We start from the raw sequence: 56,380 nt of genomic DNA, 5'->3' as shown, positions 1-56,380 counted from the left end.
GCGAAGGCGAGGTTCGGCACGCCCGAGAGCATCATGCCCTTGTACGCGAGGGTGTCCGGCAGCCGCACCTCGCGGCCGTCGACGGTGAGCCGGATGCCGCCGAAGGCCTGCACGTTCAGCCCGGTGGCGGTGACGACGACGTCCGCCTCCAGCTCCTGCCCGGACTCGAGGAGGATGCCCCGCTCGGTGAAGGTGGCGATCCGGTCGGTGACCACCGAGGCCCGGCCCTCGCGGATCACCCGGAACAGATCGCCGTCGGGGACGGCGCACAACCGCTGGTCCCAGGGGTCGTACGGCGGGTTGAAGTGCTCGTCGACGGGATAACCGGCGGGAAGCTGACGGGTGTTGACCCAGCGGATCACGCGCCGCGCCGTCTTGGGGAACCTCCGGCAGGCACTCCAGACGAGACGCTGCTGGGCGATGTTCTTCCGCCGGGACAGGGCGTGGCCGCGCCGCCGGCCGAGGAACTTCTTCAGCGCGTTGGCGACCACGTCGCGGCGCGCGATCGGCATGACGTAGGTCGGCGTGCGCTGCAGCATGGTGACGTGCCCGGCGGTGCCCGCCATCGACGGGACGAGCGTGACCGCGGTCGCTCCGCTGCCGATCACCACGACGCGCTTGCCGGCGTAGTCCAGGTCCTCCGGCCAGTGCTGGGGGTGCACGACGGGCCCCTCGAACCGGTCCAGGCCCTCGAAGCGGGGCGTGAAGCCCTCGTCGTAGCGGTAGTAGCCCCCCGCGCAGAAGAGCCAGCCGCAGGTCAGGGTGGTGCGCTCGCCGGTGTCGGCGCGTTCGACCTCGACGGTCCAGCGTGCCTCGTCGCTCGACCAGGAAGCGCCGAGCACCTTGTGGTGGTACCGGGTGTGCGCGTCGATGCCGTTCTCGGCGGCGGTCTGCCGCAGGTAGTCGAGGATCCGGGGCGCGTCGGCGATGGACTGCTCGTCGCGCCAGGGCTTGAACTCGTACCCGAAGGTGTGCAGGTCCGAGTCGGACCGGACGCCCGGGTAGCGGAACAGGTCCCAGGTGCCGCCGGACGCCCGGCGTGCTTCGAGGATCGCGAAGCTCTTCGACGGCAGCTCGGTCTTCAGGTAGCGCGCGGCGCCGATGCCCGAGATCCCGGCTCCGACGATGAGGACGTCGAGGTGCTCGGCGGCGGACCTGGCAGGGGACGGGGGCACGAGGCGCTCCTGGCGGTGTCGAAGGGCAGGTGCGTCCATGCTGCGGGCGCCGCCACACGGTAACAACGTGCAAACCGCACCGTCAGAGCCCTGCGAAGGTGACGTTCCGCACCACTACGATGGCCGCATGTCGTGGCAGCCGCCCTCCCCGCGCGTACGGGAGCTGATCCGCCGGGGTGCCGAGATCGCGCTCACCCCCTCCCCCGACTGGATCGCCGAGCTCGACGCGGCGACCCTGGCCGGCGAGGCCAGGCGTCAGATCGCCGCCGACCCGGCGCTCGCCGCCGGGACCCGCCGGACCAACCGCTCCAACCTGCTCTTCTGGGCGGCCTCCAATGTCCGCGCACCGGGCGAGCCGGTGCCGGCCAACGACACGGAGGCGCCGCTGGCCGTCGCCCGGGACATGGTCCGGCGCGGCCTGGACGAGTCCGCCCTGGACGCCTACCGGGTCGGCGAGAGCGTCGCCGTACGGATGTGGACCCAGATCGCCTGCACGCTCACCACCGATCCGGAGGAGCTGCGCGAACTGCTCGACGTGTCCCTGCGCTCCATCGCCGCCTTCGTGGACGACACCGTGGGCGCGATCTCGGCCCGGATGCGCGCCGAGCGGGACGAGCTCACCCGCGGCACCCACGCGGAACGCCGCGAGACCGTCACCCTGCTCCTGGAGGGGGCGCCGATCACCCAGCAGCGCGCCGAGAGCCGGCTGGGCTACCGGCTGCAGCCGACGCACACCGCCGCGATCGTCTGGACCGATTCCCCCGACACCGACCTGAGCCAACTCGACCGTGCCGCCGACGCGCTCGCCGAGGCAGCCGGCGAGCCGCGCCCCCTGAGCGTCATCGCCTCCGCCGCCACCCGCTGGCTGTGGGTCCACGGCCGGCCCGACGCCGACCGGACGCGCGCCGCCCTGGACCACCTGCCGGACGTACGCGCCGCGGTCGGCACCACCGCGGCGGGCGTGGACGGGTTCCGCCGCAGCCACCTCGACGCCCTGACCACCCAGCAGATGCTCACCCGCCTCACCTCCCCCTCCCGGCTGGCCTTCCACCACGAGGTCGAACTCGTCGCCCTGCTCACCGCCGACCCCGAACGCGCCGGCCGGTTCGTCACCCGCACCCTCGGCAAGCTGGAGACCGCGCCGCCGGAGCTCACCCGGACGCTCCGCGTCTTCATCGAGGAGCAGTGCAACGCCACCCGCGCCGCCGAACGCCTCTTCACCCACCGCAACACCCTGCTCCGCCGCCTCGCCCGGGCCGACCAGCTCCTGCCGCGCCCCCTCGCACAGCACACGATCGAGGTGGGCACCGCCCTCAAGGTGCTCCAGTGGCGCGGACGCCCCTGACGACTCCGCCGAAGGAACCGCCCGTCGACGGAAGTCCCCCGCGTTCCCGCCGCGGAACCCGCGCGCAGGGGCCTCGTGCGGCAGGGCCCGGCGGCGTCAGTCGGCGGGGCGGGGGGACGGCGTCCCCGGTCCCGACGGCCCCAGGACGACGGCCGCCAGGTGTTCACGGAACCAGCGGTGGCCCGGATCGGCCGAGTTGCGGGGGTGCCAGGCCATCCCGAGGTCCAGAGGTGCCAGATCGAGAGGGATGGGAAAGGTCCGCAGACCCATGGCGGTGACGGTGTCCGGGAGCCAGTCGGCCAGGCTGAGCGCGACGAGGTCGGTCTCCCGGGCGAGCATCATGGCGCTGGTGTGGCTGGGCACCACGACCGCGGTCCGGCGTTCGAGTCCACGTTCCGCGAGCGCGCGGTCGATCGGCCCGAGGCGCTTGCCGAGCCGGGAGATGCCGATGTGGTCGGCCGCGGCGAAACGGCGGGCGTCGATCCGCCCGTCGAAGAGCGGATGCCCGCTGCGGGCGATGCCGACCAGCGGCATCCGGGTGAGCCGCCTGGTCCGGATCTCCGGGTCCAGGTGTCCCAGTACACCCAGTTCGACGTCCACCGAGCCCTGCCGCAGCCCGGCTCCGCCCTCCATCGCCTCCGGCAGGAAGACGACGTCCACCTGCGGGGCCTCCGCGTGGATCCGCTCGGTCAGGGTCCCGGCCAGTCCCACCAGCAGCAGGTCGGCGGCCTGCACCGTGAAGGTGCGCCGGAGACGCACCGCGTCGAAACCGGGGCCGGGACGCAGGACGTTGTCGCAGCCGCGCAGCAACACCCCGACCTCTTCGCGGAGTTCGAGGGCGCGCGGGGTGGGGACCATTTCCTGACCGGCCCGGACGAGCAGCGGGTCGCCGATGGCGCGGCGGAGCCGGGCCAGGGTACGGCTGACCGCCGCGGGCGAGGTGCCCAGGCGCTCCGCCGCGCGCGTCACGCTGTTCTCCTGAAGCAGGGCGTCCAGGGACCGCAGCAGGTTGAGATCCATCGATGCCTCCTGAGCTGCATTTTTGATGTCTGTGTCAATGACTCCGAGCCAATCCTTGCATTGCTGGGGGCATCCCCCGGCGCGGAGAGTGGAGATGCCCGCGAAGACGCGCGGCATTCCCCCAGCTCTTCAAGGAGCCGCTGTGCAGCAGTCCCCCCGTGCCGGCCGGGAAGGCGACGTCCTGGCCGTCGTCAGTCAGAGCGGACCGACGGTCTCGTTCTTCGACGCCGCCTCCGACCGGTACCTCGGAGAGGTCCAAGTCCCTTCCGAGCCTCACGAGTTGTGCTTCGATCCGGTGCGGCGACTGCTGTGGTGCACCCTGACGTACCACTCGGGCTACTACCACGCGAACGGCGGCCGGCGCACCGAACTGGCCGTCGTCGACCCCCTCACCCGCCGCATCGTCGAGGTCGTCGACCTCGCCCCGGAACACGGGCCGCACGGGCTGGCGCTCGACCCGGTGCGCGGTCGTCTCTACGTCAGCGTGGAGGGTGCCGGCGACCGGCCCGGCGGTGTCGTGGTGATCGACACGGAGACACGGCGGCCCCTGGGCAGGATCGACACGGACGCGCCCGGCCCGCACTGGTTCGCCATCGATCCGGCGGGCCGGACGGGCTACGCCACCAACAAGGAGGCGCCGTTCGTGTCGGTCGTCGACCTCGACCGGGGCGTCCTCACCGCGAAGGTCGAGGTGCCGGGAAGCGAGGGCCTCGCCGTCTCCGCCGACGGTGGGCACGTCTTCGTCGCCGCGCCCTATGCCGACTTCTCCGGCCCCGCCGGGGAACGGCCGCCCACCGGCATCAGGGTCGTCGACACCCGGACGGCGACGGTCGTCGGCACCCTGCCCACGGAGGACATCGTCCTGCCCGTGCACCTGACCTCGACGGGCAGGCTGCTCGCGGGCGAGGTGCGCACGGTGCCCGACCCGGACTCCCGACTCGGGCGCCAGGCACCGGGGCGCCTCAGCGTGTTCTGCGCCGACAGGCACGAGCGCCTCGGCGACCTCGAGGTCGGCCTGTTCCCGCTGACCATCACCTCGTCGCCCGACGGCCGGCTCGCCCATGTGGCCTGCGTCGTCTCGTCCACCGTCGACATCGTCGATCTGGAGACGCTGGAGCGCGTGGCCCGACTGGACGTCGCCAGGCTCGGCGAACCCGGCGCGCACGGCCTCGCGTACGTCCCCCGCCCGGCCTGACCGCCGTCCCGCCCGGCGGCCGCCCGGGACCACGCGGCCGGCATCGGCGCTCGCCGAACACCCCCGGTACCGGGACGTCCCGGGGCCTCAGCCCTCGGCGCCGCTTCCTCGGGCCTTCTCGTCGGCGGCGTAGGGGTGGACGTATCTGCCGCCGTCGAACGCGGTGAACCACGTGCGGATGCCGAGGGGCGCGATACCCATGGCGTTCAGGTCGGGATCCTCGTCGATGCCGTCCCTCGAGTCGTCGTAGAGCCACTCGAAGTCCATGTCCTCGTACACACCGGTGCTGAAGCACTCCAGCGCGTCCGCGACCTCGCCGCCGAGCAGCCCGAAGAGGTCGAGCGTGGCGTGCGCCTCTTCGAGGAGCAGTTTCAGGACGAGCTCCTCCGCGAGGCAGCCGAGCCGGTCGAAGCTGCCGTCGGTGAACCGTGTGGTCAGGGCGACGGCGGTCACCAGGAAGCGGCGGGCGAAGCGTTCGTCGTACTGCGGGGCGTAGCGGGGCGGAAGCCGGTCGAGGTGCCAGAGTTCGCCCTCGCACCCGGCGACGTCGGACTCCTCCTCGGCGAGTGTCCTGACGTCGTCGTACAGCTCGTCGATGAGGACCTCCGCGGCGTACACCAGGGCACCCGCGGCCAGTTCGGCGGCCTCGGCACCGACGGCGTACGCCTCCTCCCCCTCCTCCGGCTCCTCGGGGTCCCCGCCGCCGAAGGAGGAGGGGGTGAAGGAGGCGAGGCGTGGGGCCAGAACCCTGATCTGCGCCTCGTGATCGTCCGGGATCCGCGCGAACTCGGTGTCGGACGGGGCGGCGGCCTCGGCCCGGTGGCGGGCTCGCCTGACCTCCAGGTCGCTGGAGGGTGCCTCGGGGCCGTCGGCTCCCTCCAGGCTCTCCCGGGTGAGGTCGAGGTGCAGCTTGACCTCGCTGCTCTCGACCAGCCAGTCGGACAGGAGCTCGGAGCGTTCCAGGACCTCCTCGGCGACCGAGCCGACGGCCTCCTCGGCGATCTCCAGGGACGGCGCGTGGGCGAACACCTTGAGGATCGCCCCGCCCGGATGGACGGCCACGATCGCCTCGAGGACGTCGATCTCCACTCCGTCGGGCCCCTCGATCCCCTCCACGGCGTCGAACCCGCGCTCCAGGAGCACGGACGCGCCGACCTGTTGCAGCGCCTCCAGCTCGTCCGAGCCATCGGGTAGGCGCGTCTCCACCGTCACGACGTATCTCACGGCGGCAAGCGTGCCAGGTTCGGGCCTCTCACCGGGGTGAATCCGGGGAGAACGGCGTACACGCACCCGCCGGACCGCCCCGCCCCCGCACGCACGCGGCACCCCGAGGAATCCCGCGTCCTCGGGGTGCGTGGCCGTCCGGCCCGGACCGACCGCGGGGTGGCCCGCGGTCGGTTCGTCAGCGGCCGGCGGTCAGTGACCGGCGGCCGCTGACCGGTGGGCGTCGCGGTGTGCGGCGCGTGATCAGTTCGCGTTCACGAGTTCGTGCGCGGGGACGGTCACGGTCCGCTTGCCCGGCGTGCCGCCGAGGACGATCTTCCGCAGGGCGGAGTTGTTGTCGAGGTTGGTCTCCTTCAGCTGCTTGGCCGGGTTGGCCAGCACCTGGATGTAGTACGTGCCGTTCGGCACGTCCGTGATGTCGAACGACTGGCCCGGCAGGTCCTGGGTGTAGGTGTCACCGGAGCCGACGTCCAGCACCTCGCGCACGGAGATGGAGTTCTCCTGGCCGCAGGCGGTGGAGAGGTCGGTGTTGTAGGGGTGCCAGTTGGCGTTCTTCACCGTGTAGTCGACGGCGTCGGTGTTGGCCAGGCAGAAGGCCTCCTTGCCGCTGCGCACCGCTTCCTTCTTGTCGGCCTTCAGAAGCCGGTAGCTGGCGAAGTCCGTGAAGTGCCAGTGCACATGGCCGGGACGCGGGTCCCACTCCATGGTGCCGGTCGGGGTGTATCCGACCTGCTTGCCGTTGGCGTCGTAGAAGTACTGGTAGGCGTCCATGGTGGCCTTGCCGGGCGAGCGGAAGCCGTCCACCACGAGCTGGGCCGGACCGGCGTTCCACACGTTGGCGCTGAACGCCAGGTAGTCCTTGCCCGGGACGTCCTGGCCCCCGTCGCTGATGGTGATGCCGTAGGCCGGCAGCGACCGCAGGTCGGGCTTGGGGACGTTCGGGACGGAGGCCTTGCCGGCGGGCCGCTTGGCGAGCGGCGTGAGGGCGGGTGCCATGCGGGAGCCGTCGGTCTGCCCGGCGGTGTCGTCGGCCCGCATGTCGGCGCGCGCGGCCTGCTGCTTCTTCAGCGCCCACGGCAGGGCCGGCGGCGCGGCCTTCAGCGGACCGTGGCCGACGTTGTACGAGGGGCCCGCGCCGCTGGTCTCCGGCGCACCGGCCTGGGCGGGCGTCGGAGCGTGCCCGGGCCCGTGACCGGCGTGACCGGCCGGAGCCTGGTGGGCGGTGCCGTGACCGGCCTGCCCGGCCGGGGCCTGGTGGCCGGCACCGTGACCGGCGTGCTCACCGGCGGCGGCCGATCGGGCGGCCGGCGTGCCGGGACCGTCCTCCCAGCTGCGCTCCTGGACGGTGACCTTCACCGTCGCGGGCTTGTCGGCGATCCCGAAGAGGTCGCGGTACTTCTTGGCGACCCCGACCTTGGCCGTGTACGTGCCGGCGGCGAGCTTCACCGGCTGGGTGTAGGAACCGGCGTAGGTGTTGGCGGCCCAGCCCTTCTCCACACCCCACACGGAACCGAGGGTGAAGGGGTTGGTGGGGCAGCTCTCCGGATACTTCGAGGTGGCCGGCGCGTCGGGTCGGACCCGACCGCTGGCGTTGTTCGGACAGAAGGCCTCCGTCCGGGTGACGACCTTCTTGCCGGTGCTGTCGGTGATGGTGATCTCCGCGAAGCCGGGCAGTCCGGAGAAGTCCTTCACGGTGCCCAGGGGCAGCGTCTTCGCCTTGGCCTTGCCGCCCTCGTACACGGTCTGCGTGATGGTCACCGGGTCCTTGTAGGACTTCCGGGTCACCTTGAGCTCCAGCGGTGTTCCCTCCGCGGTCAGGTAGGTGCCCAGGTCCAGGTAGACGCCCGGCTCCTCCTTCCAGGAGGTCAGCGTGACCGAGCCGGTCGCCGCGATGAGACTCAGCTTGGGCCCGGTCGCGGCCTTCGCCTGCTCCGACGTCACGGTCATGAAGCCGGCCGTCACGGCCATGACGGCGACGGCCGTGGTACCGGCGAGCAGCGGACGCCGCAGCCGGGTGGTGCGCGTTGTGGTCATCGTTCCCTCGTCCTCCGGATGCTGTGGAAGGGAGCAGGCAGCGGGCCACCCGGCCCTGCGGGACGGGACAACCGTCCGGCGGGCCCGTGAGAGGCACTCGCTGCGCCCGTGCGGTGAGAGGAAGGGACCGGATTTCCGGTTGTCCGGGGAGTCGAAATCGTCAGAATGTTGGCCGGATAGCGCCGCTGTGGTGGAAAACGAACTGCAGCCGCGATCGGTGTGCCTCATCCGGTCCGACGGGGCCGAACGGCCGAACAGCCCGAACAGGCCTCACTGCCCGAACAGTTGGCCGACGCGACCGCACGACTGATCGACTCCACCATGAACCCGACCGGGCGCAGCCATTCCGCGATCGCGGGCGGCATCGCGGCGCTCGCGGGCGGCACCGCGGTTCGGGCCCGGCGACCGGGAAGGTCAGCCGCTCTGTCCTCCGGAGGTCCCCGCCGCCGAGTTCCCCTCTTCCGAAGCCCCCTCTTCCGAACCCCCCTCTTCCGGGGTCCTTCCGGGACGGCCGAAGGCGAGGTCGAGGAGCTGTCGCCAGTTCACCCGCGGAGCGGGGGCCGCGACGCCCGGGCGGTCCCGTGGCACCAGGACCCGCAGCGCGCCCGGACGCACGGTGCACACGACCGGCGTGGTCATGCGCAGTGCCTCCCCGTCCACCGCCACGGGGATCTCGTCCGCACCGGAGCCCTGCCCCGCCGAGGAGGTCACCTCGACCCGCCGCGCGGTGGTGACGGTCAGCCCGGTGGACTGCGAGCCGCGCACCGCGAGGTCCGCGGCCTCGGCCGCGCCCTCCACCCGGATCCCCAAGACACCCAGCTCGCCGTCGTGAAGACTCGGCCTGCGGCCTCCACCGCTCACCACATCGGGCGAGATGTACGGGTTGTTGCTGATCAGCAGTGCCTGCTGGGACACGAGCGGCGTGCCGTCGATGCGCGCGTCGAGCCGCCGCACGCCTTCGCCGACCAGCAGGTCCGGCATGAGGGTCAGGGCCGTGCCGGCCTTGTCGTCGCGGTACTCGGGGCGTTGGACGACGTCGGCGTAGACGCCGAAGGACACCGTGTTGACGAAGGCGCGGCCCGCGACGTCACCGAGGTCGATCCGGAGCTCCTCCCCGTCCGTCAGCGCGTCGAGGCAGCGGGCCGGGTCGGACCGGTCGAGGCCGAGGTCCATGGCGAAGTGGTTGCGGGTGCCGGCCGAGACGACGAGGAAGGGCAGGTCGTGTGCGGCGGCGACCGCCGCGACCAGGGCCTGGGTGCCGTCGCCGCCGGCGACGCCGAGCAGGTCCGCCCCCTCGGCGACCGCCTCGCGGGCCAGTTCGGCCACGTCGGCGGGGGCGTCGGGATCGAGCAGGGTCACCCGGGCGCCGAGTGCCCGCGCCCGCTCGACCAGCCCGAAGCGGCCCACCTTCCCGCCCCCCGACTTCGGGTTCATGATGAGGTACGGGCTTCGGGGCCGGGGTGCGGTGACTCCCCGCCCGACCCGTCGGGGACGGGCCTTGCGCAACGCCGACCGGGCGCAGGCCAGCGCGACACCCCAGCACAGGACCAGTACCAGAGCCGTCAGCCACAGTCCGTCGTGCACGAAGAGCACCACGACGCCGACCGGCGCGGCGATCGCGAGGAGCGCCCCCAGAAAGCGGACGGCGCCCCGGTGGGCCACGAACCACCAGACGCCCGCGGCACACACGACGAGTCCGAGGAATCCGGCGAGGAGGACCTCCAGGCCGCCCTCGCCGACCGCCAGGACCACCACGACCACGGACCCGATCACCGCGAGCACGGCCAGGCGCGCCAGCAGCCTCGCGGCCGCGGGTGGGCCGGTGCCCGTCGACCCCGTCCCGCCCCTGCCGTCCTGACCCATCCCGTGTCCGCCTCTCGCCCCGCACGCGCCCGACCGGCGCCCGCTCCGCGCCCTCGACGTGCCCGCTCCTTGCCCGCTCCGTGCCACCAGCCTTCCCACTCGCGGACCGGCGGGCATCCCTGGCGGGCCGTGCGGGTGAGCGGCGCTCCCCCGCGACCGGCAGGTGGGCGCCGTCAGCCGCGTCGCCGGGCGTCCGAGGCGTAGGTCTCCAGATACGCGGTCACGACGCGGCGGGACTCGTCGACCGTGGCGTCGTCGCCGTCCGGCGAGCGGCGGAACGCGACGTCGAAGAGCCGGTTGCCGATCTCGAAGGCGAGCTCCATGGCCAGGAGCGGTACGTCGGCGGGGATGAGGCCGCGCTCCACGAGGAGGCGCCAGAGACGCTCGGCCTGCGCCTTGTCGAACGCGCGGACCAGTTCGACGAGCGGCTCCCTGCGCCCCTTGAACCACAGCGCGGTGCAGCCGGGGTGCCGGCGGAAGTAGGCGAGCGACGGGTTGATGACGGCGTCGGCCGTGTCGCTGAGCGTCTGCGGCCCGGTGGCCTCCAGCTCGGCGCCGATGAGGACGTCGAGCTCGGCCATATGGCGTTGCAGCAGTTCGGCGTCGACCTGATGCCGGTCGGAGAAGTAGTGGTAGACGGAGGCGACGGGAATGCCGGCCCGTTCTCCGATCGCCTTGAGCGTGGCGGCCTCGTAGCCCCGCTCGGCGAGCAGTGCCTCGGCGGAGTCGAGGATGGCCCGCCTGCGCTCCACGCCCCGGCGCTGCACCACGGCCGGGCGAGCGGGAGACCGCGTTGTCGATTCTTTCTCGAACACGAATCGAGATCGTATCAGCGACAGTCCTGGGCACGGCATGAGCAAACCGCTCGGGGCGGCCACGCGCCGCGTCTCCGGAGAGCCACGGTCGACCGGCCTCCGCCCCCTCCGGCTTTTGGAGAGTGCGGGCAGGATCCGCCGACCCTTCTCATGGACTTCGTCAGCAGCAGCGGCCGTGCCCCCTGTCGTAGCCTGGCGCGTGCAGCTGGTTCGCCCCGTCCGCCAGGCGGGATGCGTCGTAAGAGGGAACCCGGTGGGAATCCGGGACTGCCCCGCAGCGGTGAGCGGGAACGACCGCCGTCATACGCACTGGGTCCGGGAAGGGTCTGGGAAGCGACGGCCAGTAGGTGTCCGCCGGTGGAATCCGGCGGGTGGGCCCGCGAGTCCGAAGACCTGCCCGCTGCCCGTGCGCCGGGCACCCCCGCGCGCGGACACGCCCTGCCGCGACTCGCGAAGGAGAGTTGACGTGGCCGATCGCACCGTCACCAGCCCTGCCCGTACGTCCAAGACCCCGGACGACTCCCGGGTCGTACTCGCCCACATCATGAGCGACCACGACACCAATCTGTACGGCACCATCCACGGCGGCGTGATGATGAAGCTCATCGACGACGCCGCCGCTGCCGCCGCCGGGCGGCACGCGGACGGCCCCGCCGTCACCGTCTCCGTCGACCGGATGACGTTCCTCGCCCCGGTCCGCGCCGGGGACCTGCTCAGCGTCGAGGCGGGCCTGGAGCGGGCCGGGCGGACGTCGATGACCGTCGGTGTACGGGTCACCGCCGAGCGGTGGAACCACTCCGGTCCCGCCGCCGAGGTCGCCACCGCGTTCCTCACCTTCGTCGCGATCGACGCGGACGGCTCGCCGCGTGCGGTGCCCGTGCTCGATGTGGTCGAGCCCGCGAGGTCCGGGGCGAACTGACCCGGCCCCGGAGCCGGTGGGAGCCGGGGCATGTGCCCCCCACCGGACCGGGGGTCGGAGCCGGACACCTCCTTGGCCGTCCCTTCCGAGACGGCCAAGGGGTCCGGAAAGTCCCGCCGTCCGCCCGCAGGGCGGGGCTCGCGGCGTCCGGTGCGTGCGATCGCAAGGCGGAGGGTCGCCCTCGTACCGGGCGTACTTGGACGATCCCGACAACGCGGCGAGCGCGCGTGTCAGGCGTCGCGAGCCAGGCGGGACTTTCCGGACACCCTTTAGCGGCGGCGGGTCCAGAAGCCGCCGCTGCCCGCCGGCCGTGGCTCCAACGACCAGCCGCCGGCGGCCTCGACGACCAGCAGACGCGGGCCCCGGGGAATCGAACCGGTGCCGCGTCCCCGCCCCCACTCGTTGAACGCGGGCTCCCGGTGCCCGCCGCGCCGGTGGACCGACACCGCGGAAGCCCCGCTCTTGTCCTCGTCGCCCTGGAACCGGTATTTCACGTCGATCTTCTCGCCGGTGTACGCCAGGACGTCCGGCCCGAACCCCTCCAGCGGACCGTCGAAGGAACGCAGCGTCGACACCGGGCGGAGCCTGATCATCCACTGTCCCTGGGTGTCGACGCGGATCCGGATCGGCGTGGTGCCGTCGTGGTGGAAGACACCCACTCCGCGCAGGTTCGCGATGCGACTGCGCAGGACCGGGCGCCACCGTCGCCTGCGGATGGTCAGCGTGACGACGTCCACTTCGCCGGCCCCCTTCTTCATCACGTCGACCACCAGGAAGCCGCGCGGGAGGGAGAGTTCCGGTTCGACGTCCTCCTTGCCCCTCCCCATGTACTCGACGTACGGGAACTCCGGGCCGAACTCGCCGGGGAGGGCGTTGCACCGCCCCGGGGCCACACCGAGGGGCGCGACGGAGGCGGACACCGGACCACCGGCCTTCGCGACGGCGGGTACAAGTACAGGTATCGGTGCCGGTATCGGTGCCGGCGCGGGCACGAGTGCCGGTGCCGGCGCGGGCACGGCCGGGGACGCCGGCGCCGGAACGTCCACGAAGGTCGGAGCGGGCGGTGAAGCGGCCGGGAAGGCCGCCGCCCCCGCGACCTCCTCCGTCGCGCCCGTCCCGTCCGCGAACTCCTCTTCCGCGCCCGGCCCGTCCCCCACGGAGAACCCGAAGTCCGCGGCCAGGCCCGGCAGTCCGGAGGCGTAGCCCTGCCCCACGGCGCGGAACTTCCACCCGTCGTTCCTGCGGTAGAACTCGCCCAGCAGGATGGCGGTCTCGGTGGTCGCGTCCTCGACGACGTACTGCGCGAGCTGCTCCCCGGTGGTGGCGCTCACGGCCCGCAGATACAGGTCCTCGACCTCTCCGAAGGTCCCGCCGTCGCAGGACGCCGCGACCACGATCCGGTCCACGGCCGGCTCGACACGGCCGGGGTCGATCTCCAGCCAGTCGGCGACCACCCCGCCCTCACGCTGCGCATGCCCCGTCAGCCGTACGCCGCTCCCCGCGTGTTCGGGCTGGTTGTAGAACACCAGGTCGCCCCGGCCCCTGACCCTTCCGCCCGAGTCGACGAGCAGCGCCGCCGCGTCGACCTCCGGCGCCCCCGCCCCACCGGACCGGCGCACGACGGCGACCCGCATCGGCTCGCCGCTGAGCGGAAGGTTTCCCCCCTTGATGATCTGTGTCATGCCCGCATCCTGACACCGAGGGCGACACCGCCGACAGCCCCGCCGAACGAGTGGAATCGCCGGGGGGCACGGTCGGCGGGGGGTGTCCGGGGTGGGGTGGCGGTGGTGATGTGGCCGTCCGTGACCGTGACCGTGACCCGGAAGAGGCGTCCCGATATGCGACGTACCCCCTATCGCCGATTGTTCGCCGCGACGGTACTCGTGGCGTCCGTGCTGGCGCCGATGGCGGCGACTCCCGCCACGCCCGTCCACGCCGCGACCGTCGCCCCGCACGGCGAGGACGACTGTCCGCCGGGTGGGCTGGGGCCCGAGCTGACCGCGCGGCTGGACAGGACGATCGAGGACGTCCGCAAGCAGGCGGGCATCCCCGGTGTCGTCGTCGGGCTGTGGATGCCCGGCAAGGGAGAGTACGTCCGGGCCACCGGGGTCGCCGACACCGTCACCGGCAGGCCGATGCGCACCGACGGTTACGTCCGGATCGGCAGCGAGACCAAGACCTTCACCGTCACCGCGCTGCTCAAGCTCGTCGACGACGGGCGGATCGGCCTCGACGACCCGATCTCCCGCTACGTCCGCGGTGTGCCGAAGGGCGACCGGATCACCTTGCGGCAGCTCGCCGAGATGCGCAGCGGCCTCTTCCCGTACACCTCCGACGAGGACTTCGTCCACGATCTGCTGAGCGACCCCCAGCGCTCCTTCACCCCGCGGGAGGTGCTCGCCTACGGCTTCAGGCACAGGAACACCTTCAAGCCGGGGGCGCAGTTCGAGTACTCCAACACCAACCTCGTGCTGCTCGGTCTGGTGGTCGAGAAGGTCACCGGGCAGCGTCTTCAGGACTTCGTCCGCAACCGGGTGCTCCGCCCGGCCCATCTGCGCCACACCCTGTTCCCGGAGGGCGCCGAGTTCCCCGAGCCGCACCCGCGCGGCTACACCGACCAGACGCTGGACGGCGCGGTCGCGGACGCCACGGACTGGAACCCCAGCTGGGCCTGGGCGGCCGGCGCGATGATCTCGGATCTGCACGACCTGCGCCGCTGGGCCAGGGTCGTCGCCACCGGTGAGCTGCTCAGTCCCGAGACGCAGGCCCAGCGGCTCAGGACGCTGCCGACCGGCCACCCCGGAACCAGCTACGGCCTCGGGATCTTCGAGACCAACGGATGGATCGGGCACAACGGCTCCATCCCGGGCTACGAGACCGTGACGGTCTACCTGCCCTCGCAGAAGGCCACCCTGGTCCTCATGATCAACACGGACTCGGAGGTCGGCGGCCAGGAGCCGTCCACGCTGCTCGCCCGCGCGATCACCGCGATCGCCACCCCGGGCAACGTCTACGACGGCGCGACCGCCCCGCAGTAGGCCACCGCGCCGAGGAACCGCCGCCCCCGCATGCACCGCGGCGCGGGTATCCCTCCTCAGGGATCCCCCCTCGGGTATCCCTCCTCGGGGGCCTCTTCGCAGGGGCCTCTTCGCAGGGGCCTCTTCGCAGGGGCCTCTTCGCAGCGGCGCTCACCGCCCCGCGGAGAGGTCCCTCGCCGCGTAGTACGCCCTCAGCGCCGCCTCGCTGCCCGAGCCCAGCGCCGTCATGATCCGCTGGAAGCGGGCGGCGCGCAGGTCGCCGGCGACGATGACCCGCGGATGCTGATCGCCCGGCGGGCAGTAACCGTCCGCTCCCCGGACGAGGTCGCCGGGTGGGGCGGTGGGCGCGTTCCCGATGCTCAGGTACGCGGCGTCCGCCGTGACCGTACGCCGCCCGCCGTCGCCGCTCAGGATGTCCGCCGTCGCCCGCCCGGAGACCGACACGGACAGGGTCAGACGCTCGGTCGGCAGGAGCGTGACGCGGGGGTCGTCGCGGATCTCCTCGATCTTGTACGCGTCCGACTCCGGGTACGCCACCAACAGGCGGGTGTCGGTGTCCGGTCGGGCGCGGAGGAAGGTGCCGATCGGGCGGTCGCCGCCGAGGACGAGGAGCGTGCGTGCTTCGGCGTCTCGCGAAGTGGCCCGCCAGAGCGGGGGCAGCGGCCGGGTGTCGGGGGCGGTGATCCAGCCGACGTCGTGGGGCTGGAGGGGGCCGACGCCGGTGGCGACGACGACGTGGGGGGCCGTGAGGCGTGCACCGGTGTCCAGGGTGACGGCGACGTGCTCGTCATGGACGTGAACTCCGCCGACCTCCCGGCCCAGTTCGAGCCGGCAGAGGTCGGTGCTCCTGAGTTCGGCGGTGACGGCGTCGGCGAGCGCGGGTCCGTCGGTCCATCCGCCGAGGACGTTGTTCAGGGCCGGGATGCGGTAGAGGTTGCGGCACAGGGCGTCCGGCTCGATCAGGATCGTCCGCATGCCCACGCCGGCCGCGGTGCGGGCGGCCGCGCAGCCGGCCGGCCCTCCGCCGATGACGATCAGATCGGCGTCGTGGACAGGATCTTCGGCGGAGCCGGAGACGGAGGCGGAGGCGCGGGCGAAGGCGTCGGCGGGTGTACGGGTGGGGGCAACGGCCCGGTCGGGGCGGGCGGTGGGCTGAGCCGTGCGGGGCGGTGTGTCGGCCATGGGGCCATTCCAGCAGCGCGCACCGTCCGGGTGCGTACCGGGCACGGAGAGAGCCCCGCCGCCAACTCCCGCCGCCCTCCCACCACAACGGCCGGACCCGGGCGCTCTCCTCCCTCGCGATACGGTGCTGCGATGTCTTCGTCGGTCGAAACCGGATCCGTGTCGTCCCCCGTCACCGCGGACGACGTACACCTCGCCGTGCGGCTCGCCGTGGACGTCCTCCGGGACGCACCCGCGGAGGGGTGGGGCGGCAGGGCCGGTTCGTTGGAGTGGGACTGCTGGGAGACCGCCGAGCACCTCGCCAACGACCTGCTCTACTACGCCGTGCAGTTGGGGCCGCAGGTGCCACCGCTGGACACCCATGTGCCGATCGCGTTGAACCGGAAGCGACCGGACGCACCCCCGGTCTTCCTCTTCGCGGACCGTGCCGCGGGTCCGGCCGGTCTGCTGCAGGTGCTGGAGGCCTGCGGTGCGCTGCTGGTCGCGATGGTGCGCACCACGCCGCCCGCGGTCCGCGCCCACCACGCCGCCGGGGTGGCGGACCCCGAGGGCTTCGCGGCGCTGGGGGTGCAGGAGACGCTGGTCCACACGCACGATCTGGCGGAAGGCCTCGGGCTCGCGTGGACCCCGCCCTCCGCTCTCTGCTCGCGGGTGCTCGCCCGTCTGTTTCCGCAGGCTCCGGGCGGCACGGATCCCTGGCTCACCCTGTTGTGGGCCACCGGCCGCGCCGAACTGCCGGGACGCCCTCGCCTCGGCAGGTGGCGCTCGGACAGCACGCCGCGGTCATAGGGGCGGATCCGGGGCGGATCGGCTTGAGCGCGTCCTCACGCCGGATTCAGGGCGGGGGTGGCGCGAGAGGGGCGACGGCGACGGCCGAAACAGTAAGGGCGAGAAGGTGCAGTCACCTCTCGCCACTTACAACTTATAGCGCACAGGGGGGCTTGCGGCAAGGCCCCCGTCGTACCGCAGAATCCTCACCTCAGCCAGGACCTGCAGAAAAGAGACTCACCCCGTGCGTGTGCCTTCGTCGGTGGACCAGTCGCGCGATGCCAGTGCGTTCGACCTTCCCGACCGTCTTTCCCCCAAGGCCGACCCGGCGCTGATCGCCGGTGACGAGCGGCACTTCGCGGCCGTCGCGAAGACCCTCGAAGAGACGGTCGCCGAGCTGTCCGACCGTCTGGACGCCACACGCAGGGCGCCCGGCGGTGCCGGGCGGGAGGCGATGGACCGGGACGCGGAGATCCACCGGCTGACCGGGCGGCTGCGCACCCTGCGCCGCTTCGGCCTGGACCTGTGCCTCGGGCACATCGTCGGCACGGACGGCGCGGAGCCGGTGTACATCGGACGCCTCGGCCTCACCGACAGCACGGGGCACCGTCTCCTCGTGGACTGGCGCTCCCCGGCCGCGGAGCCGTTCTTCGCGGCGACCCACGCCGCACCGATGGGGCTCGCGAGCCGCCGCAGGTACCGCTGGAGCGGCGGCCGGGTCAGCGACTACTGGGACGAGGTGTTCACGGCCGACGGGCTCGAGGAACACGCGGCGCTCGACGACCAGTCCGCGTTCATCGCCGGGCTGGGCAGCAGCCGGTCGCCGAGGATGCGCGACGTCCTCGCCACCATCCAGGCCGATCAGGACGCCATCATCCGGGCGGGCTCCCGCGGCACCCTGGTCGTCGACGGCGGACCGGGCACGGGCAAGACCGTGGTCGCTCTGCACCGCTCCGCGCATCTGCTCTACGCGGACCCGCGACTCGGGCACCGCCGTGGCGGTGTGCTGTTCGTCGGTCCGCACCAGCCCTACCTGGCGTACGTGGCCGATGTCCTCCCCAGTCTCGGCGAGGAGGGCGTGCAGACCTGCACCGTGCGGGACCTCGTCGAGGAGGGGGCCCGGGCGACGGTCGAGCGCGACCCCGAGGTGGCGCTCCTGAAGTCCTCGGTGGACATGGTGCGGGCGATCGAGGCCGCCGTCCGCTTCTACGAGGAGCCGCCCGCCCGGGGGATGACGGTCTCCACGGACTGGGCCGACATCCCGCTGAGCGCCGACGACTGGGCCGAGGCCTTCGACGCACCGGAGGCCGGTACTCCGCACAACGAGGCGCGGGAGCAGATCTGGGACGAGCTGGGCTCGATCCTCCTGGGGAAGCTCGACGGCGAGGTGCCGGAGGAGCAGTTCCGGAGGGCGCTGCGGCAGGACGAGGAGCTGGCGGGCGCCCTGCACGGCGCGTGGCCGATGCTCGAAGCGGCCGACCTCGTCGGTGATCTGTGGTCGGTCCCCGCGTATCTGCGCAAGTGCGCTCCCCGGCTCGGCCGTGAGGACGTGCAGAAGCTCCAGCGCGCGGACGCGCAGGCCTGGACGGTCTCCGACCTGCCGCTCCTGGACGCGGCACGGCAGCGGCTCGGCGATCCCGAGTCGGCCCGGCGCAGGCGTCGGCAGCAGGCCACCCTCGCCGCCGAACGCGCGCGGATGGCCGATGTCATCGCGGATGTGCTCGCGGCGGACGTCGACGGCGAGGGCGCGGTCACGATGCTGCGCGGCCAGGACCTCAAGGAGAGTCTGGTCGACGAGGCCGTGCTGTCCGGCACCGAACCGGACCTCCTCGCCGGGCCGTTCGCGCACATCGTCGTGGACGAGGCGCAGGAGCTGACGGACGCGGAGTGGCAGATGCTGCTCCTGCGCTGCCCGTCCCGGAGCTTCACCGTCGTGGGTGACCGCGCCCAGGCCAGGAACGGCTTCACGGAGTCGTGGCGGGAACGCCTGGAGCGGGTCGGGCTCGACCGGCTCACCGTGGCGTCCCTGAGCATCAACTACCGGACGCCGGAGGAGGTCATGGCGGAGGCCGAGCCGGCCATCCGGGCCGCACTGCCGGACGCCAACGTGCCGACGTCGGTGCGGAGCAGCGGCATCCCGGTGACGCGCGGCCCGGTGGCGGAACTGGACGGGATCCTCGACGACTGGCTCGACGCCCATGCGGACGGGACGGTCTGTGTCATCGGCGCTCCCCGCTTCCGGCCGAGGCCGCGGGTCCGGTCGCTGACGCCGTCCCTGTCGAAGGGGCTGGAGTTCGACCTGGTGGTCCTGGTCGACCCGGAGCGGTTCGGCGAGGGCATCGGGGGAGCGGTCGACCGCTATGTGGCGATGACCCGTGCGACCAAGCAGCTCGTCGTCCTGACGAGTTCCTGAGGGAGGGCGGGCCGGGTGGGCGGGCCGGGCCGGGTGGGTGGGAGGGCTCGGGCCCCGTCCGGACTCCGGCCGAGTCGGGGACCCGGCGCCCCGCCGGGGACCCTGCGCCCGTTCGGCTGCCGGGTCTCCCTCTCCCGGCTCAGTGGGGCGAACCGGTGGCACACGTGGGCGTGCCACAAACGTTCCAGCGATGAGATGACGTATCGATAGGTTTATGACTCAGACACGCGAACACGCCGCCGCTCCCGTTGTCGACGACCAGGTCGTTCCCGGCGGGGAGTGCCCCGAGGTCGCGTCGCTTGTCGCGCCGTACCTGCGCATCATCCGTTCCGCGCTGCCCACCGTAGAGGCGGAACGATTCTTCGCACGGGCTCTGGAGGCGCACGAGGAGGAGCGGCGCCGGGCCGGGTCGCTCCAGCTCGGCTTCAGCGCCTACCTCTGGGACGGACTCGGCGAGAGCTGGGGCGGCACCCTGGCACACACCTCCGCCTGGGAGGCCATGCAGGCGATCCGCCACCTCGTCCGCAAGGCACCCCGCGCGGACCTCGCCGCCTATCTGCGCCTCGGACACCGCCTCGTCCGGGAGCTCGGCGCCGGAACCCAGGTCCGGGACCCGATGCCGGTGGGCGCCTGATCCGCTCCCGACGGGGCGCCCGGTCTCGCGCGAGCGGACCGGGCGGTCCGCTCAGCCCGCCGGCTGCCGCGTCCAGGTGTCCGGGCCCGGGTCGCCGCCCTCGGCACGGGTCGCGAGGCGGTCGACGTAGTGCTGCCAGCTCTCGGCGTGCGCCTCGCAGGACTCCGGGGTGGGCAGACCGCTGTGGATCAGGTGCAGGACGGTGCCCTCCGAGGTGGGCGCCAGGGTGATCTCGATCGTGCTGGAGCCCGGCGGCACGGGCACGGGGCCGGACTCCCAGCCCCAGCTGAAGACGATCCGCCGGGGCGGGTCGACGGTGATGAAACGGCCGGCGGCGATGTCCTCCCCGGTGACGCGGGTGCGGTACGAGCCGCCCGGCTCGAAGGAGAACGTGCCGTCGGCGCCCATCCACGACAGCCACTTCTCCGGGTCGTCGAGGAAGCCGAAGACGGTCTCGGGCCGGGCACCGATGCGCCGTTCCAGGGTGACGGTGTCCATGGGGGTTTCGGGGATCGTCATCAGGGCTTCTCGCTTCGTTCGGCCTCTTCGGCGAGCCGGACCGAGCCCTCCCCGGTTCCACCGGCGGAACCGCTTCGTCCGCTCTGTGCGCAGCGTAACCAGACCGGCGTCACGCAGCACCTCGAGGGCCCGCGCCCCGGCGGGCGAGGACCGGTGACCCTGGGGCATCGAACCGGAGGATGAGAACCACGCACTCGTAGAAAGCTCACAATCGCCGACTGCATCGTGGGATTCGCCTTGCACGCACGGTTCTCCGCCCCGGCTGTCGGGTATCACTGGGCGCAGTCGCCGTACCGGCCGTCAGAAGGGGATTCCGATGAGTCGACCCAGCGCTCCGCCCGTCACCCGCACTGCTGCGTTCACACTCTGGGGGGAGGTGGCCGAGCCGGCCCGGCTGACCGTCGCCGATCTGCGGACGGGCTGGGAGCAGCACCGGGTGGAGGTCGTCTTCGACTGCGCCACCGCCGGGCCGCAGCAGCACACCTTCGAGGGCGCGCTCCTGCGCGAGGTGCTCGGCCGTGTCCGCCCGGACTTCGAACCCACCCGGCGCAAGGAGCGTTCGCGCTTCCTGCTCGCCGTGAGCGGGGGCGACGGCCACCACACCGTGCTGTCGTGGGCGGAGATCGACGCGGACTTCGGCAACGCCCCCGTCCTCCTCGCGACCCGTATGGACGACATGGACCTCGAAGGGGCCGGCACGCAGCTCGTCGTCCCCTCCGACCGCTGCGGCGCCCGGTACGTCAGCGCCGTGACCGGCATCTGGATCGGCGGCTGCCCGGCTCCCGCCCCGCTGCCGGTCTGAGTCCGCCGGTCCGGCCGCGCCGGGGTCCCGGCCGCGGCCCCGGGCACGGACGCGCGTAGCGTGAGACGCGTCGGCTCCGTCGTCTCTCACCACTGGAGATCCGCTGTGTCCCACGCCGCCCCGACCCGTACCGCCGTCGTCGAGTCCCTCATGGAACGCTTCCCCGGAATCCCTCCGGAGGCCGTGTTCAAGGAGGACCTGCTGCGCGGAGGGGTCGCCTTCGACCCGTCCGCACTGAGCGGCAACGAGGGGGGCGAGGTGAAGCCCAAGTCGTACTTCATCTTCTCCTTCGACCATCGCACGCTGCCGGAGCTCGGGGAGGCCGCGCTGAACCGGCCGCCGGAGGAGATCGTGCTCACCGGCGGGCCGTACGGGCTGCGCCGCACGGTGGTGTCGGTGCGGGTCAACCCGTCGTCCCCGTACCGGGTGGCGCCGGACGGGGAGGGGGCGCTCGCGCTCTTCCTCGACGGGGTCAGGATCGCCGACGTCGGCCTGCCGCCGATGCCGGAGTACTACCGGCACCCGCTGGCGAACGGCAAGTCGGTGATGGAGGTCGCGCCGACCATCCAGTGGGGCTACCTGATCTATCTGACGGTCTTCCGGGTCTGCCAGTACTTCGGCGCCAAGGAGGAGTGCCAGTACTGCGACATCAACCACAACTGGCGCCAGCACAAGGCGGCGGGCCGCCCGTACACCGGGGTGAAGCCGGTCGACGAGGTCCTGGAGGCGCTGGAGATCATCGACCGCCACGACACCGCCCGCACCTCGACCGCGTACACCCTCACGGGCGGGGCGGTCACGTCCCAGGTCGGCGGGAAGGACGAGGCCGACTTCTACGGGCAGTACGCGCGGGCGATCGAGGAGCGCTTCCCCGGCCGCTGGATCGGCAAGGTCGTCGCCCAGGCCCTGCCGAAGGAGGACGTGCGGAGGTTCCACGACTACGGCATCCGGATCTACCACCCCAACTACGAGGTGTGGGACCGCCGGCTGTTCGAGCTGTACTGCCCCGGCAAGGAGCGCTACATCGGCCGGGACGAGTGGCACCGCCGGATCCTGGACTCGGCCGAGGTCTTCGGGCCGCGCAATGTCATCCCGAACTTCGTCGCCGGTGTCGAGATGGCCCGCCCCTCCGGCTTCCTGACCGTGGACGAGGCGATCGCCTCCACCCGGGAGGGGCTGCGCTTCTTCATGTCGCGGGGGATCACGCCCCGGTTCACCACCTGGTGCCCGGAGCCGACGACCCCGCTGGGCCGGGAGAACCCTGACGGGGCACCGCTCGAGTACCACCTGCGGCTGCTCGAGGCGTACACGGCGACGCTGGAGGAGTACGGCCTGACGGCGCCGCCCGGGTACGGGCCCGCGGGCCCCGGGCGCGCGGTGTTCTCGGTGAGTTCGTTCATGGACGCGCTGCCGCCGGCTCCGGGCGAGTGACGGACGGCTGACCGCGCATCACGAAAAGGGCCGGTACCCCCGCGGGGGTACCGGCCCTCTCCTCATGTGCCGTCAGGCGACGAGCTCCGAACCGTCCTTGGTCGCTCCCCCGGTCTCTTCACCGGCCCCTTCACCGGTCTCGCCGGTCGGCGCCGGCTTGCTGTCGCGCATCACCAGGGTGGCCAGGACGGCCGCCGCGAGGACACCGACGGCGCTGATGGTGAAGGTGGTGGCCATCGAGGAGGCGAAGGCGTCCCGGGCGGCGGCGACCAGGCCCGCGTCGCCCTGGGCGACGGCCAGGGCGCCACCGATCGACTGCTTGGCCTGCTCGGGGGCGTCGGCCGGCATCGCGGAGCGGAAGGTGCTGGTGAGGAGCGAGCCGAGGATCGCGATGCCGAGCGCGGTGCCGGCCTGCTGGATGGTGTCGTTCAGGGCGGAGCCGACGCCCGCCTTCTCCTCGGGGATGGTGCTCATCAGGGCGCCGACCGCGGCCGGCATCGCGAGACCCGCACCGAGGCCGAGGAGGCCGAGGGCGACGGCCGGGACGGTGAAGCCGGAGTGGGCGTCGACGGTGGTCAACAGGGCGAAGGAACCGGCCATGACCAGCATGCCGACCAGGATGAGGACCCGGTTGCCGGTCTTCGCGGCGAGTCCGGCACCGGCGCCGTTGCCGATGAGGGCGGCGACGGCGAGCGGGACGAAGGCGAGGCCCGCCTTGACCGGCGAGTAGCCGAGGACGAACTGCAGGTACTGGGTGAGGACGAGGAGCAGGCCGCCGTTGCCGATCTGCACCAGGGTCAGGGAGAGCGAACCGCCGCTGAAGTTGCGGTTCTTGAAGAGGACGAGCGGCACCATCGGCTCGGGGGTGACGTTCTCCCAGATCACGAACCCGACGAGGGTGACCAGCGCGACCGCCAGGGTGATGAGCCCGCGGCCCTCGAAGGCGCCGTGCTGCGGGATCTCGATGATCCACCAGATCATCGCGGTCATGCCGACCGCGGAGAGGATCGCGCCGAGCGGGTCGGGCTTCTGCCACGGCCCCTTCGACTCGGGCATGAGGACGAGGGCGGCGACAACGGCGAGGACGACGACCGGGACGTTGATGAAGAAGATCGACTGCCAGGAGAAGTGGTCGATCAGGAAGCCGCCGAGGACGGGGCTGCCGACCAGGCCGAGCATCGAGACCGAGCCCCAGGCCGCCATCGCCCGGGGGCGCTCGTCCTCGTCGAAGACGGTGATGAGGATGGAGAGGGTGGAGGGCATGATCAGCGCGCCGCCGATGCCCATGGTGACCCGTGCGGCGATGACCTCGCCCGGGTTGCCGCAGAACGTCGCGGCCAGCGAGGCCGCGCCGAAGAGCAACAGGCCGATGATCATGATCTTCCGGCGCCCGAAGCGGTCACCGAGGCTTCCCGAGGTGAGGAGGAGTCCGGCGAAGACCAGGATGTAGGAGTCCAGGATCCACTGGATGTCCTGGGCGCTCGCCCCGATGTCCTCGGTCATGGCCGGCACCGCGACGGTCAGCGCCATGCTGTCGACCACCAGGACCAGGGTGCTGAGGCACAGCACGATCAGGATCCACCAGCGGCGTGGGTTGCGGCTTTCCATGGGATTTTCCCCCTCGACTCCGGAAGCGCCCGGCTTCCGGCGGCGCTCGTTTCCTTCGATGCGAACACTGTACGCAGCTGCGCACAGTGTTCGCAACCCTCGATCGCTGTACGCTGGATGCGAACGCCGTACGCAGCACCGCCCGGCGCACCGAGGAGGACCATGACCGCCAAGGCGAACCCCGTTCCGTCCGTGTGGGCACGACAGCAGTCCGCCCCCGACCAGCCCGCACTCAGCCGCGCCTCGATCGTCCGCGAGGCGATCGTCATGCTCGACGCCGACGGCATCGAGGCCCTGAGCATGCGCAAGCTCGGCGCCCGCCTGAACGCGGGCGCCACCTCCCTCTACCGCCATGTCGCCACCAAGGACGAGCTGATGGAGCTCGCCGTCGACGAGGTCGCGGCCGAGTTCACCGTCCCGCCGCCGGGCAGCCCCTGGCGCGCCGCCGTCACCGAGGCCGCGGTCTCCTTCCGCGCGACGGCCCTGGGCCACCCGTGGCTCTCGGCCGTCCTCGGGCAGGCGGGCCTCGCCTATCTGGGCCCCAACCTGATGGCGTACTCCGAGCGGCTCGCCGCCCTGTTCTCGGACGCCGGCTTCCCCGAGCCGAGCCGCGCGATCGACACCGTCCTGTCGTATGTGATCGGCATGAGCACCACGGAGGCCGCCTGGCTCATCACGGTCACCCGCTCGGGGAAGACCGAGGGTGATCTCATCGCGAGCCTGATGCCCGCCGCGCAGCAGGCGGCGGCGGGGCACGACCATCTCGCCGGCGCCTACGCGGACGCCGCCGTCCACGCGCCGGTCGACCCGGTCGCCCTCCGCGACGAGAAGTTCTTCTACGGCCTTGACGTGGTCCTGGACGGTCTGGAGATGCGGCTCCCGCGCTGACGGGAACCGGCGGCCGCCGCCCCTTCCGCCCCGGGTTCCGGCTCCGTCCCGGCGTCCGGGCCCTCACCGGAATCCGGTTCCGGCGCGGGCCACAGACGGGCCGCGGCCACGGCTCCCACGAGGGCGACGACGGTGAGCGCGGCCGCCGAGACGGCCGGGCCCGCCGTCGCGGCGAGCCCGCCGGCGAGCGGATAGGCGAGCAGCCAGCAGACGTGAGAGAGGGAGAACCGGGCGGCGAAGACGGCCGGCAGGTCGGCGCTCCGGACGCAGCGGCGCACCACCCTGCCGCCGGGGGTGAGCACGGCCGAGCCCGCGGCGCCGACCACCAGCCAGACCACCAGGAGCGCGGGCCAGGACCAGGCGCCGGGCCGGAGGGTGAGCCCGAGGGCCAGGAGCCCCAGGGCTCCCGGCAGGACGAGGGCGGCCCGGGTCATGACCGCGCGGTCGCCGCCCCGCGCCAGGGCGCGCGGCAGCAGCAGGGCCACCGCCATCGAGCCCGCTCCGTACGCGCCGAGGGCGAGCGGGAGGTCCCCCTCGGGGCGGCCGAGGGTGTCGCGGACCAGGATCACACTGTCGACCAGGACCACGGCCCCGGCCGCCGCGACGGCCAGGTCGAGGGCGAGCAGGGCGCGCAGGCGCGGGGAGGCGAGGAGGAGCCTGATCCCGGAGACCGCCTTGGTGTACGCGGTGCCGGCGACGCCGACGGAGCGACCGGAGCCCTGGTCCGGGGCGGGGGCGGGGTCCGGGGCGGGGTCCGGGGCGGGGGCGGGGTCCGGGTCGGGCAGGGTCGTCGAGCGGACCAGGAGGCCGGAGAGGAGGAAGCCCACGGCGGTGGCGGTGAAGAGCAGACCGTACGGGACGACCGTGAGCAGCACGGCGGCGAGCACCGGGCTCGCGAGGCTCTCCAGGTCGTAGGCGAGTCTGGCGAGCGACAGCGCCTCGGTGTACTCGCGCTCGTCGGGCAGTACCTGCGGGATCGTGGCCTGGAAGGCCGGAGTGAAGGCGGCCGAGGCGGCCTGGAGCAGCAGGATCAGGGCGTACACCTGCCAGATCCGGTCGACGAACGGCAGGGCGAGGACGACCGTGGCCCGCGCCAGGTCCATGGAGACGAGCAGGGTCCGCCGGGGTACGCGGTGGGCGAGGGCGCCGGCGATCGGGGCGATCACGACGTACGCGGCCATCTTGATCGCGAGGGCGGTGCCGAGCACGGCGGTGGCGTTCGCGCCCGCCAGGTCGTACGCGAGGAGGCTCAGCGCCACGGTGGCCAGACCGGTGCCGGTGAGGGCGACGACCTGGGCGCCGAACAGGCGCCGATAGGTGGGGTTGCGCAGCACGGACAGCATGAGGACGCCCCCGGTCGGCCACGGCGGACTGCGGACGTCTCCACCGTAGCCGACATGTGCACGCTTGCGCACATGTTGAATCCAGGGGTTTCCCGGAACCCCCGGCGGTGCCGGGCTTCGCGAGGCCTCCCGGTCGCGCCAGGGGTTTCCCGAGATCTCTCCGTCGTGCCGGGCTTCGCGAGACCCCTCAGTCGTGCCAGGGCTCCCCGCTCACCTCGTGGTCGGCGCGGTTGATCGCCTCGACCACCAGGCGCTTCAGATGCCCGTCCGGCATCGCGTACACGACCCGGCGACCGTCCTTGCGGGACTGCACGAGCCCGGCGAGACGCAGCTTCGCCAGATGCTGGCTGACCGCGGGCCGCGCGGCCCCGCACGCCTCCGTCAGGGCGGTCACATCGGACTCTCCCCTGGTCAGCAGCCACACCAGATGCAGCCGGGTCGGGTCCGAGAGCAGCCCGAACACCTCCGCGGCCGCCGAGAGTTCGAGCGCTCCCGGCGTCCGCTCGTGCGGACGGGACGCGGCCGCGGGCTCTACGCGCTCAGACATGCCCCCATCGTAGGCAGAGCGGCCGCGCTCCTCAGGCCTCACGTCCGGCCGCCGCCGGCCCCGGCACCGTACCGAGGAAGCGGATGCGCGGAGGGCCGCCGGGCTCCGGGCGGGTCACGGCCGACCGGACGCGGTCGACCTCGGCGATCAGCTCCTCGGTGAGCACCTCCCCCGGGGTGCCTGCGGCCACCACCCGTCCCCGTGCCAGGACGACGAGCCGGTCGCAGTACATCGCCGCCAGGTTGAGGTCGTGCAGCGCGACGACGGCGGTGAGGCGCAGCTCGGCGACGAGGGCCAGGAGGTCCAGCTGGTGCTGGATGTCGAGGTGGTTGGTGGGTTCGTCGAGGAGCCGTTCGCGCGGCTCCTGGGCGAGGGCGCGGGAGATCTGGACGCGCTGCCGTTCGCCGCCGGAGAGGGTGCGCCGGGACTGCCCGGCCCGGTAGGTGAGGCCGGTGCGCGCGAGGGCGGAACGGACGGCGGTCTCGTCGGCGGCCGAGGCCGGTGTCCAGGCCCTGCGGTGCGGGACACGGCCGAGGCGTACGACGTCGGCGACGGTCAGATCGGTCTGGGTGTCGGCCTGTTGCTCGACGGTGGCGAGGCGCCGGGCGACCGTCCGGCGGCCCAGCGCTCCGAGCGGGTCGCCGTCGAGGGTGACCACGCCGGAGTCCGGGTCGAGGACGCCCGCGAGGAGACGCAGCAGGGTCGACTTCCCCGAACCGTTGGGCCCGAGGAGGCCGGTGACGGTTCCGGGCGCGAGGGTGAGGCCGACCCCGTCGAGGACGAGGGTGCCACCGGCGGTGCGCGAGACGCGGTCGGCGCGGAGGCCGGCGGCGGCCGGGTGAGGGGTGCCGGGCGGGTGTGCGGCGGCGAGCGCGCGGCGGCCGTCGCCCGCGGCTCGGCTCGTGGCTCGGCTCGTGGCGGGTCTCGTGGTCATCGTGTGCTCCTGGTGCGGTACAGGACGAGGACGAACGCCGGTACGCCGACCAGCGAGGTCACCACACCCACCGGCACCTCCTGCGGGTCGAGGACGGTCCGCGCGAGGGTGTCGGCCCAGACCAGGAACACCGCCCCGGTCACGGCGGTGACCGGCAGCAGCCTGGCGTGCCCGGGACCGGCCAGTGCCCGTGCCGCGTGCGGCAGGACGAGGCCGACGAAGCCGATCGCCCCGGCGGCGGAGACCAGGGCGGCCGCCAGGAGCGCGGTGACGCAGAGCAGGACGAGCCGGGTCCGGGCGACGGCGACGCCGAGCGCCGCCGCGGCGTCCTCGCCGAACGCGAAGGCGTCCAGGGTCCGCGCGTGACCGCCGCAGATCAGCAGCGCCGCCGCGAGCACCGCGCCGCAGACGGCGGCCAGGAGGGTACGGGGCAGCCGCAGGTCCCACACGATCCCGTCCCGGATCGGCGAGACCTCCGCGGCTTCCCCGCCGAGGTGGGCGGCGACCACGGACCACACGTCGGCGACACCGACGTCCGCCGGGCCGATGGTGATGGCCACGGCCACCGAGACAGCCAGGACGGCGAGCCCCGCCACCGTCCACAGCGGGGCGGCGCGCACCGCGCACCGGGGCGGCGGGGCCGTCGAGCGGGCTCGCCGTCACTGCGCGAGACCCTACGAGCGGAGCGCCGCAGCCACCTTCTCGACGCCTTCGACCGTGCGGAGGGTGGGGTTCATCGCCTGTCCGCCGAGCAGGACGTACCGCTTCTCCTTCACCGCCGTCATGTTCCGGGTGACCGGGTCGGACTCCAGGAACTCGATCTTCTTGGCGGCGCTCTCGACGGACTGCGAGCGCCGGGCCGGGTCACGGATCTCGCCGTAGACCGTCTCCATGGTGAGCGGCGCGGTGCGCACCCCGTCGCCGTCGCCGCTGTTGTCCTTGCCGACGCAGTCGGTGGGCGAGAGACAGGAGGGGACGCCGAGCTTCTCGAACCGCTCGGGGGGGCCACCCCGCCCTTGCCGAGGGTGTACGTGAAGGAGGCGGCCGCGAAGTCGGGTTCGGCGTCGAGCACCTTCTCGAAGGAGGGGTAGCGGTCGGCGAGGCGCGGTACCTTCGCGTTCTCCTTCTCCAGGCCCTTGAGCACCGGGTCCGTCCAGGTGGCGGTGCCGACCATGCGGTCGGCGAGGCCGAGCGAGAGCATGATCTCCGCCGCGCCCCGGTCGAGGGCGACGGCCCGCTTCGGGGGCCGGCCGACGGTGACGCGCTGTCCGCAGTTGTCGGCGAGCGTCAGCGGGAACCCCTTCGCCGCTCCCCCGGCGTCCTTCGAGGTCGGTGCGGCGGGCCCGCCGCCGCACCCGGTCGTGGTCAGGAGCAGGGCGCCGGCAGGGAGAGCACGGCGGAGCGGACGGGGCGCCTTCCCGGGCCCGTCGTGCCGCCCAGTGGCCGATGCTCCGCCCGTCGCCCTCACCGCTGCGCGTCAGTTCCGGTCTCGCACCGGATTCCCTGACCCGTGCACGTACCCGTTCAGGTGCGTACAAAGGTGCGACTGGCCTCGGCGCAGTGCCACCGGCCCAGGCCCCGGCCCGGGGTCCGCAGCCGTTGCCGGAGCCGGGCTTGCCGGCACCGGCGCCGGGGCGGTCGGATGCCCTCGGAGCCAGGGCCGGTCCGGCGTCAGATGCGCAGTTCCCTGGCCTCGAAGCGGCCGTCCCCCAGCACCAGGACGAAGGAGACCTGCTGGCCTTCGGAGAGCACGCGGTCCTTGCCCTCGATGTCCTCGGCGCTGAACCAGACCTGTTCCTCGGAGCCCACGGGGACGACGAATCCGTATCCGCCGGCGCGGTTGAAGGAATGCACGAACCCTTTGCTTCTGCCGTCCACGGCGGCCTCCTCGTCGTCGTCGTCGGCGACGCGGCCGAGGGGGGCGAGGGCCCGCTCGGCCGCGTCCGCGTCTCAGACGACTTCTACCCCGTACGCCCACCGTTCGCCCGCGGTGGCGCCGGGCCGCAGGACGGTTCCCGCGGTCCTGCGGGAACGCTCCCACCCCGGTGTACACGCCACCCTCCGGAGTCTCGTACAATCTTCAACAGAGGCCCGGTGCCGGAGATCCCCCGTGTCCGACACCGGGCCTCGCTCTACCCGCCCACACCGCGGGACGAGGTCCGGACGGTGCCTCGGGCCTCGTACTCGAGCATGGTCTCCAGGCCGTTCGCCGCGTCCGGGCCGAGTTCACGGCGGACCAGCCAGAGGGCGAGTTCCAGGCCGGACGTGACGCCTCCGGCCGTCACCAGGTCGCCGTCGTCGACCACCCTGGCCCTCTTCAGAACACCTCCCTGCCGCTCCAGATCCGCCCGTGCCTTGTGGTGGGTGGTACAGGGGCGACCACGGGTGAGACCGGCAGCGGCGAGCAGCATGACGCCCGTGCACAGCGCACCCACGGTGAGTCCCGGCCGGACGGCCGCCGCCAGGGCGCGGGGCAGAGTGCCCCGGTCGATCTCCGCCCAGACGCCGGGACTGTCGCGGCGCGCGTACCCGCCGCCGGGCACGACGAGCAGATCGGCCCGCTCAGGGGCCCAGGGATGCTCCACCCGGACCTCGGTCCCGTAGGCGGCGGTGACGGTCCCGGGGCCGGTGGCGGAGACGTAGCGGACCTCCACCGGGCGCTCGGAGAAGAAACCGGCGGCGGAGAGCACCTCGTAGGGGGCGGCGAAGTCGAGTTCTTCGACGCCGTCGAAGAGGACGACATGGACGCGCAGCGGGCGACGCGTGGACGGCTTCGTGGTGGCGGAGCCGGCGGTGGTGGCGGTGGCGGCGGTGGCGGCGGTGGCGGCAGCACCGGCGGTGGCTGTCGCGGTGACGGTGGCGCCCGCGAGGGCGGTGGTGGCGCGGAGCAGGTGGCGGCGGTGCATGCGTCTCCCCGGAAAGGTGGGCGGTTCCGACGTTTCTGTCGCGTCGAGGCAGTCGGACGGCACCGCCGCGGGGTTCCCCCGCCCCCGGCACCACCCGGTTCCGCCGCCCTGCCCCGCGCACCCGCCCATGGAGGCCGGCGGCCTCCCGTCAGGCCCTGCCGCCCGGATACGCGATCCTCGCCGTGACCGTGGCGATGCGCCGCGCCGACTCCTCCGGGGACGCCACCGGCTGGACGATGTGGCTCACGGTGAGCCGCACGATCGTCTCGACGGCGAGGCCGCGCGACTCCTCGTCCACGTCCGGCCAGGCCTCGGTCGCATAGGCGTCGAGCATCGCCATGGCCGTACCGAAGACCGGTTCGGGGCGGGTCGTGAGATAGGCGAGGAGATCGTCCTCGCCACCCCGGGCCGCGACCAGGACGCTCTTGACGAGCGGGTTGTCCACGGCCTGCTGGAGGGTGTAGCCGACCCCGGCCGCGGCCGCGGCCTCCAGATCGCCCCGGTGGGCGTCGAGTTCGCGCTGGATGCCGACCAGGAAGCCCTCCAGCTCACGCTGGACCAAGGCCTTGCCGATGGCCTCCTTCGAGCCGAACTCGTTGTAGAGGGTCTGCCGGGCCACGCCGGCGGCCCGCGCGACGGCGGCCATGCGCAATCCGCCCCAGCCGTCCGCGGCGACGAGGCGGTAGGCGGCGTCGAGCACCTGCTCGCGCAGCAGGGATCGAACGCTCTCGCGAAAACGGGTCATCGTGCGGTCACTTTATCCGTGCGGCCCACCTGCCCCGGATGATCCGGGCGTCGGAGACCGGAGGCCGCCGCCTACGACGCCGGCGACCCCGGCGACTCCGGCGTGTCCGTTGTCTCCGTTACTTCCGTCGTGTCCGTGTATCCCGTCGTGTCCGTCGGCTTCGTCAGCCAGGGGGCGGCGGCGGCCAGCAGGGCGGTCACTCCGAGCGGGATCGTCGGCCCGGGGACGGGGGCGAAGTGCGGGGAGTGGTTGGCGGGGACGGTGTCGGGGAGGCCGTTCTCCAGCAGGGAGCCGGGGTCGACGCCCGCGTAGAGGGCGGGGTCGGCGCCGCCGAAGTGCCAGAAGACGGAGGGCACGCCGAGCGCGGTCCCGAACACACCGAAGTCCTCGCTGCCTGTGATGGCCTGGGGGAGCGTGAAGACCCTCCCCTCGCCCAGGACTTCGGTGAGCGCCCGCTGCACGACCGCGGTCGCCGCCGGGTCGTTGACCGTGACCGGGAAGGAGTTGATCGGCGCGAACTCGGGCTCCTTGGGGGCGCCGGAGGCGGCGGCCTCCGCCCGGACGATGCGCGTCACGGCGGCGAGGATCCGGTCCCGTACGACCGGGGTGGTCGAGCGGATGTTGATCCGCAGCTCGGCGGTGTCCGGGATGATGTTCTCCTTCGTCCCCGCGTGCAGCGAACCGACGGTGACGACCCCGGTCTGCGAGGCGCCGATCTCCCGGGACACCACCGTCTGCAGACGCATGACGACCGCCGCCGCCATCACCACCGGGTCGACGGCGGTCTCGGGGCTCGACCCGTGGCCGCCACGGCCGAAGAGCGTCACCCGGAGGCTGTCGGACGCGGCCATCACCGGCCCCGGCCGGGTGCCGAGGAAGCCGACCGGGGCCGGGGCCACGTGCTGGCCGAGGCAGACCTCGGCGCGCGGGAAGCGGTCGAGGAAACCGTCCTCGATCATGGCGGGCGCGCCGCCGACCTCCTCGGCAGGCTGGAAGACGGCGACGACCGTGCCGTGCCAGTCGGCGCGGTGTGCGGCGAGCAGGTCGGTGGCGCCGAGCAGACAGGTGACGTGCATGTCGTGCCCGCAGGCGTGCATGACGGGCACCTCGTCGCCGTCGGGGTCGGTGCCGGTGACGGTGGAGGCGTAGGGGAGTCCGGTCTCCTCCTTGACAGGGAGGGCGTCCATGTCGGCGCGGAGCAGGACGACCGGGCCGGGGCCGTTGGCGAGGACCCCGACGACTCCGGTGCCCGCGACGCCCTCGGTGACCTCCCAGCCCTGGGCGCGCAGCTGTCCGGCGACGACGCCCGCCGTACGGAACTCCTGGAACGACAGCTCGGGGTGGGCGTGCAGGTCCTCGTAGAGAGCGGTCAGCGCGGGCAGCCGCGCGTCGAGGCCGGCGAGGAGCGGGGCGAGGGAGGTGGCGGTGGTCTCGACGGTCATGCGGAGTCCTTTGCGGTGCTGGGGGACGGGGACACGGAAGGGGCCGTCGGCGGTCCGCCGGCGGCGGCGCGGAAGGCGGCGGCGTCCTGCGGGGTGAGGCAGGCCATGACGGCGGCGATCAGGGCGCCGAGGACGAGGAAGCCGAAGGCGACCTGGAAGGAGAAGGCGTCGGCGAGGGCGCCCATGACGGGCGGGGCGACCATGCCGGCGACCTGGCCGCCGAAGATGACGACGGCGCTGCCCACTCCGACGTACGCGGGGGCGAGCCCGGCGAGCGGGACGGCGAAGATCGGCATGTAGGCGAGGGAGGCGGCGAAGACGGCGACGGTGCCGAAGACGACGAAGCCGGTGACGGACGGCGCGTTCGCCATGAGGAGCAGGGCGACGGCGGCGACGGCCATGCCCGGGACGATGACCGTGCGGTGGTGGCCGCCGAGACGGTCGGAGATCCGCCCGCCGATGACGGTGGCCAGTGCGGCGCCGAGCGCGGGGACGGCGATGAGGGCTCCGGCGGAGGTGAGCGAGACGCCGTGCTCCTCGCCGAGGTACGACGGGACCCAGGTGTTGAGGCCCCAGACGATGGTGTTGTAGCCGAACATCATGAGGGCGAAGCGCCACAGGACGCCCTTGCGCAGGACGGCGCCGAGGGCGGGACGTGCGGTCTCGGCCGCCCCGGCGTCCTCGCCCGCCCCGGCGTCCACTCCCGGTACACCCGCCTCGCCCACCACGCCCGTCTCGCTCTCCTCGTCCGTCGCCCCGTTCGTGCGGGGCAGCGGGGCCGGGAGCCAGAGGCGTACGGCCACGAGCGCGAGGACACCGAGGGCGGCGGTGGACCAGAAGGCGGAGCGCCAGCCGAAGGCGGCGACGAGCGGGGCGACGGCCAGCGGGGTGATGACGGCGGCGAGGGCGTTGGAGCTCATGACCGTGCCGTTGGCACTCATGCGTTCTTCGGGCCGGGTGCGTTCCACCAGGACCTTCATCGCGGCGGGCGGGAAGATCCCCTCGGCCGCGCCGAAGGCGAAGCGCAGGGCGAGCAGGACGGCGAAGGACCAGGCGAAGCCGGTGAGGGCGGTGAAGACCGACCAGGTCAGCAGCGCCCAGAGGGTCACCCGGCGGCCGCCGAACCGGTCGGCGAGCAGCCCGCCGGGGATCTGGCAGAGGGCGTAGGCGAGGAAGAAGGCGGAGACGACGAGGCCCTGCTGCGTGCGGTCGAGGTCGAACTCCGCCCCGAGGGAGGGCAGGACGAGATTGATCACGAGCCGGTCGGCGTAGTCGACGAGCCAGGCCCCGAAGAGCAGGGCGATCGTGACGCGCGCGGTTCTGCGATGCGTCGACGGCGCCGCCGGGGACGCGGGAAGGGTCGGAGCAGGCACGGCACTCCTCTCGCCGGTGGCCGAATCTGGTCGTCGGCCGGAAGTGCCCTTACGATCCGGTTCGTGAGCGAACGCCCCGCGGAATTGCCGGAAAGCATTACGGAAGGAGCTCCTGTGCCGGATTCCGGTGGGGAGGACTCCCCCAAGGGCTTCTCCGAACTGGATCTGGCGCTGATCGACGCCCTCCAGGCGGCCCCCCGCGCGCCGTGGACCCGGATCGGACGGGCGCTCGGGGTGAACGCGACGACGGCCGCCCGCCGCTTCGAACGCCTCCGCACCGAGGGGCTCGCCTGGGTCACCGCGTACGACGCGGCGAAGACGGCCACGGTCGCCTACGTGGAGGTACGGTGCCGGCCGCGCGCCTTCGACCGGGTGAGCGCGGCCGTGACGGCACTGCCCTGGGTGTTCGGCGTCGACGAGACGGCCGGGGACTTCGACCTCCTGCTCTCCGTCGCCGCCCCGGACCTGCCGTCGCTCGGGCGCGCGGTGCACCGGGGGATCGGCGGGCTGCGCGGGGTCCGCTCCACCCGGACCCGGCTGGGCATCACCCTGTACGGGGAGGGGCGCGACTGGCGGATGCGGGCGATGAACCCCACCGAGCGCGCAGGGTTGGGCGGGGCGCCGGCCGCCCGGCCCCGGACGTACAGCACCCATCTCCACGACCGGCCCTCCCCGCAGGACCAGGCGCTGCTCACGGCGCTCGGCGCCGACGGACGGCTGGGGTACGGCGAACTGGGCGCGCTCACGGGGATGAGCGAGCACACGGCACGGCGCAGGCTCCAGCGGATGATCCGCGACGGGGACATCACGCTGCGCTGCGATCTGGCGCACCCGATGGCGGGGCTCTCCACGACGGTGGTCTACCGGACGTCGGTGCCGCACGCGCTCCTGGAACAGACGGGGAACGCGCTCGCCCGGCTCGAACAGGTGCGGATGTGCGCGTCGGTGAGCGGCCCGGACAATCTGCTCGTCCTGGTCTGGCTGCACGGTCTCGGCGCGGTGGACCCCTTCGAGGCGCTGCTCGCGGAGCGTTTCCCGGCCCTTGAGGTGCGGGACCGGACGGTGGCCCTGCACTCCCCCAAGCGCATGAGCTGGCTCCTCGACGAGCGCGGGAGGGCCACGGGCCGGGTCCCGCTGGGGCTGCCCGAGCACTGAGGCGCGGGGACTCCGGGATGCGGAAATGCGGGAAGGCCGGGATGCGGGGTCGCTGGGTCGCGGGGAGGGGAGGTGCCACGGCGCGCCGTCGCTCCCGTAGGTCCCGGTCGGGGGTGGGGCCGGGGGGAGGCGCGCGGTGCGCCGTGGCACCGTCTGTGGGGTGGAGCGGACCGGCCGGGGCCCGGGCGTCGGGCGATGACGCCCGGGTGCCGGCCGATGGCCGGAGTGCCAGCCGCCGAAGCCAGTTTCAGCCGCCGAAGCCCGGGTTCGGGCCGGTGGCCGGGATTTCGGCCGGCGATGACCGGGTGGGGGTCGAGGGCCGGGACGTCAGCCGGCGATGCTCGGGTTCGGGTCGAGGGCCGGCGCCTCGCCGCCGAGGACGCCGACGGCGTTCGCGGGGCCGGGCTCGCCGGGGTGGATCGCGCAGGAGAGGGCGGTGGCCTGACGGAGGGTCTCCGTCAGGTTCTCCCAGTCGACGGCGGGCCGGGTGTCGGGGCGGCCGAGAAGGAGGGAGGCGTTCCAGCGCATCCGGGGCACACCGGGGAGGGGGCGCAGTCCACCGGCCTCCTGGTGGGAGGCGGCGAGGGCCATGGGGAGCATGGCGCAGCCGAGGCCGGACTGGGCGGCGGCGCGGACGCCCGCCATGGAGCCGAGTTCGTGGATCTCGGGCGGGATGTCGCTGCGGAGCCGGAGGAATTCGGGGAGCCAGCGCTGCGAGGGACAGTCGGGGTCGGCGATGACGACCTGGCGGCCGAGGCTGCCGCGTCGGTGGCCGACGCTGGTGACGGGGACGAACTCGACTTCCTGGAGGCGCACTTCGGTGAGTTCGTCGGAGCGCTCGGCGTGCGTCTGGTCGGCCGGAGGCGCGGCCGGCTCCTCGCAGTCGACGACGGTGAGGACGAGGGCGCCGTCGATCGATCCGGACCGGAAGGCGTCGTGGACCTCGGAGGTTCCCATGACGCGCAGGGCGAGCTGGACGCCGGAGAGGAGGCGTCGCCCGATGTGGGTGACCCGGGCGAGCTGCTGTCCGTACGCGAGGGCGGGGACGATGCCCACGGTCAGCCGCGGCGGGTTGGCCGCCGGTCGGCGCAGGGCGGTCTCCATCTCACCGACGAGGGTGAGGATCTGGCGTGCGTAGTCCCGCAGCACGGTTCCGGCATGGGTGAGCCGGACACCGTTGGGGAGCCGCTCGAAGACGGGCTCCCCCACCTGTCTCTCCAGGGCGCGCATCTGTGCCGTGACGCTGGACTGCGAGTACCCGAGGCGTCGCGCAGCCTGGGTGAACGACCCGGTCAGGGTCACCTCGCGGAAGGTCCGAAGGGTTCTTGCGTCGATGTCCACGTGAATTCCCCCCTGCCGCGCAGGCGGCAGTTCCTCACACCAGGTGGTTGGTCGGCCACCCGCTTCGATCGCCCCAGACGGTCTGTCACACAAGCCGCAGGGGTGTCGGACGCTTCGTCGCGCCCGGCACCCCTGCTCGGCCGCGAAGACTCTACTCGGCGAGCTGGGCCGGGACCAACGGAAAGTCCAAGTCCGGCTGCGCAACGTGATTGAAGAAGTTCGACAGCACGTTGAGCGCGACGTGGCCGACGATCTCCGCGATCTCCGCGTCGGTCACTCCGGCGGCGCGGGCGTCGGAGAGGGCTCCGTCGGTGACACGGCCGCCGGTGGACATGACGGCGCCGGCGAAGCGGAGCACCTGGTCCATGTGCGGGTCGCCGGCGTCGTGGCCGTGGCGGGTGTCGAGCAGTTCCCGCTCGCTCAGGCCGACCTTGCCGCCGCGCAGGGTGTGCGCGGAGACGCAGTACGTGCAGTCGTTGTACTGCGCGATGTAGAGAGCGAGTTGCTCACGCTGGCGGGCGCTGAAGCTGCCGCCGACGAGGGCCTCGCGCATGGCGAGGTATCCGCGGAGCGCGGCGGGGCCGTTGGCGAGGGCGGCGTAGAGGTTGGGCAGCTTGCCGAGCTGCTTGAGGGTGCCTTCGAGCAGCTCTCGCTGCTCCTCGTTGGCGGTCTCGACGGTCAGTTGGGGCAGGCGGGGCATGGAGCTCTCCTTGAGCCGGACCAAGACGGAACTGATCGGTACCATCAGGACGGTACCGATCGGTTCCGTCTGGCGCAACGGGAGGGTCCCACTCCGCTCGCCCACCGGGATCACCGATACGGCACCGAGTGGTACCGTCTGGTATGGCCACGAACGCGAAAGAACGGCTCCTCAGCGCGGCGGAGCGTCTGTTCTACGAAGAGGGGATCCGGGCCGTCGGCATCGAGCGGATCCTGTCCGAGTCCGGAGTCGGCCGCGCCTCCTTCTACCGCCATTTCCCCAGCAAGGACGACGTGGTCGTCGAGGTCCTGAGACGCCGCGACGGCATGTGGCGCGCCTGGCTCGACGGCCGGATCGCGGTCAGCGAGCGCTCCCCCGAGGAGCTGCCGCTCGCACTCTTCGACGGTCTGGCCGAACGCTTCGCTGCCGCCTCGTTCCGGGGCTGCGCCTTCATCAACACCATGGTCGAGACGGCGGACCCGGACAGCCCGGCCCACCATGTGGCCGCCGAGCACAAGGAGAAGGTCATCGGGGTCCTGGACCGGCTCCTCGCCGAGGGCGGCTACCTCGACCACGAGGCCCTGGCGCGCCAACTCGCCCTGCTGGGCGACGGGGCGATCGTGACGGCCCTCCGCGAGGGCACGCCGGAGGCGGCGGTACGGGCCAGGAGCGTCGCGGAGATCCTGCTGCGGACGGCGGAGCGCGAACCGGTCAGCGCCTGACGGGCGGGGCCGGCCCGGCGCGACGCCCCCTCGGACTCGGCCCCGGACCGACGGCGCCTCGGACCCGGCCCGGCGCGACGCCCCCTCGGACCCGGCCCCCGGCCCCCGGCCCCCGGCCGACGGCGCCTCGGGGTCTGCCTCGCCCCGACGACGCCTCGCGCCCTGCCCGTTCGGCGGCCCTCGGGCCCGGCCGCGAACCGGCCCGAGCTCCGGCTCCGGGCCCGGATTCCGACCTGCGGCCGGACACCGGAGTCAGCCCAGGGGCCGGGCGACGAGGTCGGCCCCCTCCCCAAGATCCGCCTCCGGATCCGCCCCCGGGGCCAGATCCGGAGGCAGGCCCCGGGATCAGATCCCGGGAGTCAGCTCTCCCCTGCGCACCTTGCCCGAGCGGGTGCGCGGCAGGCTCGCCACGACGGCCACCCCGCGCGGGACGAAGACCGGTGCGAGCCGCTCGGCGGCGAGCGCCAGGAGCTCGGCGCCGATGCGCCCCTGGGTGATGTCCGTCAAGTCCTCGCCTCCGGAGCGCAGTTCGACGACCGCGTAGGGGGCGAGGCCGCCCTCCGGGTCCTCGCAGGGCACCACCGCCGCGTCGGCCACCTCCGGGTGGACGCGCAGGACCGCCTCGATCTCCATCGGGGAGACCCGGTGCCCATGGGACTTGAAGACCTCGTCCATCCGGCCGAGCAGTCGGATCGAGCCGTCCGCGCACCGCTCGCCCCGGTCCCCCGTGCGGTACAGGCCGTCGGCGAAGGCCTCCGCCGTGCGCTCGGGCAGACCGGCGTACCCCCGCATCAGACCCGGCGGACGCTCCGTCAGATCCACGCAGACCTCGCCGGATTCGCCGGTCTCCCCCGTCTCCGGGTCGCGCAGCACGATGCGGTATCCGGGGAGCGGGTGCCCGAGCGGGGCGAGGGGTTCCGGGGTGCCGGGGGCGCGGCCGATGAGGGCCGTCGCCTCGGTCTGGCCGTAGCCGTCGCGGACCCGCACCCCCCAGGCGGCCTCGATCCGTTCCACCGTCTCGGCGGTCAGGGGCTCCCCGGCCGCCGTGGCCTCGCGCAGCCGGGGGGCGTCCGCGCCACCGCTCACGTACGGGAGCAGGGACCGCCAGGCGCTGGGCGGCGCGCAGAAGCTGGTGACGCGGTGCGCGGCGAGGACACCGGGCAGCGCGGCCGGCGGGAGGCCGCCGTCCGGGGGTGCGAGGACGGTGGCCTCCGCCGCCCACGGGACGAAGAAGCTCGACCAGGAGTGCTTGGCCCAGCCGGGCGCGGAGAGGTTGAGGTGCCGGTCGCCGGGGCGCAGTCCGCTCCAGTACAGGCTGGACAGGTGCCCGACGCCGTATCCGGCGTGGCTGTGCTCGACGAGCTTGGGCAGGGAGGTCGTCCCGGAGGTGAAGTAGCAGAACGACGGGTCGGCCGCGCGGGTGGGTCCGTCCGGGACGAAGCGGGGCCGGCCGGGACGGCGGGTGTCGGGGTACGGGACCCAGCCGCCCCGGTCCGCCCCGACGGCCATCCGGAGGCCCGGCACCCGTACCGCCGGCGCGTCGAGCAGTTCGACGATTCCGGGTGCGCAGATCACGTGCCGGACGGCGCCCCGGCCGATCCGGTCGGCCGCCTCGGCACGGGTCAGGTCCTGGTAGCCGGGGACGACGACCGCGCCGAGTTTGACGCAGCCGAGCAGGGTCTCCCAGAGCTCGACCCGGGTGCCGAGCAGAATCAGGACCCGGTCGCCCCGCCGGACCCCGTGCTCGCGCAGCGCGACCGCCAACGCGTCCGAGCGGGCGGCGAGTTCGGCGAAGGAGACCCGGTCGACGACGGGCACGTCGCACCCCGGGGCGGCGCCGTCCGGGCCTTCGCCCCACGGGGCTCCGCCGTCCGCGGCGCCGCCGTCCGGCAGCGGCCGGCCGAGGAGTTCGAGCGCCGGCCGGTCGTTGTTCTCGGCGATGACGTCGAACCAGTCCAGGGCCCAGTTGAAGTGCTCGGCGCGCGGCCACCGGAAGGCGGCGTCGGCCGCCTTCCGGTCACCACGCAGCCGCAGCAGCAGATCCCGCGCGGCCCGGTACTCCTCGTGTGCCGGTGTGCCGGCGCGGCTCATCCCGCGCTCCCGGCCACCACGCGGTCGGCCACCGGGCGGCCCGTCCCCGCCGCGCCCACCAGTGCCTCCGCGATGTCGTCCGCGTCCCGGGTGAAGGAGCCCCAGGGGCCGGGGCGCCCGCTGCCCACCTGGGTGAACCAGCGGGTGTACTCGCTCGGGATGCCGAGCACATGGGTGGTGGTGTCCACGGAGCCGTCGGCCCGCACGGGATGGAACGGCGAGTCGGTGCAGTCGAGGCCTCCGGTGGCGAACTCCTCGCCTCCGTCGAGCGCGTTGGTGAAGGTACGGATCTCCCCGTCCGCCATCAGGCCCCGGATCAGCGGGTCCCGGTCGGCTTCCAGATCGGTGCCCGGTACCCGGGCGTCCACGACGAAGTCCAGCGGCACCCAGGAGTTCTCCACCTGCGTCGACTCCACCGAGAACCGTCCTTCGACGGGGTCCGCGCCGAACCGCGCTCCGGGACCCACCGGTTCGAGGACCCCGGCCGCGAGCAGGGCGAGGAACTGTTCCGACCGCAGCTGTGGCGGCCCGGTCGAGACCATGGCGGCGACGGGGCCGAACTCGGCGAGGAACCAGCGGTGCGACGCCGGGGTGAGCCCGCCGAAGTCGACCACGGTACGGATGGTCTGCCGGACGTCCCTCAGCACGTCGGCCGCCGCTTTGAGGGGGCCGTCGACGTTGCCGAGGCGCGCTTCGAACAGGTCGGCGCGCAGCCATTCGGTGAGGACCTTGTGGTACTCGGCGGGGGAGCCGAAGCGCCGGCCGCCGAACGGGCGGGCGAGCGACTCGATTCCGCCGAGCGGCCGGGAGTCGACGCGGTATCCGGCGGCGAGCCGTTCGAGCAACAGCGGGTCGGGCCGGTCCGCGAGGGCCTGCGCCCCGCGCTCGGTGAAGTCCGCGGCCGCCTCGGGGCCGTGCACCTGGCGGATCCGGGTGGCGAGGAGGACGAGGTTGACCTCGGCCAGCAGCCAGGGCAGCACCGACGTCTCGAAGTCGAGCGGCGCTCCCTCCGCGCGTAACGCGGCCATCCGTTCGGCGGTGAACAGCCGGGCACGGTAGCGGTGGTCGGGCCCCTTCTGGTTGGCGCCCCGGGTGAGCAGGGGCACTCCCCCGCGCGAACCCGCCAGGATCCGGGGCTCCTTGCCGCTGGGCAGGTAGAGCAGCCCGTCGCAGCCCTCGGCGAAGGAACCGCCGCGCCCCAGGGTGAGCTCGGTGAGGATGTCGTAGAAGGTGAGTCCCATGCCGAGGATGCCCACGCTCGCGCCCGCCGGGATCGCGGCGAGCGGCATCTCGTTCGCCGAGCCGCCGGCGATGTGACGGACGGGGCGGGTGGGGGTGCTGTGTTCCCGCGCGAACCGGTTCCAGGCGAGCTGGCCCTCGTCGGGCTCGTTGACGGGATGACCGGTGGCGAGGAGCACCCGGTCGACGGTGAGGACGTCACCGCGGTCGAGTCTCAGCCGGTGCGCGCCTCCGTCCTGCCCGCCCCCGGGCCGCGCGCGGTCGGCGCAGATCACCCGGGCGGGGACGCGGTGGACGGTGAGCGAGGACGGCAGGGTCTCCTCGATCCGCCGCATGACGTAGGTCAGATAGCGGCCGTAGACGGCGCGGGGCGCGTAGCCCTCGGGCTCGGCGCCCGCGGGGTCGTCCTGCGCCCACCACTCGCCGAGGGTGGGCCCGGCACCGGGCCGGTGCGGCCCGGTGTCGGCGGGACCGGAGAACATGGTGATCTCCTGGGCCGGGGTGTTCATCAGGAACCAGGGCGACTGGTCCGTCCGCCAGATCCGCCCGGCCCCCGCCTCGTACGGATCCACCGCGAACACCTCGACCGGGCGGGCCGGCGGCCCCTCGGCGCAGCGGGCGGCGAGCCGCTCCAGGACGGAGAGACCGCGCGGGCCCATACCGACGAAGGCGATCCGCAGCGGCTCGTCGGACGACGCCGGGGCGTCCCGGGGAGCCGGCTCCGGCGGCGGGTTGGCCGCCGCCGCCTGGTCGTGCTCACGGGCGACCCTGCCGAGCATGCCGGAGAGCTGACGTGAGGTCATCGGAATGGTCCTCCTGCTGGTGGTGAGCAGCGGCAGCGCGCCCAGGTCCGTCCACTGCAGGCGCCCGTCCGGTGCGACGGTGGACCGGACGGCGCCCCGGTTGTCCGGATGCAGGCAGAACGGCACGTCGAGCAGGCCCCGGTCGAAGGCTTTCAGGAGGGCGACACCGAGGTCGTCGGAGAGCGCGAGGACGGCCGTGACCAGGGTGCGCGCCTCGGCGAGCGTCTCCTCCGCGTCGGCCTCGGCGGCGGACCGGCCGCCCGGGTGCGAGCCCCGGCGGGGCGCGGTGCGGGCCGCGTCGGCGGCGATCCGCAGGGCGGTCAGGTTCTCCGCGACGGTGGGGATGCGGTGCGCCTCGGTCTCGGTCTTCACGATCAACCGCTGCGCCCCGCCCCTCACGGCCAGTTCGGCGCTGCGGCGCAGCAGCAACCGGGCCCCGGGAACGGTCCTCGGGTAGACGCCCATGTACGTGTAGAGCACGATGTGGCGGTCGACGGACGGCGGCAGGAACTCGTCGGCGAGCAGCCGCAGCGCGGTGAGCGCTCCGGTGTCCTGGCCGGGATGGGTCTGCTGGGCGTAGCTGAGGGAGACGCTGGTCGCCCCGTTGGCCACGAAGAACAGGCACTCCAGGACCGAGACGGCGACGAGCAGCGACGGCGGGCAGAGCTGGCCGAGGAGGCAGCCGCCGAAGGATTCGAGATGGGCCCGGCGGCCGTGGGCACGGCTCTCCTCCGTGAGGAACTGGACGGAGTCGCGCCAGGCGGCGACGGATTCGGCGAGCGGGGTGCGCCCGTAGGGCAGGCAGTAGGAGACGGGGCCGCCCTCGGAGGCGGCGAGGCCCGCGGCGGCCATGGTGCGGAAGATGGCCATCGGGTCGGCGGAACCGTGCCGGACCTGGACGGGTGTGGCACGTCCGGCCGCGGCGGCGACCCGTGCGGTGGTCTTCGGACCGTGGCTGACCAGCGGGAACCCGTTGAGGGGCAGACCGGCGCGCAGGGCGGCGGTGGCGGCGGCGTGGTCGCCGACGCGGGTGTAGCTGTCGATGGTGAGGGTGGCGACGGTCCGCTCGGGCAGTGCGGCGACGGCGGCGACTCCGCCGGCCATCTCCTCGGGCCCGACCATGCCCATCCGGGGCTGGACGACCAGTTCGCCGGCTTCGGCCGACTCCTGGACGAAGGCGCCGAGATCGCCGGGGGCGAACGGGGGCGGGGCGGAGGTCGTCAAGCCGCGGCCCGCCCGGTACACGCGCCGCCGAGGTCGGCGAGCCGGCGCAGCAGGGCGGTGGGCGGGGTGCCGTCCGCGTACACCTCGTCGTATCCGGCGTCGAGGAGCTCGGCGGTACGGGTGGCGGCGCCCTCCGGGGAGATGCCGAGGAGTCCGCCGATGACCATGGGGACGGAGCGGGTCTTGCGGTCGGCGCGCAGGGCGCGGGCGGCGCGCAGCCCGTCCTGGTGACCGTGGCCGTTGACGGAGGAGAGCACGACGAGGTCGGGGCTGGTCATCCGGGCGGTGTCGACGAGCAGTTGCTCGGGGACGCAGGGGCCCAGGTTGAGCACCGAGTGCCCGTGCTCCTCCAGGAAGAGCTGGAGGTGGACGAGGTTCCAGGTGTGGGCGTCGGAGGAGCCGGTGGTGAGCAGGACCCGGCGGGAGGGCTCGGGACTGCGCAGGGGCTGGGGCCGTGCGGACGGGGTCATGGCGTCTCTCTCCGGAAGGGTGTGGGCGGGCGGGTGGCTGTACGGAAGGGCCGCCGGGCCCGCGGGGGCCCGGCGGCCGCTGGGTCCTGTCGTCGAACTCCCGTCGTCGCCCGAAGGGCGGCCCCGCGGCGTCAGGTGCGTGCTCTCGGCGTGCCGGGCACAAGCCCTCGTACTGGACGTACTCGGGCTTGCGCCCGGTGCGGCGAGAGCGCGCGCATGGCGTCGCGGGGCAGACGGGAGTTCGACGACAGGGCCCAGGGCGTGAGCCGGGTCGTCTCTTCGGGCGGATCCGGAAGAGACGACCCGGTAGGGCTCAGGCGGTGGGAATCCCCGCGCCGACGCCGGTGGTGATCTCGCCGGCCTCGGGTGTGCGGGAGGCGGCGGGGCGGGCGCGGACGGCGAGGACGGTGCAGCCCTCGGCGCTGGACATCTGGTGCCGGGTGCCGGGCTCCTCGACGACGAGGTCGCCGCGGTGGAAGCGGCGCCCGTCGCTGTGGTCGAGGGTGCCGTCGAGGACGAGCATCAGCTCATGGCCCAGGTGCTCGTGGAAGTCGCCGTGCGCGCCGGGCGGGAAGCGCAGCAGCAGGGAGGCGGAGTCCTCGTCCTCGGCCGGGTCGGGGCCCCAGAGGACGACGTACTCGACGCCGACGCGGCCTGGTTCCGCCCAGGGAACCCAGGGAAGGTCGGTCTGGTCGAAGCCGTTGCGGAGGACGTTGCGGAAGACGGTCACGTCAGGCATGGGCGCGGACCTCCGAGGCGGCGTCGCGCTGCGCGACGATGGACGGGATGCCGTCGGGGCCCCAGGGGCGGGGTCCGTTGACGATGGGGGCGCCGATGAGCGAGCCGAACTCGCGCCAGGCACCGTCGTAGTTGCGGATGTCGGGGAGCCCGAGGAGTTCCGAGAGGACGAACCAGCTGTGGGCGGAACGCCAGCCGACGCGACAGTAGACGACGGTCGGGACGTCCGTGCGGACGCCGGCGTACGCGGCGGCGAGCTCCTCGTCGTCGCGGAAGGTCCCGTCGGGGCGGACGGCGGTGTGCCAGGGGATGTGCTCGGCGGAGAGCGCGTGGCCGCAGCGCACACCGAGGTCCTCGGGCACGCCGGGCGGGGTGTTGCTCTGCCCGAGGTACTCCTCGAGGGAGCGGACGTCGAGGAGCTGGTGGCGTCCGATGTGGTCGAGCATGTCCTCGCGCCGGGCACGGATCGTCTCGTCGACGGGCGGCACGGGGTACGGGGTGGGCTTCCGCTCCGGGACGTCCTGGGTGAGCGGGGCACCGAGGGCCTCCCAGCGGAGCCTGCCGCCGTCGAGGATCCGCAGCTCCCGGTGGCCGTACAGGGTGAACTGCCAGTATCCGGCGGCGGCCCACCAGTTGTTGTTGCCGCTGAGCAGGACGACGGTGTGGTCGGCGGATATGCCGTGCCGGCCGAGGAGCTCGGCGAAGGCCTCGGGGCCGATGACGTCCCGGCGTACCGGGTCCTGGAGATCGCCGGTCCAGTCCAGGCGGACGGAACCGGGGATCCGGCCCAGCAGGCTGCCGCCGTCGGTGATCTCGACGAGGACCGTGTTCTCGTCCCCGGCCGCGGGGTTCCGCAGCTGTTCCATGATCTGCTCGCAGCTGACGAGCAGTCTGTCTCGGTTCACGGGCGCTCCGTTGAGGGTCGGTACGCGGAGGTACGGGCGGACAGGAGGGTCGGAGAGGCGAGCGGGGGAAAGGCCGAAGGAAGGTGTTCACCGCCCGGGGCCGGGGGTCACCACCAGTACGTCGGGTACTTGCCGATCACGCCGAGGCGGGAGGCGAGCAGGCCGACGAGGACCAGCAGGGCGCTGCCGACGGCGAGCAGGACGAGGAAGCTCAGCGGCGCGGGGTCCTGGAGGACGGCGAGCACGGCGGTGGCGGCGGCGGGCGCGTGGACGGCCCGCAGCAGCAGCATGAGGCCGACGCTGAGGCCGGCGGCGACGGCGGCCACCCAGAGCGAGTGGCCGAACAGGGCGACGGCGACGAGCCCGAGCACGCCGGAGCCGACCTGGCCGAGCATCACGCCCCGGGGCTGGGCCGGGGGCAGCGCGGGCGTGCTGCAGATGATCATGGCGGTGGCGGCCAGCGGGGCGATCATCAGGAGATGGCCGGTGGCCTCGCCGAGGGCGACCAGGATCACCAGGGACACGACGGTGGCGAGGGTGCCGAGAGCGGCGGGCCTGCCGCCGGGGAAGGGCGGGGCGCCGCCCGCCCAGCGACTGCGGGCGGGCGGGGTCGCCGCGCCCGCGGGGGTCTGGGTCTGGTTGCTCACGGGGGCTCTCCTTGGCAGGCGGGGCGGGACGGGACGAGGCCGGGCCGGGGTGGACGGCGGGCGGCAGGCGGTGGGCGGCAGGCGGTGCTGTCCCGCCGCTGCCCGGACGTACGCGCCGGGCATACGGGCGGGTACGGGCGGGGCCGTCCGACGCGCCGGACGCACGGCGGCACGAGCGGGAGGAACGAGCGGGACGTGTTCGACGGGACGGGCGGGGGCGGCCCGGGCGGGCGGTGCCGGCCACGGCGGGCCGGTGACCGGTCACCGCGTTCGCGGCACCGACCGCCGGTGGGCGGGGCGTTCCCCCGGACCGTCGCCGGCGCGGGGCGGCCTCGCCGGACCGCCGACGGGGCGGCGCCGGGCCGCCCCGCGGCCCGGTCAGCGGTGGGTGCCGCCGAAGTAGCGCATGGCCTGCCGGTGGACGACCTTGCCGATGCTGTGACCCATCTCGATGCCGGGCTCGTTGTCGAAGCTCCAGTGCATGCCGCCGTAGACCCGGGAGATGCCGGCCTGCCGGGCGGCCTCGCTGAAGGTGGGCCAGTGCAGCACGACGTCGGTGCGCGGGGTGAGGCCGGGCTCGACGGTGGAGGCGCCCGCCTTGAAGCGGTACGAGTCGCCGAAGGAGTCCGAGCCGGTGAAGCGGCGCAGGAACTCGGCGGCGGCGCCGGAGAAGGTGCTGTGCCCGGAGACGGTCGCCGGGAAGGGCGGAACGGCCACGTACGCCTGCCAGTCGAGGCCGTCCATGGTGACGGTGCCCCGGCCGGGGCCGCCCCAGGCACGGATCTGCTGCCCGCGCCGGTCGAACGGGATGAGGGTCGAGGGGCGCGCGAAGTCGTAGTCGGCCTTGACCGCCCAGGAGCCGATGGCGGCGTCGCACTCGGCCATGTTGAGGCCGAAGAATATCTGGGCGTCCTCGTCGACCCCGTAACCGTCGCGGGCGGAGACGTACCGCCCCCACATCTGCTGGGCGCCGGGCGGGGTGACGTCGTCGTTGAGCCAGAACTCGGCGATGGCCTTCTGCTCGTCCGTCAGGTTGGCGCTGATGTCGATGAGTTCCTCGATCGCGGCGGTCATCCGGACGGAGGGGTACGCGGGCGGGGCGGCGACCGTGAACTGGTCGGGGCGGCTCAGCGCGAAGGGCTTCATCACCGCGAACTGCGGGGTGAGGTAGCGCTGCGTCTTGCCGCCGACGATCAGCGGGGTCCAGTGGGCCGGCTCCGCGACCGTGGACGGGTCGAAGGCACCGGCGATCTGCGGGGTGTTGCGCGGCTGGTAGCCGGTGGTGTCCGCGTACGCGGGGGTGCCGAGCTGGTTGGCTCCGTCGCCGTGCCGGTAGTCGAGGACGGCCTGCGCGGTGCGGCGGCCGATCCAGGCGGGGCTGTTGCGGCGGGGGGTGAGCTCGGGGTCGTGGCCGAGGCTGCGCAGCATGTTGTCGATGGCGACCTTGTACTCCGGGTACAGGTCGAGCAGGGCGAGGTGCGCCGCGTAGCTGATGGCCTCGTTCTTGTTGTCGAGGGTGCGCTCGGAGCGGGGCCGGCGCAGGGCGCCGCCGAAGCGGGTGCCGACGGCACAGCGGTCGTAACACGCCCAGGCGTCGTAGATGGCGTTGTGGATGATCGCGAGGGCCCGGGCGTTCACGGTGGCGGGGCCGAAGCGGTTGCCGGCGGCCTGGTAGCGGCCGAGGATCGCGTCCATCGCGGCCTGGTTCCAGCGGATGACGACGCTGGGGTCGGTCACGGCGCCGGGCCGGCGGCGGCCGGTGCGCGTCTCCGCCTCGAAGCTGGTGGGGACGGCCCACGCCGCGCTGCCGGGCAGGGCGAGCACCCCGGCCGCGGCGACGGACGTGGTGAGCACCCGGCGCCGCGTGAGCGCTGTGCGGGGCGCGCGGTTCGTGGGCGTGGCGGGGGCGGCGGGTCGATGGGACATCCGTGGATTCCTTCGCATGGTGCCGGGAGCGGATGGACGCGGTCCGGGTCCGTGGATCAAACACAAACTCGAACAGTGCTCAGGCTGGCGAGATTTGATCGCGTCCGGCAACGCCCGATCGACTTCTTCCATCGCAGGCATGCAAGGAAGCGATGGGCGTCGCGGGGGTGCTCGGGACGTGGTTAGCGTGGCCCCACGGCGTCCGACCCTCCTGCCGGGATTTCGGCGTGATCCGAACGGTCCGCCGCCCGGCTCCGTCCCACCCGGCCTCGATCCCGCCCCGCCCGGCCCCGCCAGGCCCCCGCGTCGACTCGTGATGGAGATGCCCGCGCATGACCGTTTCCCCCCAGGTGATACCCGCCGCACCGACCCCCGCTCCCGGGGCCTCCGGCTCGCAGAACTCCTCCGCGCCCACCTCTCTCGGCCTCTTCGACCGGCTCGCACCACGGCTGCACCAGTACGGCCTGGGCATGCTGAGAGCCGGCCTCGGTGGCGTGTTCGTGTGGTTCGGGGTGCTCAAGGTCATCGGTCTCAGTCCGGCGGCCGCGCTGGTCGTCGACGTCCTGCCGTTTCCCGCGGGCGGCTGGTTCGTGCCCGCGCTCGGCTGGGCGGAGGTGGCGCTCGGCCTCTGGCTGATGTCGGGGCGCGCCCGCGCGGTGGCGCTGCCGGTGCTCACCGCCCATCTCTGCGGCACGTTCGCGGTGCTCGTCCTCACGCCGTCGGTGGCGTTCACCCACTCCAACCCGCTGCTGCTCACACTGGTGGGTGAGTTCGTCGTGAAGAACGTGGTGCTGCTGGCGGGCGTGGTGGTGGTGACCACGCATCCGGCCGCGCGCCGCCGCTGAACCGGGCGCGCGAGCACACGGCCTCGCGCCCCGGCGCGGTCGCGCGACCGCCGGGCTCCCACGCGGCCGCCGGGTTCGCACGCGGTCGTGGGGTTCGCACGCGGTCGTGGGGTCGCGGAGTCGCGGTGTCACCGGCCGGCGCCCACCGCGACGTCCTGCGCCGCCCTCTCCTCTCCGGCCGCGCCGGACGCCGGGCGGTGTCCGGGGTGGTCAGCCGTACATCGCCACGTGGTGGAGGGCCGCGAGCGCGTCGTCGATGGGATGGGGCCGGGGACGGCCGGAGGAGTCGAGCCTGTTCCACCTCTGCAGGTTCACCGCGACCGCCATCCGCCGCTTGCCGTCGGCCCGGATCATGGCCAGCGTCCCACCGCCCCAGACCGTGCCGCCATGGCCCCAGAAGGTGTCCCGACCGGGGCCGTCCATCGGGTGCAGGCCGAGGCCGTAGTCGATCGTCGTTCCCTCCTGGGAGACGACCGGGCCGGTGCGTTGCATCTGCGCCAGCGAGGACGGGCCGACGATCTCTCCGGCCAGCAGCATGCCGTAGAAGCGGTTGACGTCGGCGACGGTCGATATCAGCGAGCCCGCCGGGTGCGCCCATGACATGTCGTAGACGCTGTAGTCGCGCGGCGGGTCGATCATGCCGAACCACGCCTCGTAGAGCCGCGAGTGCGGGCCTTCGACGTACGGTCCGTCGGGGAATCCGGTGTCCCGGAGCCCGGCGCGCTCGATGACGTTCCGGGTGATGCACTCCTCGGCCGTGGTGCCGGTCACCTGTTCCAGGAGCCGGCCGAGGAGCAGGTAGTTGGTGTTGGAGTACACCCCCGGCGCACCGCCCGGGACGCCGACGGCGGGTGCGGCGACCCCCATCGCGATCAGTTCCATGGGGTCGGACCGGGTGAACCGGTTGTCGTCCAGGCTCTGGGGTCCGGTGTTCGCGAGGTCGGGGAGCGCCTTGAAGGAGGGGTAGGCGTACGGGAGGTACTCGGCGAGGCCGCTGGTGTGGTTGATCAGCATCCGGACCGTGATCGCGTCACCGCGTTCCCCGGGGACGACCCCGGGGAGGTACCGGCCGATCGAGGTGTCGAGACCGATCCGGCCGGCCTCGACCTGCTGCAGGACCGCGGCGGCGGTGAAGGTCTTGGTGATGCTGCCGACCCGGTGCCTGAGGTCGGCGGTGACGGGGCGGCCGGTGGCGAGGTCGGCGACCCCGACGGCGCCGCGCCAGACCTGGTCGCCGTCCCGCACCTCGGCGAACAGGCCCGGTATTCCGGCCCGGTGGACGTTCTCCATGGCGGCGTCGAGCGCCGCGGGATCCAGAGAGTTCCTCACGACATGCGTCCTTTCGCAGTGCCTCGGGATGAGCTCCACCCCTGTCACCGGAGCCGGGTGACAGGGCACGCGTGACACGACGGCCCGCCTGCTGCCGGGTCGCTCGGCACACTCATGTCCTCATTATGCACGCGGTGCGTGCAACACCAAGTGCATGGTTAGAATGAGCCCGACGAGAGGGGCGAAATGGCAGGTCGAAGGCGTTGGTCGACCGAGGAGATCCTGGATGCGGCGGCGGAGTTGCTGCGCACGAGCGACGCGGAGTCGTTCAGCGTGCGCAAGCTGGCCGCGACCCTCGGGACCGATTCCTCCAGCCTCTACCGGCACTTCCGCAGCAAGACGGAACTGCTGCGCGCGGTCGCCGACCGGATCCTCGTGGCCGCCATGGACGGCTACCGCCCCGAGGGCGACTGGAAGCAGCGCATCACCGCCCTGGCCCTGTGCGTGCGCGAGGCCTTCGGCCGGCAGCCCCAGCTCGCCGCGGTCTGGGGACGGTACGCGTCGGGCGGCGCCGGCTCCCGGCTGATCCTGGAAGAGGTGCTGCAGGCCCTGCGCGCGTCGGGGCTTCCCGACGAGGAGATCCCGGCGCGCTACCACCGGCTCGCGGTCCTCATCTCCGCGCTGATCGCCTCCGAGGCCGGAGTCAGCACCATCACCCCGGAGGAGTACGAGCAGGGCATGGAGCTGTTCCGCGTCGCGGTGCTCGGCGCCGACCCCGAACGCTTCCCCGCCCTGGCCCACTTCGCCCGCGACGTCCGCCCTCTCGGGGCGGACCGGGGCGCCGCGTTCGAAGAGATCCTCGCCGCCCACCTCGCCCACATCGAGGCCTCGATTCCCCCGAGCTAGGACCGTTCTTCCGGGCGAGGCCACGCGCGCGCCCGCCGACGAGGGCGTGGACCGCACCGGGGCCGGGGCCGACCGGACCGAGGGCCGCCGGCTTCGCGAGGGCCGGCCGCCCCCGCCGTCAGCCTCCCCGGACGGCCTTCCACCAGTCGGGGTTGTCGCGGTACCACCGCACGGTCCGGCTCAGTCCCTCCTCGAAGGAGGTCAGGGGCGTGTAGCCCAGCTCCTCGCGGATCTTGACGTCGGAGAGCGAGTACCTCAGATCGTGGCCCTTGCGGTCCTCGACGTACCGGATCATCGAGCCGTCGGCGCCGCAGAGGTCGAGGATGCGTTCGGTGAGGTCGAGGTTGCTGAGCTCGTTCCCGCTGCCGATGTTGTACGTCTCGCCCGCCCGGCCCGAGGTGAGCACCAGGTGGACCGCCCGGCAGTGGTCGTCGACGTGCAGCCACTCGCGGACGTTGCGCCCGTCGCCGTAGACCGGCACCGGGAGTCCTTCCAGAAGGTTGGTGACGAACCGCGGGACGAGCTTCTCGGGGTGCTGGTACGGCCCGTAGTTGTTGGAGCAACGGGTGATCGAGAGGTCCAGCCCGTGGGTGCGCCAGTAGGAGCGGGCCATCAGGTCGGCGCCCGCCTTGGAGGCGGCGTACGGGGAGTTCGGGAGGAGGGGCGAGTCCTCGGTCCACGAGCCCTCGTCGATCGTGCCGTACACCTCGTCGGTGGAGACGTGCACGAGCCGCTCGACTCCCGTGCGCAGCGCGGCCTCCAGGACCGTCTGGGTGCCGAGGACGTTGGTGCGGACGAACGCGGCGGCCGATTCCAGGGAGCGGTCCACATGGGACTCGGCGGCGAAGTGGACGACGGCGTCGTGCCCGGGGAGCAGGTCGAGGAGCAGGGGCAGATCGCAGACGTCGCCGCGCACGAAGGTGAGCCGCGCGTGGGAGGCGGGCAGATTCGCGCGGTTGCCGGCGTAGGTCAGCTTGTCGAGGACGGTGACGCTGTCGGTGCCGTCGCCGATACCGGTGCCGGTGCCGGTGCCGGTGCCGGTGCCGGTGACACCGTCGGCGCCGTCGCCGTCGCACTCCCCCGCGAGGAGGGAGCGGACGTAGTGGGAGCCGATGAATCCGGCTCCGCCGGTGACGAGGATTCTCATGCCGCCCCTCCGGGAAGCGCGCCGAGTCGTACGACCGTGTGTGGTCGTGGTGACGGAGTCACCAGCATCCTTGACTCCCTCTTGAAAACCGACACAACGGTTTGTTACGAGGGCCTGGCGGCTCCCTTCGGACCTCGCCCGAGATTCCGTTCCGCCACCCCTTTCACCACCCAAATCCTTGTGAGGGAAGGCATTCCGCATTCCGCTCGGGACCCCGGCCACCCGATCCGCACCGAAGCGCTCAAGGTCGAACGAAAACCCCTTACAATACCAAGCAGTCGGTTTATAGTCGTCGAGCAGTACGACGCGACAGGGCGCACGGCCGTGCCGCTGCGACGCCTGGTGCTACTGGAGCCATTGGTGACCAAACAAGAGCGGGCCGCACGGACCCGCGACGCGCTGATCAAGTCGGCGGCCAGAGAGTTCGACGAGCACGGCTACGCCCTGGCCAAGCTGTCGGCGATCAGTTCGGGAGCGGGTGTGAGCCCCGGCGCGCTCCACTTCCACTTCGAGAACAAGGCCGCGATCGCGGCCGCCGTCGAGGGAGAGGCCTCCACCGCCTTACGCCGGACCTGCCGCATCGTGTACCGACACCGCTCGAACGCCCTGCAGAACCTGGCCGACACCTCGCACGCCCTGGCCGGGCTGCTCCGCGAGGACGTCGTCGCACGCGCGGGATTCCGGCTCAGCTGCTCCCACGGCTGCCGCACGGACCTCAACCTCCGCCAGGAATGGCAGAGCTGTGTGCTGCAGCGGCTCGCGGAAGCGGCCGACGAGGGACTGCTCGCCACCGGCATCGGCAGTCAACAGGACCTCGCCCGCACGATCGTGGCCGCCACCGTCGGACTCGAAGCCCTCTGCCGGGACAACCACGAGTGGCTGTCGCCCGGAACCGTCACCGGCCTGTGGCGCACCCTGCTGCCGATGCTGACCACTCCCGGAACGCTCGCCGGTCTGGAACCGGCGGGCAGCCCGGCCGCGACCCCCCGGGCACGGATACCGGTCGGCTGAGGCATCGCCCCGTCGCCCCGGGGGCTCGGTGGCCCGGGCGCGCCGCCTCTTCAGGAGCGGTCGAGAAGATCGCGGTACCACGCCACATGGGCGGCGAACCCCCCGGCGAAACCCGGGCCGGGATCGCAGCCGAGCTCCCGCCAGGGGCGGTCGTCGGCGAACCAGTGATCGGTCGCGAGCATGTCCAGGTGATGCCGCGCGAAGGGCAGTTCGGCGAGCAGCCCGCGGGCCGTGGCGACGTCCACCGCCGGTCCCCTCGGCGTCCCCGCCCGTGCCGGTGTCCGCGTCAGCAGGTCCTCGGCGGCCGCGAGCAGCTCCGCGACGGGCACCGGCTCGGGATGGTCGACGTAGTACGGACCCGGATCCGTCGCGGGTGAGAGCGCCGCTCCGAGCAGGACGCGCGCCAGACTGTCCACATCGATCAGGGAGTGCAGCGAGGCCCCGCCGTCGAGCGGTCCCGGCAGGGCCGCGAGGAGCCGGACCAGGCCGGGCATCACTTGCCGGTCCCCGGTGCCGTACACCAGATGCGGTCGCAGTACGGTCCCGCCGGAGTCCATGACGTACCGCTCGCCGGCGGCCCTGGTGCGGCTGGTCGCCGAGCCGGGTGCGAGGGGCAGCGTGCCCGGGGCGGCGGCGCGGAAGGGGCCGCGGCCGTGGACGGACGCGGTGCTGAGGGCGACGATCCGGGTCACCCCGGCGCGCACGGCCGCGTCGATCAGGGACCTGGTGCCCTCGTCGTTGACCGCGTGGGCCAGTTCCGCGTCCCCGCCGATGGCGGAGGCGCAGTGGATCAGGACGTCGATCCCCTCGCAGGCGCGGCGCAGGGAGTCCGGGTCACGGAGGTCGCCCAGGACGGTCTCGGTCTCCGGTCCCCTCTGCTCCCCCGCGGCGGCGGGCCGTGGAGGGGGCGGACGGCGGGCGAGCAGCCGTACGTGTGCGGGCTCCGCGGACGCGGACACGACCCCCGTCGCGGACGTCGTCGCGGACGCGGTCGACGACGTGGCCGTCGCCGCCACCCGGCCGCCGATGAATCCGGTCGCGCCGGTGATCAGAATGCGAGGGCCCATCGTGCCGTTCCGGTTCAGCCCGCCAGCCGGTCGACGAGGCCGGCTCCGGCCGCCTCCGGTACCCGGGACGGGGAGGTGAGCAGGGAGTGGAAGACGGCCCGGCCGTCCTGGACGCCGGCGACCCGGACGGTGGTCGTCGCCGGGTCGACGCCGGGAACGATCTCCGACTCGATCCAGCAGGGGGTGTCGAGCTCCGCGTAGCGGGAGAAGGAGACGTCCATGGCGGTCGGCAGGAACGCGCCGCCGTCGATCGTCAGCACCGCCGCCTGCCGGGCGGCCTCCAGGAGCAGCATGCCGGGCACATGGTCGTTGGGGCGCCGGAAGAGCGTGCTGTGGGCGGTGTTGATCCGCAGCTGCCACTGGCCGGGGCGGGTGCCGGGTCCCAGGACGACGTCCCGGGAACGCTCGCGGTTCACCAGGTGCGGGGGCACCTCCTCGATCAGCGGGACCGGCGTGCCGAGCGCCGCCATCCGCTCGCCCCTGATCCTGCGGTACGCGAGGGCCGAGGTGCAGCGCGCGAGGGCGCTGCCGGTGCCGAGGAACCGTCCGTCGCGGGTCAGCACCATGGTGACCCGCAGGTCACGGAGGCGTCCGCCGCGGCTGCTGAGGTCGGAGCAGATGACGTCGACGGTCACGTCCGAGGAGAGCCCGTCGACGGTCAGCGCCTCGGGGTCCGCGTTGTAGGCGAGGCCCCACATGACGAACTGGTCGTCCACGGGTACCCCGAACTCGGCGTGAGCGATCAGCATGGTGGCCTGGCGTATCGTCTCGGCCACCAGTACGGGGTCGTGCCGGTCCCCTGCCACCGGAGAGAAGAAGGGATGCGCGGCAGGCCAGCGAGCGGAGACGGAGAACCGATTCTCCCGCAGCTGGGTCCACCCTGTGGGGATGATGTCCGCGGGATCCGCTCGGTGAACGAACTCTCCGGGGACGTGTGCGGTCGCTCCTCGATGGTTCTGATCCATGGATTCCCCTTGCAACCCCGCGCCCCTGGGCGGTGAGTCCGCCCAACTTAGAATACGTACAGCGCGGTTTTCTTTTCAATGCTTCACGTCACACGTTGAGCACAGACAGCGAGACAGCAGGAGGCGCCTTGGCGCAGCAAGCGCGTGCAATCCGAACCCGACGGTTGATCCTCGAGTCGGCCGCCACGGTCTTCGCCGAGCGCGGCTACGAGCGGACGACCATCGGCGAGATCCTGGTGCGCGCCGGGGTGACCAAGGGAGCGCTGTATTTCCACTTTGCCTCCAAGGAAGATCTCGCCCTCGGTGTGCTGGACGCCCAGATGCTCGACGTGCCCCTGACGCCGCAGGCCGTCAAGCTCCAGGAGCTGGCGGACCAGGCCTTCCTGCTGACCCACCGACTGCAGCGCGACGCGCTGGTGCGGGCGAGCGTCGCCCTGGCCCTGGACAGCGGCGCCACCGGGGTCGACCGCGCCGCCCCCTTCCAGGCGTGGATCGAGCAGGTGTCGGAGATCCTGATGGTCGCGAAGGCGCGGGGAGAGCTGCTTGTCCATGTGAATGTGACGGACACGGCCGAACTCTTCTCGGGCGCTTTCTCGGGAATTCAAGCGATGTCTCAAATTCTGTGCGACCGCAAAGACCTGGCACATCGCGTCTCGGTGCTTCTCCAGCACTTCCTGCCGAGCATCTGCACCCCGGCGCTGCTGACTCATCTCGACATGACGGAGGGGCGCGCCCGTGAGCTCGGCGCGCAATACGACGCGAGCCGACGCCGCAGGGACGAAGGAAACCTGGCAGACACTCCCGGTCAATAAAACCGACCGACCGGTCCCCCGAGCGCCCCGACGCGGAACAGCGTCGGGGCGCTCTGGCATCGTGGCACTGAGTGTGCTTTGCTGAGGGTACTCAGTGCCAAAAGCGTCTAGGGGAGCTCCACATCATGGGCAAGGACTTCGACCTGTATCGGCCCTCCGAGGAGCACGACATGCTCCGGGAGTCGGTTCGTGCTCTCGCGGAGGCGAAGATCGTGCCGTTCGCCGCGGCGGTGG

50 protein-coding genes, 1 pseudogene and 2 riboswitches (1 of these 53 cut by a window edge) are annotated in these 56,380 nt (G+C 73.0%); of the genes and pseudogenes, 17 read left to right on the top strand and 34 right to left on the bottom strand.

Annotated elements, in window-relative coordinates:
* Positions 1-1,175: the 5' portion of a flavin-containing monooxygenase gene (locus IE311_RS23525; RefSeq protein ID WP_229902104.1), read on the bottom strand. 328 nt of this gene lie to the left of the window's left edge; the window shows 1,175 of its 1,503 coding nt (coding positions 1-1,175); the start codon lies at positions 1,173-1,175; the stop codon falls past the left edge of the window.
* Between the two features lie 127 nt (positions 1,176-1,302).
* On the opposite strand from IE311_RS23525, the gene IE311_RS23520 reads away from it, so the two are divergent.
* Positions 1,303-2,520: a PucR family transcriptional regulator gene (locus IE311_RS23520; RefSeq protein ID WP_189833764.1), complete on the top strand. Its 1,218-nt coding sequence runs from the start codon at positions 1,303-1,305 to the stop codon at positions 2,518-2,520.
* A 96-nt stretch (positions 2,521-2,616) separates the two neighbouring features.
* Here IE311_RS23520 and IE311_RS23515 read toward each other — a convergent pair whose 3' ends face one another.
* Positions 2,617-3,540, bottom strand: coding sequence for a LysR family transcriptional regulator (locus tag IE311_RS23515; RefSeq protein WP_189833763.1), 924 nt, complete (start codon positions 3,538-3,540; stop codon positions 2,617-2,619).
* Between the two features lie 142 nt (positions 3,541-3,682).
* Here IE311_RS23515 and IE311_RS23510 point away from each other — a divergent pair, with 142 nt between their 5' ends.
* Positions 3,683-4,735 (top strand): YncE family protein, encoded by a 1,053-nt coding sequence (locus tag IE311_RS23510; RefSeq protein WP_229902103.1) that lies wholly within the window; start codon positions 3,683-3,685, stop codon positions 4,733-4,735.
* An 87-nt stretch (positions 4,736-4,822) separates the two neighbouring features.
* Here the strand turns inward: IE311_RS23510 and IE311_RS23505 are convergent, their stop codons facing one another.
* The 4 genes from IE311_RS23505 to IE311_RS23490 all read right to left on the bottom strand — a co-directional run bounded on the left by IE311_RS23505 (position 4,823) and on the right by IE311_RS23490 (position 10,671).
* Positions 4,823-5,959, bottom strand: a complete 1,137-nt coding sequence (locus IE311_RS23505; RefSeq protein ID WP_189833761.1) for a hypothetical protein — start codon at positions 5,957-5,959, stop codon at positions 4,823-4,825.
* A 243-nt stretch (positions 5,960-6,202) separates the two neighbouring features.
* A complete protein-coding gene (locus IE311_RS23500; RefSeq protein WP_189833760.1) occupies positions 6,203-7,993 on the bottom strand; it encodes a lysyl oxidase family protein in 1,791 nt (596 codons plus the stop codon).
* A 414-nt stretch (positions 7,994-8,407) separates the two neighbouring features.
* Positions 8,408-9,856, bottom strand: coding sequence for a diacylglycerol/lipid kinase family protein (locus IE311_RS23495; RefSeq protein WP_189833759.1), 1,449 nt, complete (start codon positions 9,854-9,856; stop codon positions 8,408-8,410).
* A gap of 173 nt (positions 9,857-10,029) precedes the next feature.
* On the bottom strand, positions 10,030-10,671 hold the full coding sequence (locus IE311_RS23490; protein WP_229902102.1) for a TetR/AcrR family transcriptional regulator: 642 nt from the start codon (positions 10,669-10,671) through the stop codon (positions 10,030-10,032).
* A gap of 189 nt (positions 10,672-10,860) precedes the next feature.
* Positions 10,861-11,086, top strand: a riboswitch (cobalamin riboswitch).
* A 129-nt stretch (positions 11,087-11,215) separates the two neighbouring features.
* On the opposite strand from IE311_RS23490, the gene IE311_RS23485 reads away from it, so the two are divergent.
* Complete coding sequence (locus IE311_RS23485; RefSeq protein ID WP_189833855.1) at positions 11,216-11,590, top strand: acyl-CoA thioesterase; 375 nt, start codon at positions 11,216-11,218, stop codon at positions 11,588-11,590.
* 269 nt (positions 11,591-11,859) lie between these two features.
* Here IE311_RS23485 and IE311_RS23480 read toward each other — a convergent pair whose 3' ends face one another.
* On the bottom strand, positions 11,860-13,272 hold the full coding sequence (locus tag IE311_RS23480) for a TerD family protein (protein WP_189833757.1): 1,413 nt from the start codon (positions 13,270-13,272) through the stop codon (positions 11,860-11,862).
* A gap of 156 nt (positions 13,273-13,428) precedes the next feature.
* On the opposite strand from IE311_RS23480, the gene IE311_RS23475 reads away from it, so the two are divergent.
* On the top strand, positions 13,429-14,628 hold the full coding sequence (locus IE311_RS23475; RefSeq protein ID WP_189833756.1) for a serine hydrolase domain-containing protein: 1,200 nt from the start codon (positions 13,429-13,431) through the stop codon (positions 14,626-14,628).
* Positions 14,629-14,778: 150 nt separating this feature from the next.
* Here IE311_RS23475 and IE311_RS23470 read toward each other — a convergent pair whose 3' ends face one another.
* The gene (locus IE311_RS23470; protein ID WP_189833755.1) at positions 14,779-15,810 is read right to left on the bottom strand and encodes an FAD-dependent oxidoreductase; all 1,032 of its coding nucleotides are present in this window, start codon (positions 15,808-15,810) and stop codon (positions 14,779-14,781) included.
* Positions 15,811-15,942: 132 nt separating this feature from the next.
* Here IE311_RS23470 and IE311_RS23465 point away from each other — a divergent pair, with 132 nt between their 5' ends.
* The 3 genes from IE311_RS23465 (at position 15,943) to IE311_RS23455 (ending at position 19,625) form a co-directional block, all read left to right on the top strand.
* Positions 15,943-16,599 (top strand): hypothetical protein, encoded by a 657-nt coding sequence (locus IE311_RS23465; RefSeq protein WP_189833754.1) that lies wholly within the window; start codon positions 15,943-15,945, stop codon positions 16,597-16,599.
* Positions 16,600-16,822: 223 nt separating this feature from the next.
* Positions 16,823-18,991 carry an RNA polymerase recycling motor ATPase HelR gene (helR, locus tag IE311_RS23460; protein ID WP_189833753.1) on the top strand — a complete coding sequence of 723 codons (2,169 nt, stop codon included), beginning with the start codon at positions 16,823-16,825 and terminating at the stop codon, positions 18,989-18,991.
* Between the two features lie 214 nt (positions 18,992-19,205).
* Positions 19,206-19,625, top strand: a complete 420-nt coding sequence (locus IE311_RS23455) for a hypothetical protein (RefSeq protein ID WP_189833752.1) — start codon at positions 19,206-19,208, stop codon at positions 19,623-19,625.
* A 51-nt stretch (positions 19,626-19,676) separates the two neighbouring features.
* Here IE311_RS23455 and IE311_RS23450 read toward each other — a convergent pair whose 3' ends face one another.
* Positions 19,677-20,144, bottom strand: a complete 468-nt coding sequence (locus IE311_RS23450) for an SRPBCC family protein (RefSeq protein WP_229902101.1) — start codon at positions 20,142-20,144, stop codon at positions 19,677-19,679.
* Positions 20,145-20,460: 316 nt separating this feature from the next.
* On the opposite strand from IE311_RS23450, the gene IE311_RS23445 reads away from it, so the two are divergent.
* Positions 20,461-20,946 carry a molybdopterin-dependent oxidoreductase gene (locus IE311_RS23445; RefSeq protein WP_189833751.1) on the top strand — a complete coding sequence of 162 codons (486 nt, stop codon included), beginning with the start codon at positions 20,461-20,463 and terminating at the stop codon, positions 20,944-20,946.
* Positions 20,947-21,096: 150 nt separating this feature from the next.
* Positions 21,097-22,377 (top strand): radical SAM protein, encoded by a 1,281-nt coding sequence (locus IE311_RS23440; RefSeq protein ID WP_189833853.1) that lies wholly within the window; start codon positions 21,097-21,099, stop codon positions 22,375-22,377.
* Positions 22,378-22,449: 72 nt separating this feature from the next.
* On the opposite strand, the gene IE311_RS23435 is transcribed toward IE311_RS23440, so the two are convergent.
* The gene (locus IE311_RS23435; RefSeq protein WP_189833750.1) at positions 22,450-23,985 is read right to left on the bottom strand and encodes an MFS transporter; all 1,536 of its coding nucleotides are present in this window, start codon (positions 23,983-23,985) and stop codon (positions 22,450-22,452) included.
* A 162-nt stretch (positions 23,986-24,147) separates the two neighbouring features.
* Here IE311_RS23435 and IE311_RS23430 point away from each other — a divergent pair, with 162 nt between their 5' ends.
* Positions 24,148-24,873, top strand: coding sequence for a TetR/AcrR family transcriptional regulator C-terminal domain-containing protein (locus IE311_RS23430; RefSeq protein ID WP_189833749.1), 726 nt, complete (start codon positions 24,148-24,150; stop codon positions 24,871-24,873).
* Here IE311_RS23430 and IE311_RS23425 read toward each other — a convergent pair.
* From IE311_RS23425 to IE311_RS23380, 11 genes and pseudogenes are all read right to left on the bottom strand, one after another.
* Complete coding sequence (locus IE311_RS23425; RefSeq protein ID WP_189833852.1) at positions 24,822-26,216, bottom strand: MFS transporter; 1,395 nt, start codon at positions 26,214-26,216, stop codon at positions 24,822-24,824. The two genes, IE311_RS23430 and IE311_RS23425, sit on opposite strands and share 52 nt — an antisense overlap.
* 187 nt (positions 26,217-26,403) lie before the next feature.
* On the bottom strand, positions 26,404-26,763 hold the full coding sequence (locus IE311_RS23420) for an ArsR/SmtB family transcription factor (protein WP_189833748.1): 360 nt from the start codon (positions 26,761-26,763) through the stop codon (positions 26,404-26,406).
* 31 nt (positions 26,764-26,794) lie between these two features.
* Positions 26,795-27,697: an ABC transporter ATP-binding protein gene (locus IE311_RS23415; protein WP_189833747.1), complete on the bottom strand. Its 903-nt coding sequence runs from the start codon at positions 27,695-27,697 to the stop codon at positions 26,795-26,797.
* Entirely contained in the window at positions 27,694-28,317 is a 624-nt protein-coding gene (locus IE311_RS23410) for an iron chelate uptake ABC transporter family permease subunit (protein ID WP_189833746.1), read from the bottom strand. Before IE311_RS23410 ends, IE311_RS23415 begins: the two co-directional genes overlap by 4 nt.
* A 54-nt stretch (positions 28,318-28,371) precedes the next feature.
* Positions 28,372-28,611: a hypothetical protein gene (locus IE311_RS37365; RefSeq protein ID WP_373313948.1), complete on the bottom strand. Its 240-nt coding sequence runs from the start codon at positions 28,609-28,611 to the stop codon at positions 28,372-28,374.
* 173 nt (positions 28,612-28,784) lie between these two features.
* Positions 28,785-28,871 (bottom strand): annotated as a pseudogene (locus IE311_RS37360) (hypothetical protein); the annotation flags it as partial.
* 179 nt (positions 28,872-29,050) lie between these two features.
* Positions 29,051-29,236: riboswitch (cobalamin riboswitch) on the bottom strand.
* Between the two features lie 132 nt (positions 29,237-29,368).
* Positions 29,369-29,575 carry a cold-shock protein gene (locus tag IE311_RS23400; RefSeq protein ID WP_189833745.1) on the bottom strand — a complete coding sequence of 69 codons (207 nt, stop codon included), beginning with the start codon at positions 29,573-29,575 and terminating at the stop codon, positions 29,369-29,371.
* 254 nt (positions 29,576-29,829) lie between these two features.
* On the bottom strand, positions 29,830-30,603 hold the full coding sequence (locus tag IE311_RS23395) for a DJ-1/PfpI family protein (RefSeq protein WP_189833744.1): 774 nt from the start codon (positions 30,601-30,603) through the stop codon (positions 29,830-29,832).
* 148 nt (positions 30,604-30,751) lie between these two features.
* Positions 30,752-31,348, bottom strand: coding sequence for a TetR family transcriptional regulator (locus IE311_RS23390; protein ID WP_189833743.1), 597 nt, complete (start codon positions 31,346-31,348; stop codon positions 30,752-30,754).
* Between the two features lie 71 nt (positions 31,349-31,419).
* Positions 31,420-32,790, bottom strand: a complete 1,371-nt coding sequence (locus tag IE311_RS23385) for an amidohydrolase (RefSeq protein ID WP_189833742.1) — start codon at positions 32,788-32,790, stop codon at positions 31,420-31,422.
* Complete coding sequence (locus tag IE311_RS23380; protein WP_189833741.1) at positions 32,787-34,163, bottom strand: MFS transporter; 1,377 nt, start codon at positions 34,161-34,163, stop codon at positions 32,787-32,789. The genes IE311_RS23385 and IE311_RS23380 overlap by 4 nt, the downstream gene beginning before the upstream one ends.
* A 114-nt stretch (positions 34,164-34,277) precedes the next feature.
* On the opposite strand from IE311_RS23380, the gene IE311_RS23375 reads away from it, so the two are divergent.
* Positions 34,278-35,318 (top strand): Lrp/AsnC family transcriptional regulator, encoded by a 1,041-nt coding sequence (locus IE311_RS23375; protein WP_229902100.1) that lies wholly within the window; start codon positions 34,278-34,280, stop codon positions 35,316-35,318.
* A gap of 327 nt (positions 35,319-35,645) precedes the next feature.
* Here IE311_RS23375 and IE311_RS23370 read toward each other — a convergent pair whose 3' ends face one another.
* Together IE311_RS23370 and IE311_RS23365 are read right to left on the bottom strand one after the other, a co-directional pair.
* Positions 35,646-36,659 (bottom strand): LysR family transcriptional regulator, encoded by a 1,014-nt coding sequence (locus IE311_RS23370; RefSeq protein WP_189833739.1) that lies wholly within the window; start codon positions 36,657-36,659, stop codon positions 35,646-35,648.
* A gap of 151 nt (positions 36,660-36,810) precedes the next feature.
* Positions 36,811-37,359 carry a carboxymuconolactone decarboxylase family protein gene (locus tag IE311_RS23365; protein ID WP_229902099.1) on the bottom strand — a complete coding sequence of 183 codons (549 nt, stop codon included), beginning with the start codon at positions 37,357-37,359 and terminating at the stop codon, positions 36,811-36,813.
* 143 nt (positions 37,360-37,502) lie between these two features.
* Here IE311_RS23365 and IE311_RS23360 point away from each other — a divergent pair, with 143 nt between their 5' ends.
* Positions 37,503-38,081 (top strand): TetR/AcrR family transcriptional regulator, encoded by a 579-nt coding sequence (locus IE311_RS23360; RefSeq protein ID WP_189833737.1) that lies wholly within the window; start codon positions 37,503-37,505, stop codon positions 38,079-38,081.
* A 345-nt stretch (positions 38,082-38,426) separates the two neighbouring features.
* On the opposite strand, the gene IE311_RS23355 is transcribed toward IE311_RS23360, so the two are convergent.
* The 7 genes from IE311_RS23355 to IE311_RS23325 form a co-directional block, all read right to left on the bottom strand.
* Complete coding sequence (locus tag IE311_RS23355) at positions 38,427-40,172, bottom strand: acyl-CoA synthetase (RefSeq protein WP_189833736.1); 1,746 nt, start codon at positions 40,170-40,172, stop codon at positions 38,427-38,429.
* Positions 40,169-43,438 carry an FAD/NAD(P)-binding protein gene (locus IE311_RS23350; RefSeq protein ID WP_189833735.1) on the bottom strand — a complete coding sequence of 1,090 codons (3,270 nt, stop codon included), beginning with the start codon at positions 43,436-43,438 and terminating at the stop codon, positions 40,169-40,171. The genes IE311_RS23355 and IE311_RS23350 overlap by 4 nt, the downstream gene beginning before the upstream one ends.
* The gene (locus IE311_RS23345) at positions 43,435-43,908 is read right to left on the bottom strand and encodes a cobalamin B12-binding domain-containing protein (protein ID WP_189833734.1); all 474 of its coding nucleotides are present in this window, start codon (positions 43,906-43,908) and stop codon (positions 43,435-43,437) included. Before IE311_RS23345 ends, IE311_RS23350 begins: the two co-directional genes overlap by 4 nt.
* A 313-nt stretch (positions 43,909-44,221) precedes the next feature.
* Entirely contained in the window at positions 44,222-44,647 is a 426-nt protein-coding gene (locus IE311_RS23340) for a cupin domain-containing protein (RefSeq protein ID WP_189833733.1), read from the bottom strand.
* Entirely contained in the window at positions 44,640-45,551 is a 912-nt protein-coding gene (locus IE311_RS23335) for a sulfurtransferase (protein WP_189833732.1), read from the bottom strand. Before IE311_RS23335 ends, IE311_RS23340 begins: the two co-directional genes overlap by 8 nt.
* A 107-nt stretch (positions 45,552-45,658) precedes the next feature.
* Positions 45,659-46,198 (bottom strand): HPP family protein, encoded by a 540-nt coding sequence (locus IE311_RS23330; protein WP_189833731.1) that lies wholly within the window; start codon positions 46,196-46,198, stop codon positions 45,659-45,661.
* A 378-nt stretch (positions 46,199-46,576) separates the two neighbouring features.
* Positions 46,577-48,124, bottom strand: a complete 1,548-nt coding sequence (locus IE311_RS23325) for a vanadium-dependent haloperoxidase (protein WP_189833730.1) — start codon at positions 48,122-48,124, stop codon at positions 46,577-46,579.
* Positions 48,125-48,456: 332 nt separating this feature from the next.
* Here IE311_RS23325 and IE311_RS23320 point away from each other — a divergent pair, with 332 nt between their 5' ends.
* A complete protein-coding gene (locus tag IE311_RS23320) occupies positions 48,457-48,969 on the top strand; it encodes a hypothetical protein (RefSeq protein ID WP_189833729.1) in 513 nt (170 codons plus the stop codon).
* 210 nt (positions 48,970-49,179) lie between these two features.
* Here the strand turns inward: IE311_RS23320 and IE311_RS23315 are convergent, their stop codons facing one another.
* Positions 49,180-50,298 (bottom strand): serine hydrolase domain-containing protein, encoded by a 1,119-nt coding sequence (locus IE311_RS23315; RefSeq protein ID WP_229902098.1) that lies wholly within the window; start codon positions 50,296-50,298, stop codon positions 49,180-49,182.
* A gap of 186 nt (positions 50,299-50,484) precedes the next feature.
* Here IE311_RS23315 and IE311_RS23310 point away from each other — a divergent pair, with 186 nt between their 5' ends.
* A complete protein-coding gene (locus tag IE311_RS23310) occupies positions 50,485-51,144 on the top strand; it encodes a TetR/AcrR family transcriptional regulator (protein ID WP_189833728.1) in 660 nt (219 codons plus the stop codon).
* 118 nt (positions 51,145-51,262) lie between these two features.
* Here the strand turns inward: IE311_RS23310 and rfbB are convergent, their stop codons facing one another.
* Positions 51,263-52,291 (bottom strand): dTDP-glucose 4,6-dehydratase, encoded by a 1,029-nt coding sequence (gene rfbB / locus IE311_RS23305; protein WP_189833727.1) that lies wholly within the window; start codon positions 52,289-52,291, stop codon positions 51,263-51,265.
* A 360-nt stretch (positions 52,292-52,651) separates the two neighbouring features.
* On the opposite strand from rfbB, the gene IE311_RS23300 reads away from it, so the two are divergent.
* Entirely contained in the window at positions 52,652-53,302 is a 651-nt protein-coding gene (locus IE311_RS23300; RefSeq protein ID WP_229902097.1) for a ScbR family autoregulator-binding transcription factor, read from the top strand.
* Between the two features lie 50 nt (positions 53,303-53,352).
* Here the strand turns inward: IE311_RS23300 and IE311_RS23295 are convergent, their stop codons facing one another.
* Together IE311_RS23295 and IE311_RS23290 are read right to left on the bottom strand one after the other, a co-directional pair.
* Complete coding sequence (locus tag IE311_RS23295; RefSeq protein ID WP_189833725.1) at positions 53,353-54,369, bottom strand: NAD-dependent epimerase/dehydratase family protein; 1,017 nt, start codon at positions 54,367-54,369, stop codon at positions 53,353-53,355.
* 14 nt (positions 54,370-54,383) lie between these two features.
* Positions 54,384-55,334: a ScbA/BarX family gamma-butyrolactone biosynthesis protein gene (locus IE311_RS23290; protein ID WP_189833724.1), complete on the bottom strand. Its 951-nt coding sequence runs from the start codon at positions 55,332-55,334 to the stop codon at positions 54,384-54,386.
* Between the two features lie 128 nt (positions 55,335-55,462).
* On the opposite strand from IE311_RS23290, the gene IE311_RS23285 reads away from it, so the two are divergent.
* Entirely contained in the window at positions 55,463-56,146 is a 684-nt protein-coding gene (locus IE311_RS23285; protein ID WP_189833723.1) for a ScbR family autoregulator-binding transcription factor, read from the top strand.
* Positions 56,147-56,271: 125 nt separating this feature from the next.
* Positions 56,272-56,380, top strand: a 109-nt coding sequence (locus IE311_RS36805; protein ID WP_146250805.1) for an acyl-CoA dehydrogenase family protein, incomplete at its 3' end; no start/stop codon positions are given.

Origin of the sequence: Streptomyces zaomyceticus (assembly GCF_014656215.1) — a bacterium.
Classification (GTDB): Bacteria; Actinomycetota; Actinomycetes; order Streptomycetales; family Streptomycetaceae; genus Streptomyces; species Streptomyces zaomyceticus.
Note: the sequence above shows the minus strand (reverse complement) of the source record. Positions and strands in the feature narration are given on the sequence as shown.

Bases quoted from the DNA above. Each gene is read 5' to 3' on its own strand.
- IE311_RS23520 (WP_189833764.1), top strand. From the start codon at position 1,303: ATGTCGTGGCAGCCGCCCTCCCCGCGCGTACGGGAGCTGATCCGCCGG.
- IE311_RS23515 (WP_189833763.1), bottom strand. From the start codon at position 3,540: ATGGATCTCAACCTGCTGCGGTCCCTGGACGCCCTGCTTCAGGAGAAC.
- IE311_RS23500 (WP_189833760.1), bottom strand. From the start codon at position 7,993: ATGACCACAACGCGCACCACCCGGCTGCGGCGTCCGCTGCTCGCCGGT.
- IE311_RS23495 (WP_189833759.1), bottom strand. From the start codon at position 9,856: ATGGGTCAGGACGGCAGGGGCGGGACGGGGTCGACGGGCACCGGCCCA.
- IE311_RS23485 (WP_189833855.1), top strand. From the start codon at position 11,216: ATGAGCGACCACGACACCAATCTGTACGGCACCATCCACGGCGGCGTG.
- IE311_RS23480 (WP_189833757.1), bottom strand. From the start codon at position 13,272: ATGACACAGATCATCAAGGGGGGAAACCTTCCGCTCAGCGGCGAGCCG.
- IE311_RS23475 (WP_189833756.1), top strand. From the start codon at position 13,429: ATGCGACGTACCCCCTATCGCCGATTGTTCGCCGCGACGGTACTCGTG.
- IE311_RS23470 (WP_189833755.1), bottom strand. From the start codon at position 15,810: ATGGCCGACACACCGCCCCGCACGGCTCAGCCCACCGCCCGCCCCGAC.
- IE311_RS23465 (WP_189833754.1), top strand. From the start codon at position 15,943: ATGTCTTCGTCGGTCGAAACCGGATCCGTGTCGTCCCCCGTCACCGCG.
- IE311_RS23455 (WP_189833752.1), top strand. From the start codon at position 19,206: ATGACTCAGACACGCGAACACGCCGCCGCTCCCGTTGTCGACGACCAG.
- IE311_RS23450 (WP_229902101.1), bottom strand. From the start codon at position 20,144: ATGACGATCCCCGAAACCCCCATGGACACCGTCACCCTGGAACGGCGC.
- IE311_RS23445 (WP_189833751.1), top strand. From the start codon at position 20,461: ATGAGTCGACCCAGCGCTCCGCCCGTCACCCGCACTGCTGCGTTCACA.
- IE311_RS23440 (WP_189833853.1), top strand. From the start codon at position 21,097: ATGGAACGCTTCCCCGGAATCCCTCCGGAGGCCGTGTTCAAGGAGGAC.
- IE311_RS23435 (WP_189833750.1), bottom strand. From the start codon at position 23,985: ATGGAAAGCCGCAACCCACGCCGCTGGTGGATCCTGATCGTGCTGTGC.
- IE311_RS23430 (WP_189833749.1), top strand. From the start codon at position 24,148: ATGACCGCCAAGGCGAACCCCGTTCCGTCCGTGTGGGCACGACAGCAG.
- IE311_RS23425 (WP_189833852.1), bottom strand. From the start codon at position 26,216: ATGCTGTCCGTGCTGCGCAACCCCACCTATCGGCGCCTGTTCGGCGCC.
- IE311_RS23420 (WP_189833748.1), bottom strand. From the start codon at position 26,763: ATGTCTGAGCGCGTAGAGCCCGCGGCCGCGTCCCGTCCGCACGAGCGG.
- IE311_RS23415 (WP_189833747.1), bottom strand. From the start codon at position 27,697: ATGACCACGAGACCCGCCACGAGCCGAGCCACGAGCCGAGCCGCGGGC.
- IE311_RS23395 (WP_189833744.1), bottom strand. From the start codon at position 30,603: ATGCACCGCCGCCACCTGCTCCGCGCCACCACCGCCCTCGCGGGCGCC.
- IE311_RS23390 (WP_189833743.1), bottom strand. From the start codon at position 31,348: ATGACCCGTTTTCGCGAGAGCGTTCGATCCCTGCTGCGCGAGCAGGTG.
- IE311_RS23385 (WP_189833742.1), bottom strand. From the start codon at position 32,790: ATGACCGTCGAGACCACCGCCACCTCCCTCGCCCCGCTCCTCGCCGGC.
- IE311_RS23365 (WP_229902099.1), bottom strand. From the start codon at position 37,359: ATGCCCCGCCTGCCCCAACTGACCGTCGAGACCGCCAACGAGGAGCAG.
- IE311_RS23360 (WP_189833737.1), top strand. From the start codon at position 37,503: ATGGCCACGAACGCGAAAGAACGGCTCCTCAGCGCGGCGGAGCGTCTG.
- IE311_RS23355 (WP_189833736.1), bottom strand. From the start codon at position 40,172: ATGAGCCGCGCCGGCACACCGGCACACGAGGAGTACCGGGCCGCGCGG.
- IE311_RS23345 (WP_189833734.1), bottom strand. From the start codon at position 43,908: ATGACCCCGTCCGCACGGCCCCAGCCCCTGCGCAGTCCCGAGCCCTCC.
- IE311_RS23340 (WP_189833733.1), bottom strand. From the start codon at position 44,647: ATGCCTGACGTGACCGTCTTCCGCAACGTCCTCCGCAACGGCTTCGAC.
- IE311_RS23325 (WP_189833730.1), bottom strand. From the start codon at position 48,124: ATGTCCCATCGACCCGCCGCCCCCGCCACGCCCACGAACCGCGCGCCC.
- IE311_RS23320 (WP_189833729.1), top strand. From the start codon at position 48,457: ATGACCGTTTCCCCCCAGGTGATACCCGCCGCACCGACCCCCGCTCCC.
- IE311_RS23310 (WP_189833728.1), top strand. From the start codon at position 50,485: ATGGCAGGTCGAAGGCGTTGGTCGACCGAGGAGATCCTGGATGCGGCG.
- rfbB (WP_189833727.1), bottom strand. From the start codon at position 52,291: ATGAGAATCCTCGTCACCGGCGGAGCCGGATTCATCGGCTCCCACTAC.
- IE311_RS23295 (WP_189833725.1), bottom strand. From the start codon at position 54,369: ATGGGCCCTCGCATTCTGATCACCGGCGCGACCGGATTCATCGGCGGC.
- IE311_RS23290 (WP_189833724.1), bottom strand. From the start codon at position 55,334: ATGGATCAGAACCATCGAGGAGCGACCGCACACGTCCCCGGAGAGTTC.